General features: G+C 69.2%; 38 protein-coding genes. 29 read left to right on the forward strand and 9 right to left on the reverse strand.

Annotated elements, in window-relative coordinates; genetic code table 11:
• Positions 1-150: 150 nt before the first annotated feature.
• The 4 genes from hemC to AC3WPZ_RS15960 are packed head-to-tail and all read left to right on the forward strand — an operon-like array spanning position 151 to position 4,454.
• Complete coding sequence (gene hemC, locus AC3WPZ_RS15945; RefSeq protein ID WP_492440505.1) at positions 151-1,110, forward strand: hydroxymethylbilane synthase; 960 nt, start codon at positions 151-153, stop codon at positions 1,108-1,110.
• A 7-nt stretch (positions 1,111-1,117) separates the two neighbouring features.
• Complete coding sequence (locus AC3WPZ_RS15950; RefSeq protein ID WP_492433403.1) at positions 1,118-1,975, forward strand: uroporphyrinogen-III synthase; 858 nt, start codon at positions 1,118-1,120, stop codon at positions 1,973-1,975.
• Positions 1,972-3,150 (forward strand): uroporphyrinogen-III C-methyltransferase, encoded by a 1,179-nt coding sequence (locus AC3WPZ_RS15955; RefSeq protein WP_492440507.1) that lies wholly within the window; start codon positions 1,972-1,974, stop codon positions 3,148-3,150. The genes AC3WPZ_RS15950 and AC3WPZ_RS15955 overlap by 4 nt, the downstream gene beginning before the upstream one ends.
• A gap of 23 nt (positions 3,151-3,173) precedes the next feature.
• Positions 3,174-4,454, forward strand: coding sequence for a heme biosynthesis HemY N-terminal domain-containing protein (locus AC3WPZ_RS15960; RefSeq protein WP_492440540.1), 1,281 nt, complete (start codon positions 3,174-3,176; stop codon positions 4,452-4,454).
• A gap of 120 nt (positions 4,455-4,574) precedes the next feature.
• Here the strand turns inward: AC3WPZ_RS15960 and AC3WPZ_RS15965 are convergent, their stop codons facing one another.
• Complete coding sequence (locus AC3WPZ_RS15965; RefSeq protein WP_492440509.1) at positions 4,575-7,676, reverse strand: Rne/Rng family ribonuclease; 3,102 nt, start codon at positions 7,674-7,676, stop codon at positions 4,575-4,577.
• 591 nt (positions 7,677-8,267) lie between these two features.
• Here AC3WPZ_RS15965 and AC3WPZ_RS15970 point away from each other — a divergent pair.
• The 3 genes from AC3WPZ_RS15970 (at position 8,268) to AC3WPZ_RS15980 (ending at position 10,174) form a co-directional block, all read left to right on the forward strand.
• A complete protein-coding gene (locus tag AC3WPZ_RS15970) occupies positions 8,268-9,257 on the forward strand; it encodes an RluA family pseudouridine synthase (protein WP_382323504.1) in 990 nt (329 codons plus the stop codon).
• Positions 9,258-9,324: 67 nt separating this feature from the next.
• Positions 9,325-9,630, forward strand: coding sequence for an H-NS histone family protein (locus AC3WPZ_RS15975; RefSeq protein WP_382160701.1), 306 nt, complete (start codon positions 9,325-9,327; stop codon positions 9,628-9,630).
• Between the two features lie 67 nt (positions 9,631-9,697).
• Positions 9,698-10,174: a low molecular weight protein-tyrosine-phosphatase gene (locus AC3WPZ_RS15980; RefSeq protein WP_291115547.1), complete on the forward strand. Its 477-nt coding sequence runs from the start codon at positions 9,698-9,700 to the stop codon at positions 10,172-10,174.
• Between the two features lie 7 nt (positions 10,175-10,181).
• Here AC3WPZ_RS15980 and AC3WPZ_RS15985 read toward each other — a convergent pair whose 3' ends face one another.
• The 3 genes from AC3WPZ_RS15985 to AC3WPZ_RS15995 all read right to left on the reverse strand — a co-directional run bounded on the left by AC3WPZ_RS15985 (position 10,182) and on the right by AC3WPZ_RS15995 (position 13,779).
• Complete coding sequence (locus AC3WPZ_RS15985) at positions 10,182-11,159, reverse strand: NAD-dependent epimerase (RefSeq protein ID WP_382323505.1); 978 nt, start codon at positions 11,157-11,159, stop codon at positions 10,182-10,184.
• Positions 11,160-11,185: 26 nt separating this feature from the next.
• On the reverse strand, positions 11,186-12,880 hold the full coding sequence (locus AC3WPZ_RS15990) for an AMP-binding protein (RefSeq protein ID WP_492440511.1): 1,695 nt from the start codon (positions 12,878-12,880) through the stop codon (positions 11,186-11,188).
• Positions 12,881-12,987: 107 nt separating this feature from the next.
• A complete protein-coding gene (locus AC3WPZ_RS15995) occupies positions 12,988-13,779 on the reverse strand; it encodes a GntR family transcriptional regulator (protein ID WP_492440513.1) in 792 nt (263 codons plus the stop codon).
• A gap of 162 nt (positions 13,780-13,941) precedes the next feature.
• Here AC3WPZ_RS15995 and xdhA point away from each other — a divergent pair, with 162 nt between their 5' ends.
• From xdhA to AC3WPZ_RS16035, 8 genes are read left to right on the forward strand one after another with little or no spacing between them, the layout of a single operon-like run.
• Positions 13,942-15,426 (forward strand): xanthine dehydrogenase small subunit, encoded by a 1,485-nt coding sequence (xdhA, locus tag AC3WPZ_RS16000; protein ID WP_444688339.1) that lies wholly within the window; start codon positions 13,942-13,944, stop codon positions 15,424-15,426.
• Entirely contained in the window at positions 15,423-17,783 is a 2,361-nt protein-coding gene (gene xdhB / locus AC3WPZ_RS16005) for a xanthine dehydrogenase molybdopterin binding subunit (protein ID WP_382323510.1), read from the forward strand. Before xdhA ends, xdhB begins: the two co-directional genes overlap by 4 nt.
• Positions 17,780-18,901, forward strand: coding sequence for a xanthine dehydrogenase accessory protein XdhC (xdhC, locus tag AC3WPZ_RS16010; RefSeq protein ID WP_444688338.1), 1,122 nt, complete (start codon positions 17,780-17,782; stop codon positions 18,899-18,901). The genes xdhB and xdhC overlap by 4 nt, the downstream gene beginning before the upstream one ends.
• Positions 18,902-18,949: 48 nt before the next feature.
• Positions 18,950-20,035, forward strand: coding sequence for a BMP family ABC transporter substrate-binding protein (locus tag AC3WPZ_RS16015; RefSeq protein ID WP_382327235.1), 1,086 nt, complete (start codon positions 18,950-18,952; stop codon positions 20,033-20,035).
• Between the two features lie 36 nt (positions 20,036-20,071).
• Positions 20,072-21,661 carry an ABC transporter ATP-binding protein gene (locus tag AC3WPZ_RS16020; protein ID WP_382323513.1) on the forward strand — a complete coding sequence of 530 codons (1,590 nt, stop codon included), beginning with the start codon at positions 20,072-20,074 and terminating at the stop codon, positions 21,659-21,661.
• Positions 21,651-22,754 carry an ABC transporter permease gene (locus AC3WPZ_RS16025; RefSeq protein ID WP_492440516.1) on the forward strand — a complete coding sequence of 368 codons (1,104 nt, stop codon included), beginning with the start codon at positions 21,651-21,653 and terminating at the stop codon, positions 22,752-22,754. The genes AC3WPZ_RS16020 and AC3WPZ_RS16025 overlap by 11 nt, the downstream gene beginning before the upstream one ends.
• Complete coding sequence (locus AC3WPZ_RS16030) at positions 22,754-23,674, forward strand: ABC transporter permease (RefSeq protein ID WP_492440542.1); 921 nt, start codon at positions 22,754-22,756, stop codon at positions 23,672-23,674. Before AC3WPZ_RS16025 ends, AC3WPZ_RS16030 begins: the two co-directional genes overlap by 1 nt.
• Entirely contained in the window at positions 23,671-24,174 is a 504-nt protein-coding gene (locus AC3WPZ_RS16035; RefSeq protein WP_444688336.1) for a nucleoside deaminase, read from the forward strand. The genes AC3WPZ_RS16030 and AC3WPZ_RS16035 overlap by 4 nt, the downstream gene beginning before the upstream one ends.
• Here AC3WPZ_RS16035 and AC3WPZ_RS16040 read toward each other — a convergent pair.
• A complete protein-coding gene (locus AC3WPZ_RS16040; protein WP_492440519.1) occupies positions 24,171-24,971 on the reverse strand; it encodes a 2-keto-4-pentenoate hydratase in 801 nt (266 codons plus the stop codon). The genes AC3WPZ_RS16035 and AC3WPZ_RS16040 overlap by 4 nt on opposite strands.
• A gap of 13 nt (positions 24,972-24,984) precedes the next feature.
• The gene (locus AC3WPZ_RS16045; RefSeq protein ID WP_382323517.1) at positions 24,985-25,917 is read right to left on the reverse strand and encodes a LysR family transcriptional regulator; all 933 of its coding nucleotides are present in this window, start codon (positions 25,915-25,917) and stop codon (positions 24,985-24,987) included.
• A 122-nt stretch (positions 25,918-26,039) separates the two neighbouring features.
• Between AC3WPZ_RS16045 and AC3WPZ_RS16050 the strand changes: the two genes are divergently transcribed.
• The 6 genes from AC3WPZ_RS16050 to AC3WPZ_RS16075 are packed head-to-tail and all read left to right on the forward strand — an operon-like array spanning position 26,040 to position 33,390.
• Positions 26,040-28,187 carry a thiamine pyrophosphate-dependent enzyme gene (locus AC3WPZ_RS16050; RefSeq protein WP_444688334.1) on the forward strand — a complete coding sequence of 716 codons (2,148 nt, stop codon included), beginning with the start codon at positions 26,040-26,042 and terminating at the stop codon, positions 28,185-28,187.
• Between the two features lie 3 nt (positions 28,188-28,190).
• The gene (locus AC3WPZ_RS16055; protein ID WP_492440522.1) at positions 28,191-29,771 is read left to right on the forward strand and encodes an indolepyruvate oxidoreductase subunit beta family protein; all 1,581 of its coding nucleotides are present in this window, start codon (positions 28,191-28,193) and stop codon (positions 29,769-29,771) included.
• 53 nt (positions 29,772-29,824) lie between these two features.
• Positions 29,825-30,856 carry a TRAP transporter substrate-binding protein gene (locus AC3WPZ_RS16060; RefSeq protein WP_382160680.1) on the forward strand — a complete coding sequence of 344 codons (1,032 nt, stop codon included), beginning with the start codon at positions 29,825-29,827 and terminating at the stop codon, positions 30,854-30,856.
• Positions 30,856-31,362 (forward strand): TRAP transporter small permease, encoded by a 507-nt coding sequence (locus tag AC3WPZ_RS16065; RefSeq protein ID WP_492433132.1) that lies wholly within the window; start codon positions 30,856-30,858, stop codon positions 31,360-31,362. The genes AC3WPZ_RS16060 and AC3WPZ_RS16065 overlap by 1 nt, the downstream gene beginning before the upstream one ends.
• The gene (locus AC3WPZ_RS16070) at positions 31,352-32,653 is read left to right on the forward strand and encodes a TRAP transporter large permease (RefSeq protein WP_382323521.1); all 1,302 of its coding nucleotides are present in this window, start codon (positions 31,352-31,354) and stop codon (positions 32,651-32,653) included. The genes AC3WPZ_RS16065 and AC3WPZ_RS16070 overlap by 11 nt, the downstream gene beginning before the upstream one ends.
• Before the next feature lie 35 nt (positions 32,654-32,688).
• A complete protein-coding gene (locus AC3WPZ_RS16075) occupies positions 32,689-33,390 on the forward strand; it encodes an alpha/beta hydrolase (RefSeq protein ID WP_382323522.1) in 702 nt (233 codons plus the stop codon).
• On the opposite strand, the gene AC3WPZ_RS16080 is transcribed toward AC3WPZ_RS16075, so the two are convergent.
• Positions 33,353-34,312: an EamA family transporter gene (locus AC3WPZ_RS16080; protein ID WP_492440524.1), complete on the reverse strand. Its 960-nt coding sequence runs from the start codon at positions 34,310-34,312 to the stop codon at positions 33,353-33,355. The two genes, AC3WPZ_RS16075 and AC3WPZ_RS16080, sit on opposite strands and share 38 nt — an antisense overlap.
• 70 nt (positions 34,313-34,382) lie before the next feature.
• Here AC3WPZ_RS16080 and AC3WPZ_RS16085 point away from each other — a divergent pair, with 70 nt between their 5' ends.
• Entirely contained in the window at positions 34,383-34,862 is a 480-nt protein-coding gene (locus tag AC3WPZ_RS16085; protein ID WP_382160664.1) for an Lrp/AsnC family transcriptional regulator, read from the forward strand.
• 6 nt (positions 34,863-34,868) lie between these two features.
• On the opposite strand, the gene AC3WPZ_RS16090 is transcribed toward AC3WPZ_RS16085, so the two are convergent.
• Positions 34,869-35,783: a LysR family transcriptional regulator gene (locus AC3WPZ_RS16090; protein ID WP_382160660.1), complete on the reverse strand. Its 915-nt coding sequence runs from the start codon at positions 35,781-35,783 to the stop codon at positions 34,869-34,871.
• Positions 35,784-35,919: 136 nt separating this feature from the next.
• Here AC3WPZ_RS16090 and gcl point away from each other — a divergent pair, with 136 nt between their 5' ends.
• The 3 genes from gcl to AC3WPZ_RS16105 are packed head-to-tail and all read left to right on the forward strand — an operon-like array spanning position 35,920 to position 39,488.
• Positions 35,920-37,707: a glyoxylate carboligase gene (gene gcl / locus AC3WPZ_RS16095; RefSeq protein WP_382323524.1), complete on the forward strand. Its 1,788-nt coding sequence runs from the start codon at positions 35,920-35,922 to the stop codon at positions 37,705-37,707.
• A 30-nt stretch (positions 37,708-37,737) separates the two neighbouring features.
• A complete protein-coding gene (gene hyi, locus AC3WPZ_RS16100) occupies positions 37,738-38,556 on the forward strand; it encodes a hydroxypyruvate isomerase (RefSeq protein ID WP_492440527.1) in 819 nt (272 codons plus the stop codon).
• A complete protein-coding gene (locus AC3WPZ_RS16105; RefSeq protein WP_492440529.1) occupies positions 38,553-39,488 on the forward strand; it encodes a 2-hydroxy-3-oxopropionate reductase in 936 nt (311 codons plus the stop codon). Before hyi ends, AC3WPZ_RS16105 begins: the two co-directional genes overlap by 4 nt.
• A gap of 2 nt (positions 39,489-39,490) precedes the next feature.
• Here AC3WPZ_RS16105 and AC3WPZ_RS16110 read toward each other — a convergent pair whose 3' ends face one another.
• The gene (locus tag AC3WPZ_RS16110; protein WP_492440531.1) at positions 39,491-40,471 is read right to left on the reverse strand and encodes a LysR family transcriptional regulator; all 981 of its coding nucleotides are present in this window, start codon (positions 40,469-40,471) and stop codon (positions 39,491-39,493) included.
• A gap of 92 nt (positions 40,472-40,563) precedes the next feature.
• Between AC3WPZ_RS16110 and AC3WPZ_RS16115 the strand changes: the two genes are divergently transcribed.
• From AC3WPZ_RS16115 to AC3WPZ_RS16130, 4 genes are all read left to right on the forward strand, one after another.
• A complete protein-coding gene (locus AC3WPZ_RS16115) occupies positions 40,564-41,781 on the forward strand; it encodes a M20 aminoacylase family protein (protein WP_382323527.1) in 1,218 nt (405 codons plus the stop codon).
• Between the two features lie 46 nt (positions 41,782-41,827).
• Positions 41,828-42,823, forward strand: a complete 996-nt coding sequence (locus AC3WPZ_RS16120) for a Bug family tripartite tricarboxylate transporter substrate binding protein (protein WP_492440534.1) — start codon at positions 41,828-41,830, stop codon at positions 42,821-42,823.
• Positions 42,824-42,893: 70 nt separating this feature from the next.
• Positions 42,894-44,219: a glycerate kinase type-2 family protein gene (locus AC3WPZ_RS16125; protein WP_492440536.1), complete on the forward strand. Its 1,326-nt coding sequence runs from the start codon at positions 42,894-42,896 to the stop codon at positions 44,217-44,219.
• 97 nt (positions 44,220-44,316) lie between these two features.
• The coding region (locus AC3WPZ_RS16130) for a DUF3348 family protein (protein ID WP_492440538.1) at positions 44,317-44,855 on the forward strand (539 nt) is incomplete at its 3' end.

The raw sequence follows: 44,855 nt of genomic DNA on the forward strand, positions 1-44,855 counted from the left end.
GGCTTTCGCGTCATGGTGGGTGGTGGGTTGGGGTGGACGGGCGCTCGACGGAACAGGGCATGCTAGCATCCAAAATCACCGCTTCCGTTACCAGCCGGGTACCAAAATCGCCCGCGACGTCCGGCCTTCCCGGACCCTCCTTCCCGACCCATGTCCCCATCCTCTTCCGCCGCTCTGGCCATCACCATCGCCACCCGTGAAAGCCGCCTCGCCCTGTGGCAGGCCGAACACGTCAAGGCCTTGCTCGAAGGCCTGGGCCACCGCGTCACGCTGCTGGGCATGACCACCCTGGGCGACCAGATCCTGGACCGCAGCCTGTCCAAGGTGGGCGGCAAGGGCCTGTTCGTGAAGGAACTCGAGCTCGCGCTGGAAGACGGCCGCGCCGACATCGCCGTGCACTCGCTCAAGGACGTGCCGATGGAGCTGCCGCCCGGCTTCGCGCTGGCCTGCGTGATGGAGCGCGAAGACCCGCGCGACGCCTGGGTCTCGCCGCACTGCGCCGGGCTGGCCGACCTGCCGGCCAACGGCGTGGTGGGCACCTCCAGCCTGCGCCGCCTGGTGCTGCTGCGCGCGGCGCTGGACCAGCTGGGCCGGGACGATGTGCGCATCGAACCCTTGCGCGGCAACCTCGACACGCGCCTGCGCAAGCTCGATGAAGGCCGGTACCACGCCATCGTGCTCGCCGCCGCCGGCCTCAAGCGCCTGGGGCTGGAGGCGCGCATCCGCCACATCTTCGACCCGACCGATTCCTTGCCGGCGGCCGGGCAGGGCGCCTTGGGCATCGAGGTGCGCGCCGACCGCGCCGACCTGATCGCCGCGCTGGCGCCGCTGGTGCACCAGCCCACCTGGCTGCGCGTGGCCGCCGAACGCACGGTCTCGCGCGCCATGGGTGGCAGTTGCTCCATGCCGCTGGCCGCCTACGCCGACTGGGGCCGCGAAGGCGCGCTGCGGCTCGACGCGGCCTGGGGCGACCCCGAGGGGCAGGCACCCCTGGTGCGCGTCGGCACCCAAGCGGCTGTGACCACACTGGACGAGGCCGAGGCGCTGGGCCAGCAGGTGGCCCAGGCGCTGCGCGCGGCCGGTGCCGCGCCACCGGTCGCGGAGACCTGAGGCCTTGGTGGACACCGCCGCCCACCCGCCTGGCACCCGGCGCCGGCTGGAACGGCTCATCGTCACGCGGCCGGCGCCCGAGGCCCAGGTCTGGGTGGATGCCCTGCGCGCCGAAGGCTGGCCCGCCCAGGCCCTGCCCCTGATTGAAATTGCGCCACCCGCCGCCGAGGCCGACCGGGCCACGCTGCACCACTGGCGCGCGCACTGGACGCAGGCCGATGCCATCCTGTTCGTGAGCGGCGCGGCGGTGAGCCATTTCTTCGAGGGCGGGGTCGCACCCGCCAGCCAGCCGCCGCACACCCGCTTCTGGGCCCCGGGGCCTGGCACGGCGCGCCTGCTCGCGCAGGCCATTGAACCGCTGGGCCTGGGCGCGGCCCATATTGATGCACCGCCTCCCGACGCCGCGCAGTTCGACTCCGAGCATTTGTGGCCGGTGGTCTCGTCCCAGGTCGGCCCGGGGCGGCAGGTGCTGATCGTGCGCGGCACCTCGGCCCAGGGCTCCGCGCAGGCCGGGGTGGCCGGCACCGGCCGCGACTGGCTGATCCGCCAATGCACCGCCGCCGGTGCGCAGGTGCGGGGATGTGTGGCTTATGCGCGACGCGCGCCCGTGCTGTCAGCCGCCGATCGCGCCCTGATCGACTCGGCGGCCACGGCGCACAGCGTGTGGCTGTTCAGCAGCTCCGAAGCCCTGCTGCCGCTGCAAAACCTGAGGCCCGCCCCGGCGTGGGCGCCGGCGAGCGCGCTGGTCACGCACCCGCGCATCGCCGCCGCCGCCGTGCAGGCGGGCTTCGTTCATATCTGTCAGACCCGTCCTGCACTGGCCGATGTGGTGCGCGCTCTAGAATCAGGCTGGACCCGACCATGAGCGCCGACACACCCGACCCCACTCCCCCCATCGCCGCGCCGGCGCCCGCCGTCGTTGCGCCTCCGCCGGCGCCCGTGGCCGCCCCGCGCCGTCCGGGCCAGGTCTTTCAATGGCTGGCCCTGCTGATCGCGGCGTTGGCGCTGGTGATGACGGGCCTGCTTTGGCAGAAGCTCGGCTTCACCCAGCAGGAGCTGGCCCGCCGCAGCCAGGACACCATCGCGCAGGCCGTGGAGGCGCGCACGCTGGCGGCCCAGGCCGAAGCCCTCACGCAGGAACTGCAGGCCCGCCTGGCCGTGGCCGAGGTGCGGCTGTCGGAAGTGACCTTGCAGCGCAGCCAGCTCGAAGAGCTCATGCTCTCGCTCTCCCGCTCGCGCGACGACAACCTGGTGCAGGACCTGGAATCCGCGCTGCGCCTGGCGCAGCAACAGGCCCAGCTCACCGGCACCGCCCAACCGCTCATCTCGGCCCTGCAGGCCGCCGACCAGCGCATCGCGCGCGCCGCGCAGCCGCGCCTGAACCCGGTGCAGCGCGCCATCGGCCGCGACATCCAGCGCATCCAGGGCGCGTCCCTGGCCGACATCCCCGCGCTCACGCTGCAGCTCGATGAGCTCGCGCGGCAGGTGGACGACTGGCCGCTGCTCAACCAGGTGGGCCAGCCGGTGGCCGCGCCGTTGAGCAAGGGCAAGGCCGGGCGAAAGGCCGCCCCCGAACCCGTGGCGGTGAAGGACGCCGCGCCCGAGACCGCTGCCGTGCCCGACGCGGCGGCCGAACCGGACACCACCGGCTGGAGCCGCGTGTCGGGTTGGTGGAGCGGTCTGTGGACGCGCATCTGGACCGATGTCACCCGCAACGGCCGCGAGTTGGTGCGCGTGAGCCGCATCGACCGGCCCGAAGCCGTGCTGCTCGCGCCCGACCAGGCCCTGTTCATGCGCGAGAACCTCAAGCTCAAGCTGCTCAATGCGCGCCTGGGCCTGCTGGCCCGTCACATGCAGGCCAGCCAGGCCGATCTGATGGCCGTGGAAGCCGCGCTCGCGCGCTATTTCGACACCAACTCGCCCCGCGTGACCACCGCCCAGGCCACGCTGGCGCGCCTGCGCAAGGACCTGGTGGACAGCGACCTGCCGCGGCCCGAAGAAACCCTGACGGCCCTGACCGCCGCGGCAGGGGGGCGCTGATGGCCGCCCGTTTTGGTGGTGCCATGCGCAGCGTGTTCTGGCTGCTCGGCCTCGCGGCGCTGGCCGTGGCGCTCGCGCTGCTGGTGGGGCACAACGAGGCCACGCTCACCCTGTTCTGGCCGCCCTACCGTTTCGATGTCTCCTTCAACTTCGTCGTCTTCTGCCTGATCGGCGGCTTCGTGCTGCTGTATGCCGCGCTGCGCGCGTTCTCGATGTTGCGCGACCTGCCCGCGCAGGCCCAGCGCTGGCGCAGCCAGCAGATCGAGCGCGCCGTGGTCGGGTCGGTGATGGACGCGCTGTCGCACCAGCTGGCGGGCCGCTTCGTGCGCGCGCAGTCGGCGGCCCAGCAGGCGGTGGACCAGCTCAAGGGCGTGCCGGCCGGGCAATGGCCCCGCCGCGACCAGCTTCAGCTGCTCGCCCACCTGCTGCTGGCCGAGAGCGCGCAATCGCTGCAGAACCGCGAGCGCCGCGACGAGAACCTGCAGGCCGCCCTCAGCCCGAAGCTGGCCAAAAGCGCGCCGGAAGCCCACGAAGGTGCGCTGCTGCGCGCGGTGCGCTGGGCGGTGGAAGACCATGACGCCGACGCCGCGCGTGCGCGCCTGGCCGAGCTGCCGCAGGGCGCGAGCCGGCGCATCCAGGCGCTGCGCCTGAAGCTGCGCATCGCCCGCCTGGGCGGTGAAACCGGCGAGGCGCTGGAGACCGCGCGCGTGCTGGCCAAGCACCGCGCATTTTCGCCCGAGGCCTCCCGCAGCATCGTGCGTGGCCTGGCGCTCGATGCCCTGCGCGAAGCACACGACATGACGCAGCTGGACGCGTTTTGGAACGGCCTGGACGCCACCGAGCGCGCCATGCCCGAGGTGGCCCTGGCCGCCGCGCGCCGCGCCAACCAATTGACCGGCCCCGCCACCAGCGAGCAGGACCGCGAGCTGGTCCACGCCCGCGTGCGCGCCTGGCTCGAACCCCTGTGGCCCGAGTTCGGGGCGCTGGACGTGGCGCAGCAGCGCCAGCTCGTGCTGGCGCTGGAACCCGGCCTGGGTGAGCTCGACGCCGCCGGGCTGGCCCGGCTGGAGCAGTTGCAGCGCCAATGGCCGCAGAACGGCTTCCTGCAGTACCTCGCGGGCCAGGCCTGCATGCGTCGCCAGCTCTGGGGCAAGGCCGCGCAGATGCTGAGCCAGTCCAGCCACAGCCTGGACGACCCCGCCCTGCTGCGCCGCACCTGGCGTGGCCTGGCGCAGCTGGCCGAAGAGCGGGGCGATGAAACGGCCGCGCAAGCTGCGTGGAAGCGAGCCGCGCTGCTGGACTGAGTCGAACCGAACCCAGGGGATGCGCCAGGGCATCCCCAAAGAAAAAGCCGATCGGAACCCGATCGGCTTTTTCTTTGGGGCCTGCCGCCACGCCCGGAGGCGGGCGGCGGTGGCGAGGACTCAGGGGTTCTCGAACGGCAGCTTCATGTCGCGCAGGTCCTTGCGCGTTTCCACCAGCACCAGCGGACCTTCGTCCAGCACCACGGGCGGCTTGGGTTCGCGCGGCACATGGATGGGCTTGGGTTCGGCCGCGATGGCGGCCTGCACCTGGGCCACCTTCTCCGCGTTGGAGTTCACCCATTCCAGGCCACTGGCCTGCGCCACCTGGTCGAGGGATTCGACGGACAGCGTGAACGGCTGCACCTTGGGCAGGCCTCGGGAGCCGGGCGCTTCGACCGCGCGCGGTGCGGCGGCGGCCACGGGGGCTGCTGCGCGCGGCGCGCGAGGTGCTTGCGGCACCACGGCGGGCGCGGGTGCCGCCACTTCGGCCGCAGGTGCGGCCACCGGGGCCGGCACCACCACTTCGGCAGGCGCCACAGCGACGGGTTCGGCCGCCGGCGCTTCGGTGGTTTCCGCGTTCACGGCAGGCGGCGTGGCCATGCTGAAGTAGCTGCGCACGGGGGCTTCGTAGGCCGAGGCATCGGGCGAGTCGTTCACCGCTTCGCTGCGCTCGGCAGGTGCCACGGTCTCGGCGGCGGCCGGAGCCTCTTCACCTTCGACCGCGCCTTCGCGGGGGCCGCGTTCGCGGCGGTCGCGGCCATAGCGGTCGCGGCTGCGGCGTTCGCGGTTGCCGCGCGGCGCGCCGTTCTCGGCGTCGCCCTCGCGCGGGGCTTGAGCTTCGCTCACGCCTTCGGCGACGGTGGCCGGCTGTTCACCTTCCACGGCGTCGGGACGGGGCGTTGCCTCGGTACCTTCGGCGCCCGGCTGGCGGCGGCGGTTGTCACCGCGGGGGCGGCGATCGCGGTCGCGCTCACGGCGTTGCTGGCCTTCGGCCGCTTCGGGCGTGTCGCTCGGCGCGGCGTCCAGCGGCAGGGCGTTGTTGACGTTGCCGCCTTCGGCCGCCACAGGGGCTTCCCGGCGACCACCTTCGCGGCGGTTGCCTTGGCGGCCTTCACCACCGCGCCCTTCGTTGCGGTTCTCGTTGCGGCCTTCACCACGGTTCTCATTGCGACCTTCGCCGCGGCCTTCACCGCGACGGCCTTCGCCACGCGCCTGTTCGCTGCGACCTTCCACGCGGCCGCCCTCGGCGCGCGCCTCGACCGCACGGCCTTCGCCACCGCGGCCACCGTTGCGGCCACCGCCTTCGCGGCCTTCGCGCGAACCACGGCCTTCGGCGCCACCACGGCCACCGCGGCTGCGGCCGTCACGGCCACCTTCGCGGCGACCGCCGTCGGCACGTTCTTCGCGGGCACCGCCCTTGGCGGCCGGTGCGGCCACGGCAGGCGTTGCCGCCGGCTTGGCCGGTGCGGGCTCGGCACCGAACAGGCTCTTGAGCCAACCGAAGAAACCCTTCTCGGCCGGTGCCGGCGCGGCCGGCACGGGCTTGGCGGCCACGGGCGCTGCCACCGGTGCGGCGGCGGGGGCCGGCGTTTCGGGACGCGGTGCGGCCACGGGCGCGGGTCCGTCGGGCAGCACGCCCTTGATCACCGGTTCCTGCTTGTTGGTGCGTTCCTGGCTGCGGCGCGTGAAGCTGGCGACGTCGTCCACCTCATCGGCCAGCTTGTAGCTCGCGTCCAGGTTGTCCAGGCGCGGGTCGTCGTGCTTGAGGCGCTCGAGCTTGTAGTTGGGCGTGTCGAGCGACTTGTTGGGCACCAGCAGCACGCTGATGCGCTGCTTGAGTTCGATCTTGGTGATCTCGGTGCGCTTTTCGTTCAGCAGGAAACTGGCCACTTCGACCGGCACCTGCACCAGCACGGCGGCCGTGCTGTCCTTGAGCGACTCTTCCTGGATGATGCGCAGGATCTGCAGCGCCGAGCTCTCGGTGTCGCGGATGTGGCCGGAACCACCGCAGCGCGGGCAGGGGATGGAAGCGCCTTCGTTGAGCGCGGGCTTGAGGCGCTGGCGGCTCATTTCGAGCAGACCGAACTTGCTGATGGCGCCGAACTGCACGCGGGCGCGGTCCTGGCGCAGCGCGTCGCGCAGGCGGTTTTCCACTTCGCGGCGGTTCTTCGACTCTTCCATGTCGATGAAGTCGATCACCACCAGACCACCCAGGTCGCGCAGGCGCGCCTGGCGGGCCACTTCGTCGGCGGCTTCCAGGTTGGTGCGGGTCGCGGTTTCCTCGATGTCGCCGCCCTTGATGGCGCGGGCCGAGTTCACGTCCACCGCCACCAGCGCTTCGGTCTGGTCGATCACGATGGCACCGCCAGAAGGCAGGTTCACCGTGCGGCTGTACGCGGTTTCGATCTGGTGCTCGATCTGGAAGCGCGAGAACAGCGGCGCGTCGTCGCGGTAGCGCTTCACGCGGTGCCCGTGCTCGGGCATCACATGGCTCATGAACTGGTGAGCCTGTTCGAAGATGTCGTCGGTGTCGATCAGGATCTCACCGATGTCGCTGTTGAAGTAGTCGCGGATCGCGCGGATCACCAGGCTCGATTCCTGGTAGATCAGGAAGGCGCCCTTGCCACCCTTGGTCGCGCCGTCGATGGCGTTCCAGAGCTTGAGCAGGTAGTTCAGGTCCCACTGCAGTTCGGCGGCGTCGCGGCCGATGCCGGCGGTGCGCGCGATGATGCTCATGCCGTTGGGGTACTCGAGCTGGTCCAGCGCCTGCTTGAGTTCCTGGCGGTCTTCGCCCTCGATGCGGCGGCTCACGCCCCCGCCGCGCGGGTTGTTCGGCATCAGCACCACGTAGCGGCCGGCCAGGCTCACGAAGGTGGTGAGGGCGGCGCCCTTGTTGCCGCGTTCTTCCTTTTCCACCTGGACCAGCAGTTCCTGGCCTTCGCGGATCACGTCGTTGATGCGGGCCTGGTTGACCGGAACCCCGGCGGCGAAATACTGGCGCGAGATTTCCTTGAAAGGCAGGAAGCCGTGGCGTTCTTCGCCGTAGTCGACGAAGCAGGCTTCGAGCGACGGCTCCACGCGGGTGACCACCGCTTTGTAGATGTTGCCCTTGCGCTGTTCGCGCCCTTCGATTTCGATTTCGTAGTCGAGCAATTTCTGCCCGTCCACGATCGCCAGGCGGCGCTCTTCGGCCTGCGTGGCGTTGATCAGCATGCGTTTCATGATGCGTTCCTTCGTTCAAATACAAGGACGCAGGGGCCACCGGCCCATGCGCCAACCTGCCGTGAACCAGCGGAAGCGCGAACGAGGGGAGGAATTGCCGGAGAGCCGTTGACCCGCGGTTCGGGGAAGGCGTTCAACACAGGCGGGCACCAGGGTGCCGCGTCGAACCGCCAGGTCAGGGCGTAGGCGCGTGGAGGTGGGTGAACAGGGAAGAAGGCTCGATGGCTGTCATTGACATGGATCTGGCCGGTGTCTCTCTGGCTTCACTTCGTCCTCACCCAGCCACGTGTTGCGGGCTGGGTGATTGGGGGTATTCCGTATTCGGGTTCGTGTTCTTCAGCGGATTCGCCCGCGGCTTCGACCGGCCCGCCGCCGTGCCAGGATTCGCATGGGAATGCATCGGGCAACGGCGCCAGACCCGGGTGCTGCGGGTGGCAACCCACCCGCGGCGGACGCCTTGCCTTGCAAGCTGCGGTCCCTTGCCTTGGGTGACTGCCTTAAACTCAAGGTAAATCAATCACTTACGGCACACGACGGGTGTGACGCATTATAGTCAGCTCCCCGCCATTCGTGGTGGCCTTATTCACACCCATGCTCAGCAACCCGAATTCGGGGGAAATCCGACACATCACGGTTGACGAAGAGTCGGCGGGGCAGCGGTTGGACAACTTCCTCATCCGCATCCTCAAAGGGGTGCCCAAATCGCACATCTACCGCATCATCCGCTCGGGCGAGGTGCGCCGGAACAAGGGCCGGGTGTCGGCCGACGACCGCGTCGCCCTTGGCGATGTGTTGCGCATTCCGCCGATCCGGCTGTCCGAACGCGCCGAAGAGAAGGCGGCCCATCCGGCGCCGGCGCGTGAATTCCCGGTCGTGTTCGAGGACGAGGCCTTTCTGGCGATTGACAAGCCCGCCGGCGTGGCGGTGCATGGTGGCAGCGGCGTGAGTTTCGGCGTGATCGAACAAATGCGCCAGGCTCGGCCGCAGGCCCGATTGCTCGAATTGGTGCATCGCCTGGACCGGGAAACCAGCGGCCTGTTGCTGATTGCCAAGAAAAAGAGCGCGCTCAAGGCATTGCAGGACCAATTTCGCGAACGTGAAACCGGAAAAACCTATCTGGCGATGGTCAAAGGCGCCTGGCCCGCCCGCCTGAAGGTGCTGGACCAGCCTTTGCACAAATACCTATTACCTGATGGCGAACGCCGTGTGAGGGTGACGACAGCCGACGATCCGGACGGCATGCGCTCGGTCACGCTGGTGAAGGTGGCGCAGCGCGTGCCCGCACCACCAGGGCTGGAGGCGGTCGTTCCCGAAGGCTTCAGCCTGTTGGAGGTCACCATCAAGACCGGCCGCACCCATCAGATTCGCGTGCATTTGTCCAGCGCCGGCCATCCGATTGCGGGCGACGACAAATACGGCGATTTCGAACTCAATCGGCAATTGGCGCGAATTGGTTTGAAACGCATGTTCCTGCACGCCTGGCGTTTGAGGTTGACACATCCTGTCACCAAATCCGCGTTGGAACTGCAGGCCGAATTGCCGCCGGAGCTATATAAATGGCGATCCCCCGGAATAGAATGATGGTCTGCGTCGTTGGCAGACATCCGGTTCCGGATGGATCAAACATTACCTAAAAAGGACGATTTCAATGGCAAGTTATTCCGAACTCATGGCGCAAGCCCAGAACCTGATGGCACAGGCCGAGCAGGCGCGCAAGGACGAGCTCTCCGCGGTCATCGCCGACATCAAGGCGAAGATGAAGCAATTCGGCATCACCACCGCCGATCTGGGCAGCACCTCGGCGACCAAGAAGACCGGCAAATCCAAATCGGCCGCACCGGCCAAGTACAAAGGCCCGAACGGTGAACTCTGGGCAGGTGGCCCGGGCCGCAAACCCGAATGGGTTCGCGCCGTGCTGGCATCGGGCAAGAGTCTGGACAGCTACCTGATCTGATCCACTCCCCTGCCTCCTTGCACACGGCCCGCCTCTGGCGGGCTTTGTCTTTGGTACCCTCGAAAGCATGTTTCGAATACTTGTCGTCTGCATGGGCAACATCTGCCGCTCGCCCATGGCGGCCAGCGTGCTGCACGCCGCCATCGCGCGCCGCCAGCTGGCGCAGCGGGTGGAGGTGGATTCCGCCGGCACCTACGCCGGCCACCAGGGGGAGAAGCCCGACCGCCGGGCGATCACCCTGGCGATGGCGCGCGGTTACCCGCAGATCGAGCGCGAGCGCGCCCGCCGCGTGCGCGATGAGGACTACAGGAACTTCGACCTGATCCTCGCCATGGACGCGGACAACCTGGAGAACCTGCGCTTCAAGTGCCCGCCCGAGCACCAGCACAAGCTGCACCTGTTCCTGGAGTACGCGGGTGTGGAAGGCCGGCGCGAAGTGCCCGACCCTTACTACGGCAATGCCCAGGGCTTCGAGGTGGTGCTGGGCCTGTGCGAGCAGGGCAGCGAGGGCGTGCTCGCACGGGTGCTGAGCACGCTGGACTGAGGCGGCTTCAGGCCTGGTGGTACTCGCGGTACCAGCGCACGAAGCGTTCGATGCCGTCCTTCAGAGGCGTGGAGGGCGCGAAGCCCACCCAGCGGTGCAGGGCCTCGGTGCTGGCGTAGGTCGCCGGCACGTCGCCGTCCTGCATGGGCAGGAATTCCTTGATCGCCTCGCGCCCCAGCGCCTGTTCGATGCAGCCGATGAAGTCCATCAGCGGCACCGGGTCGTGGTTGCCGATGTTGAAGATGCGGTAGGGCGGTCCACCCGCGTTCTCGGGCATGGCCGGTTTGTCGAGCACGCGCAGCACGCCTTCGACGATGTCGTCGATGTAGGTGAAGTCGCGCTTCATCTTCCCGTGGTTGAAGACCTGGATCGGCCGGCCTTCGAGCACCGCGCGGGTGAAGCTGAAGTAGGCCATGTCGGGCCGGCCCCAGGGCCCGTACACCGTGAAGAAACGCAGGCCGGTGGTGGGCAGCCCATAGAGGTGGCTGTAGGTGTGGGCCATCAGCTCGTTGGCCTTCTTGGTGGCCGCGTACAGGCTCACCGGGTGGTCGACGGCGTCGGTTTCCTCGAACGGCATCTTGGTGTTGCCGCCATACACGCTGGAGCTGGACGCGTAGACCAGGTGGCCCGGCTTCTGCGCGCGGCAGCCTTCCAGGATGTGGCCGAAGCCGGTGAGGTTGCTGTCGAGGTAGGCGTTGGGGTGCGTGATCGAGTAGCGCACACCGGCCTGGGCCGCCAGGTGCACCACGGCGTCGAAGCGGTGGCTGGCGAACAGCCGGGCCATGGCCTCGCGGTCCGCCACATCGACCTGTTCGAAGGCGAAACCCGGGTGCTTCTGCAGCGGCTCCAGCCGGGCGCGCTTGAGCGCGACGGCGTAGTAGTCGTTGAGGTTGTCGATGCCGAGCACCGTGTCGCCGCGCGCCAGCAGGCGCTGGGCGGTGTGCATGCCGATGAAGCCGGCCGCGCCAGTCAGGAGGATGTGCATGGCGGTATGTTAGCCGCCAGCCTGCATCAGTCTTTCTGCCAGATCACCCGTTTTCCGGACGTTTCCCACGTTTCGTAGTGCCGCGCGTACAGGTCTTCGATGCGGTTGCGCTTGACCTTGAAGGTGGGCGTGATGATGTCGTTGTCCACCGTCCAGGCGGTGGTGACGACCACGATGCACTGCAGCTGCTCGTGCGGGTCCAGCGTGGCGTTGATGCCCTTGAGGTGGCTGGCCAGCGAGGTTTCGAGCTCGGTGCGCGCGGCGGCGTCGTTCGCCACGCGCGCGGCCGCGTCGGCGTTGAGCATCACGATGCCCAGGGGCTGGCCCAGGTTGGCGCCGGTCACCACGCAGGCTTCCACGGCCTCGTGCATCACCAGCTTGTCCTCGATCGGCGCGGGCGCCACGTACTTGCCCTTGCCGGTCTTGAACAGGTCTTTCACACGGCCGGTGATGCGCAGCAGGCCCTGCTTGTCGATCGTGCCCTTGTCGCCGGTCTTGAGCCAGCCGTCTTCGGTGAAGGCCTCGCGGCTCTTCTCGGGCTCCTTGTAGTAACCCTGCATCAGCGCCTGGCTGCGCATCTGCACCTCGCCGGTCTCGGGGTCGAGGCGGTGCTGCACGCCGGCGTAGGTGGGGCCCACGGTCCCCTGCTGGTTCTTGCCCGGCTCGGTGATGTGCGAGAGCGCGAGGTTCTCGGTCATGCCGTAGCCCTCGTTGATGTTCAGGCCGAGCTGGCTGTACCACTGCAGCAGGGCCATGGGCATGGGCGCTGCGCCACCGGCGGCGAACTTGCACTGGTCCAGGCCCAGGGCCTTCATCACCTTGCGGCGCACGATGCCACCCAGGATGGGGATGCGCAGGAGCCGGTTGAGCTTGGCCGGCGGCATCTTGGCGTGGATGCCCTGCTGGAACTTGACCCACAGGCGCGGCACCGAGAAGAAGATGGTGGGCCGCGCGCGCTGCAGGTCGGCGGCGAAGGTGTCGAGCGACTCGGCGAAGTACACGTGCATGCCGGTGCGCAGCCAGCCGTGTTCGACCAGCATGCGCTCGACCACATGGGCCAGCGGCAGGTAGGACAGCATGCGGTCTTCGCCCGAGAGCGGGATGCGCTTGACGCCGGAGTCGATGGCCCAGGCGAAGTTGCCGAAGCTGTGCATCACGCCCTTGGGCATGCCGGTGGTGCCCGAGGTGTAGATCAGGGTCGCGAGTTCGTCGGCGCCGCGCGTGGGCTCACCCTGCAGCGGCTGGTGGCGGCCGCAGATCGCGTCCCAGCCTTCGTAGGCCTGGATCGCGTCCAGCGGCGAGAGCGCGTAGCTGATGCAGGGCAGGCCGGCGGGCACGCCGGGCTTCATGCCTTCCCAGCCATCGAGCTTGCCGATGAAACAGGCCTTGGCCTCGCTGTGGGTGAGGATCTGGCGCACCGTCTCGGCCGCGAGCGTGGGGTAGAGCGGCACCGACACGTGGCCGGCCATCCAGATGGCGAGGTCGCTCATCATCCACCAGGCGCAGTTCTTCGAGAGGATCGCGACCTTGGAGCCCGGCTCCCAGCCTTGCGATTGCAGGTGGGTGGCCATGCGCCGCACCTGGTCGCCGATCTCGGCCCAGGTGAATTCCTGCACCGCGCCCGCGCCCATGGGCTGTGTGAGCGCAACGCGGTTGGGATCGGTCTTTTCCCAGTGGTACAGGCGTTGCAGGGCGAGCAGCTCGGGCGCGACTTGGGTCATGTGACGTGTCTCCGTTGTGTGTGTGCGAAGGGGGAATCTACCAAGCCCTCCGCACGCTGTTTAGAGGGTTTCACCTGTTGGGGCGCCACCGGCGGATCCCGGCGGAGTCACAGCCCCAGCAATTGCGCGAGGTCCAATGGCTTTGTGCGCTCCGCCGGCACGACGTGGCTTTCGAGATGGTCCAGGTGCGCGCGCATCGCCTTGACTGCCCGCTCGGTGTCGCCTGCGATCACCGCCGCGATGATGTTCGCGTGCTCCTGGTCCGAGCAGGAGACGCTCTTGCCAGGGTCACCGTGCGCGAGAAAGATCAAGGGCGTGCGGGCCACCAGCTGCTGCAGGAATTCGGTGAGCACCGTGTTGCCGGCGCATTGCGCGAGTTGCACGTGAAAGTCGGTCGACAACTTGATGCCGGTGCGCATGTCACCCGCGCGGTAGGTGTCCCGTTCCTGTTTCATGAGCTCACGCAAGGTCCTGAGCTGGTCCGCGTCGATCGACTCGGCCAGCCGCTCGATCACGAAACCCTCGATCAGCCGCCGGGCCGCGAAGATCTGGCCGACTTCCTCCAGCGAAGGGCTGGCCACGCTGGCGCCGTGCTGCGATCGAAGGGTGACCACCTTGGCGGTGGCGAGCCGTGCCAGCGTCTTTCGCACGACGCCACGCGTGACGCCGAAAGCCTGCGCCAGCGGTATCTCCTTGAGTTTGGTGCCGGGGGCGAGGCGTCGATCCAGGATGCCGTCGTACAGGGTTCTGTAAACGCGCTCCTCGGGCGACTCCTCCGGCTCGCGTGCCTTGCCCGCAGGCTTCGCCGGTTCGACGGCGGTCCGGGCCGACTTCTTGATGGGGGGTGTCGCCGGGCCACCGGTCGTGGTGTCTCCAGCGCTCGTCTTCCTCGTTGCCATGGTGTGTTCTCTGGTGAGGGCTGCTTGCACCCGTCAGGGTGGTGCCGGATTTTATGCGGCCAAAAAATGTTAACACTAGCGTTTTTACTATGTTGACATTAATTGTTGACAGTGAAAGACTTGCCGCCATCGAACGCCTGTCGTTTCAGCCACGAGGAATCCATGCCAAGCGAGAACCAGCCATCGTTGCCACCCGCGGCGCCGTCGCGCATCCACTTCGTGGTGAACGGCCAGCCCCACCGGTTGGACAACCCCGATCCCAACCGCACCTTGCTCAATCACCTGCGCGAGGCGCTCGCGCTCACCGGAACCAAGGAGGGCTGCGCCGAAGGCGATTGCGGCGCCTGCACCGTGGTCGTGAGCGAGCCGCATGGTCAGGGCGTGCGCCGCCGCGCGGTCAATGCCTGCATCCAGTTGCTGCCGACCTTGCACGGCAAGGAGGTCCTGACGGTGGAGGGGCTGGCCAAACCGGGTGCCGATCTCCACCCGGTGCAGCAGGCCATGGTCGATGTCCACGCTTCGCAGTGCGGTTTCTGCACGCCGGGTTTCGTGATGTCGCTGCATGCGCTGCTGGCGTCGAGGCCCGATGCCAGCCGCGACGAGATCGAATGCGCGTTGGCGGGCAACCTCTGCCGGTGCACCGGTTACCGGCCCATCGTCGATGCGGCAAGAAAGGCCGGCCCGCAATGTGCGAAGGGGGGCGCGGCGTGTCTCACCCCGGTTTCATCGGTGGCGGATGCGGGTGAAAGCGTGGCGCTGGATGCCCATGGCCGGCAGTTCTGGGCACCGGTGGAACTGGACGATTTCGCCGCGCTTCGCATGGCCCACCCCGATGCGCGCATCCTCGCTGGCGGGACGGACCTTGGTCTGGTGCTGACCAAGAAGCGCCAGGACCTGCCGGCCTTGCTGTACGTCGGGCGGGTGGAGGCCTTGCGCCGCGTCGAGCGCAGCGCCAGCCACCTCGAGATCGGTGCGGCGGTGGCGTTGACGGATGCTTTCGAGCCCCTGGTCGAGCAGTACCCGGAGCTGGCCGAATGGGCGCGCCGATTTGCCTCGGTGCCGATCCGGAATGCGGGCACGCTGGGCGGCAACATCGGCAATGGTTCGCCCATTGGCGACTCGATGCCTGTGCTGATGGCGCTCGATGCCAGTCTGGTGCTGCGGCGCGGGCCGCACACCCGCGAGGTGCCTCTGGACGCGTTCTACACCGGGTACCAGCGCAACGTGCTGGCCGCCGGCGAATTCATCGAGCGCATTCGCATCCCCCTGCGCGACCCGCGCCTGCAGGTTCGTGCCTACAAGATTTCGAAGCGCTTCGATCAGGACATTTCCGCGGTGTGCGGGGCGTTCTCTCTGGTGTGTGGTGATGACGGCACGGTGCAGCGCGTCCGGGTGGCCTTTGGCGGCATGGCCGCCACGCCGAGCCGCGCGCCCCGCTGCGAGGCGGCCCTGTTGCAGGGCCGCTGGGACGAGGCGGCGGTGCGCCAGGCCATCGCCGCGCTCGACCAAGACTTCGAGCCCATCGATGACATGCGCGCCAGCAAGTCCTACCGCCGGCTGGTGGCGCGCAACCTCCTGCGCAAATTCCATTTCGAAACCACGGGCGACACCCGGATCAGTGTGCTTGACGAGGAGGTGTTCGCATGAACCAGGATGCACGGCCCAACCCGCTCGGGGGTGTCGGCCAATCCATCGGGCATGACAGTGGTGCGCTGCATGTCACGGGCCGGGCCAACTACACGGACGATCTGCCCGAGCTGCGCGGCACGCTCTACGCGGCGGTGGGTCAGAGCACGCGGGCCCACGCCCGCATCCGCTCCATCGATCTCTCCGCGGTGCGCGCCGCGCCGGGTGTGGTGGCCGCCATGGTGGCCGAAGACATCCCCGGCACCAACGACTGCGGGCCGGTGGTGGCGGACGAACCCATCCTCGCGCAGGGCATCGTGCAATGCGTGGGGCAGGCGCTGTTCTCGGTGGCCGCCGAATCCATCGAGGCCGCGCGGCGGGCGCTGCGCCTGGCGGTGGTGGAGTACGAAGACCTGGAGCCGGTGTTCACCGTGCAGCAGGCGATGGCGAACCAGAGCTTCGTGCTGCCCACGCGCCATGTCGTGCGTGGCGATGCGCGCCAGGCCATCGAGCAGGCCCCCCATCGGCTGAGCAAGCGGTTCCGCATGGGCGGGCAGGAGCAGTTTTACCTCGAAGGCCATGTGGCTTACGCGGTACCGCGCGACGACGGGGGCATGCACGTCTACACCTCGACCCAGCACCCGACCGAGACGCAGCACCACGTCGCGCATGCGCTGGGCCTGGACGAAAAGGACGTGGTGGCCGAATGCCGCCGCATGGGGGGTGGCTTTGGCGGCAAGGAGAGCGGTTCCGTGCTGTTCGCTTGCAACGCCGCGCTGCTGGCCCAGAAGACAGGCCGGCCGGTGAAGCTCCGGGTGGACCGCGACGACGACATGGTGATGACCGGAAAACGCCACGACTTCGAGACCTGCTTCGACGTCGGTTTCGACGGCGATGGCCGCATCCTCGGCCTGGAGATGGACCTGGCAGGCCGCTGTGGTTATTCGGCCGATCTGTCGGCCGGCGTGAACGACCGCGCTGTGCTCAACAGCGACAACACGTATTTCCTGGAGCACGTGGCCATCCACTCCTACCGCTGCAAGACCAACACCGTGTCGGCCACCGCGTTCCGGGGTTTCGGCGGGCCTCAAGGGGCGCTGGGCATCGAGCAGGTCATCGACGAGATCGCCTTTCACCTCGGCAAGGAGCCGCTGGACGTGCGGCGCGCCAACTTCTACGGCACCGGGTCGAGGAACGTCACGCACTACGGCCAGACGCTCCAGGACAACGTGATCGAGGATCTGGTCGCCACGCTGGAGAAGAGCGCCGACTACCGGGAGCGCAAGGCCCGCGTGCGTGCCTTCAATGCCACCCACGCCCACTTGCGAAAGGGCATCGCGCTGACGCCTTTGAAGTACGGCATCTCGTTCACCTCGCCGCACCTCAATCAGGCGGGCGCGCTGTTGCATGTCTACACCGACGGCAGCGTGATGCTCAACCACGGCGGCACCGAGATGGGGCAGGGCCTGTTCACCAAGGTCTCGCAGGTGGTGGCCGAGGAGCTGATGATCGATGTCGACCGCATCCGCATCACCTCCTCGGACACCAGCAAGGTGCCCAACACATCGGCCACGGCCGCTTCCTCGGGCAGCGACCTCAATGGCAAGGCCGCTCAGGCGGCCGCGCGGCAGATCCGCGAGCGGCTGATCGACTTCGCGGCGAAGCATTTCGGCGTGCCGCAGGAGCAGGTGCGGTTCGTGCGCAATGCGGTGCAGGTGGGGGAGCGCACGGTGGCGTTCACCGAACTGGTCAAGCTCGCGTACTTCCACCAGATCTCGCTGTCGGCCACCGGCTTTTACCGAACCCCCACGCTCGACTGGAACGGCTCGACGCTGAGCGGTACCCGGCCTTTCTACTATTTCGTCTATGGCGCGGCCGTGACGGAGGTGGTGATTGACACTCTGACCGGCGAGTGCCGCGTGCTGCGCGCCGACATCCTGCACGACGTGGGGCGGTCGCTCAACCCGGCGCTCGATCGGGGCCAGGTCGAAGGGGCGTTTGCCCAGGGCATGGGCTGGCTCACCATGGAAGAGCTTTGCTGGAATGCCCAAGGGCGTCTCACGACGCATGCGCCCTCGACCTACAAGATCCCAGTGGCCAGCGACATGCCTCGTGATTTCCGCGTCGCGCTCTACGAATCGGCCGGCAACGTGGAAGACTCGATCCACCGGTCCAAGGCGGTGGGCGAGCCCCCTCTGCTGCATGGCATCTCGGTGTTCCATGCGATCCGCGATGCGATCGCCAGCGTGGCCGGGCATCGCCTGTCGCCCCAGCTTGATGCGCCCGCCACCGCGGAGCGCATCCTGTTCAGCGTGCTCGACCTGCGGGAGCGCGCCGATGCGCTCCAGCCCCGGCTCGAAGAAGCGGTCCTGGCATGAACGGCACCTCCACCGTGGACAGCGGCTGGCTCCATGGCGCGGCGCGGTTGCGCGACAGCGGCACGCCCTTCGTGCTGGTCACGGTGGTCCAGACGCGAGGCTCGGTGCCGCGCGAGACCGGCACGCGCATGCTCGTCACCGCGCAGGGCACGGTGGGGACGATCGGTGGTGGGCACCTGGAGCACGAAGCCATGGCCATTGCGAGGAGGCACCTGCGGTTGGCTGTCACCGGGGCGCACTGGCAGGCCTTCGCGCTCGGCGCGCGCCTGGGGCAATGCTGCGGTGGCGCGGTCGAGTTGATGTTCGAACTCGAAGTCGGCGCCGCGCTGGACTGGATCGATGTGTTGCATCAAGCCTTGCAGCGCGGCGAAGCGGCCGTGATCGCCAGTGTGGTCGATGGGGTCTCCCACACCCGACTGGTCCTGGCGCCCTCGTCGGGCGCCTGGCAACGCGGCGAGGCGGATGCCACCACGTGGCGCCTGGCGCGCGACCTGCTCACCACGCCGGCCTTGACGGCACCCGAAGGGCCGCCATCCCCGCGGAAGAACGGGCCGCGGCGCTTCGTGCAGCGCATCGAACCTCCCGGGCTGGACGTGTGGGTCCATGGCGCGGGCCACGTGGGCCGAGCGCTGGTCGCCGTGCTGGGCCTGCTGCCTTGCCGCGTGACCTGGGTGGACAGCCGGCCCGATGAATTTCCCAGCGAGGTGCCGCCCAACGTGCGCGTGCTGTGTTCGGACGACGGCGAGCACGAGGTGGATGAAGCGCCGCCAGGGGCTTGCCATCTGGTCATGACCCACAGCCACGCGCTTGACTTCGAGCTGAGTCTGCGCCTCCTGCGCCGGGCCGATTTCCGGTACTTCGGGCTCATCGGCTCGGCCACCAAGCGCCGCAGCTTCGAGCACCGCCTGGCCGATCGCGGCATCGACCGGGCCATGTTGTGCCGCATGCGGTGCCCGATCGGCATCGACGGTGTGAGTGGCAAGGAGCCCGGTGTGATCGCTGTCGCGGTCGCCGCTCAACTGCTGGGCCTGCGCGAGGAGATCGCGCGCGGCCCCGAACCGATGGGATGGCGGAACGCGGGCGCGGCAAGCGCGCGCATCGCCGAGACCCAGTGCTGACGGGTGACGCTCTCGCCCATGGAACTTCAACGACACCAAGGACCCATCATGAACCCATCCCGCAGATCGGCCGTTCTCTCGCTCGCATCCCTGGCGGCCGCGCCTGGACTTCTTCGCGCACAGGGCAAGGCGCCCCTGGAGGTCGCGTTCCTCTACGACAACCCCATCGGCGACGTGGGCTGGGTGCGGCAGCATGAAAACGGGCGCCTGGCGATCGAGCAGAAGCTCGGTGCGCAGGTGAAGACCAAGTACGTGCAGGTGCCCACGGGCGCCGACTCCGAGCGTGTGATGCGCACACTGGCGCAAAGCGGCACCAAGCTGATCTACGGCGTGTCCTTCGGCTACATGAACCCCATGGCCAAGGTGGCCGCCCAGTTCCCCGACACGGTCTTCATGAACGCGCAGGGTTTCATGACGAGCAAGAACATGGGCGTCTACTCGGCGCGCGTGTACGAAGGCTTCTACCTGAACGGCGTGGTGGCCGGGCACATGAGCAAGAGCGGCGTGGTGGGCTACATCGCCTCGCTGCCCGTGCCCGAGGTGGTGCTCGGCCTGACCGCTTTCATCCAGGGCATGCGCAGCGTGAACCCCAAAGGCACGGTGCGCATCGTCTGGCTCAACACCTGGTACGACCCGGGCCGCGAGCGCGAGGCGGCCAACGCCCTGCTGAGCGACGGGGCGGACATCCTGACCTCGGTGCTGTCTTCGCCCGTCGCCGTGCAGGTGGCCGAAGAGCGCGGCGTGGGTGCGGTGACCTGGCAGAGCGACATGTCCAAGTACGGGCCGAAGGCGCAACTCTCCTGTGCCTTGCTGGACTGGTCGAATCCCTATGTGGACATCACCAGGGCGGTGATCGACGGAAGCTGGAAGCCCGGCAATGCATGGCTGGGTGCGAAGGAGGGGGTGATCCGCATGGTGGCCTTGAACCCCTCGTTGCCGACCGACCTCAAGGCGCTGCTGGTGCGCAAGGAAGCGGAGATGAAGGCGGGCAGCTTCCATCCCTTCGTGGGGCCGATTCTTGACCAGGATGGCAAGGAACGCGTGGCCGCCGGCGTGGTGCCCAGCGACGACGAACTGCGCAAGATCGACTGGCTCGGTGCCGGCATCCAGGGCCGCCTGCCCACGCGGCGCTGACGCGACCGCCTCGCTGCCCCAAGGACACAAAGACCCATGACCCCACTCGAAACCATCGTCCGTGCCCGCGCGCCCCGTCTGGAGCTGCGCGGCCTGACCAAGGCCTATCCGGCCATCGTCGCCAACGACAAGGTGGATCTCACCGTCGAACCCGGTGAGATCCATGCCGTGCTCGGCGAGAACGGTGCTGGCAAGAGCACGCTCATGAAGTGCATCTACGGGGCGGTGAAACCGGACGCAGGCACCCTGTGGTGGAACGGCGAGGAGGTGCGGATCGCCCATCCGGCGCACGCCCGTTCGCTCGGCATCGGCATGGTGTTCCAGCACTTCTCGCTGTTCGAGACGCTGACCGTGACCGAAAACGCCGCGCTCGGTCTGCCCGGCCGGCCCGATCTGGTGGACCTGGCACGGCGCATCGAAGCGATCTCGCAGCGCTACGGGCTGGCGGTCGATCCCGGGCGCCATGTGCATTCGCTCTCGGTCGGGGAGCGCCAGCGGGTGGAGATCATCCGCTGCCTGCTGCAGAACCCGCAGCTGCTCATCATGGACGAGCCCACGTCGGTGCTCACGCCGCAGGCGGTGGACAAGCTGTTCGAGACGCTGCGGCAGCTGGCCGAGGGCGGCTGCAGCATCCTCTACATCAGCCACAAGCTGCACGAGATCCGGGCGCTGTGCCATGGCGCGACCGTGCTGCGGGCCGGCCGCGTGGTGGGGCGGTGCGACCCCCGCCGCGAAACCGAGGTCACGATGGCGCGCCTCATGGTGGGCGAGGACGTCAGCCCGTGCCAGCCTGGCACCCGGTCGGCGGTGCGCGGCGCCCCCGTGCTGGTGGTGGACCAGCTCAGCCAGCCCGCAGACGACCCCTTCGGCACCGACCTCAGCGACGTTGGCCTGACGGTCCACGCCGGAGAAATCCTGGGCATTGCCGGCGTCTCGGGCAACGGGCAGCAGGAGTTGCTTCGCCTGCTCTCGGGCGAAGCCCTGTGCCGGCGCGCCGACGCGATCCGCATCCTGGACACGCCGGCCGGGCACCTGCCACCGGCCGAGCGCCGCCGCGCCGGCCTCGGTTTCGTGCCGGAGGAGCGGCTGGGGCGGGGCGCCGTGCCCGCCATGTCGCTGACCGAAAACGCCTTGTTGACCGCCCATGCCAAGGGCTTCGTCCGGAACGGTCTGGTGGACACCCCCGCGATCACGGCGTTCGCGCGGCGCTGCATCGTGGACTTCAACGTCAAGTGCGGCGGTGGACAGGCCCCGGCGGAGAGCCTGTCGGGCGGCAACCTGCAGAAGTTCATCGTGGGCCGCGAAATCCTGCTGTCGCCCCGCCTGCTGGTGGTGGCGCAGCCCACCTGGGGGGTGGACGTGCAGGCCTGCGCCTTCATCCGGCGTTCGCTGATCGCGCTGCGCGACGCCGGTGTGGGCGTGCTGGTGATCTCGGACGATCTCGACGAGCTGTTCGAGATCTGCGACACGCTGTGCGTGATGGCCGGGGGCCGGCTTTCGCCCGTCCGTGCGCGCGACGGGACCGACGTGGAAGAGGTGGGTTTGTGGATGAGCGGGCTGTGGCCCGGCGCCGAGGCCCCCGCCGCCTTGAACACCTCATGGGAGGAGCAACGCCATGCGGCTTAAGCTCGAATCGCGCGCGGCACCATCGGCGGTGATGCGCTATGGCTCTCCGCTGGTGGCGCTGGCGCTGACGGCGGTCATCGGCAGCCTGATGTTCCTGTACCTCGGGCACAGCCCGCTGGCGGCGTTCCAGGCCTTGTTCGTGACACCCGTCAGCAGCCTGGGCGGCCTGGGTGAGCTGGCGCTCAAGGCGTCGCCGCTCATGCTGATCGCCACCGGCCTCACCGTGGGCTTTCGCGCCAACATCTGGAACATCGGCGCCGAAGGCCAATTGGTGATGGGCGCCATCGCCGGCGGGGGACTGGCGGTTCTTTTCCATGGCGCTCAGGGCGTGTGGCTGCTGCCGGCCATGATGCTGGCCGGCGCCGTGGGCGGGGCGCTCTGGGCCGCCATCCCGGCCGTGTTGCGCACCCGCTTCAACGCCAACGAGATCCTGACCAGCCTCATGCTGACCTACGTGGCGCAGCTCGTGCTGAGCTTCCTGGTCTATGGCCCGTGGCGCGACCCCGACGGCTTCAACTTCCCGCAGACCATCATGTTCGGCCAGAGCGCGCTGTTTCCCATCCTGATCGAGGGCACGCGTTTCAACGCCAGCCTCTTCGTCGCGCTGGCGGTGGTGGGCCTGGTGTGGGTCTTCATGAGCCGCAGCATCCTGGGCTATCAGATGCGCGTGGCGGGCCTGTCGGGTGCCGCGGCCCTGTTCGCGGGCATCGATGCGAAGCGCACCGTGTGGGTGGGCATGCTGGCCGGCGGCGTGGCGGCCGGCCTGGCGGGCGTTGGCGAGGTGGCGGGGCCGATCGGGCAGCTGCTGCCCGTGGTCTCGCCCGGTTACGGTTTCGCCGCGATCATCGTGGCCTTCGTCGGCCGGCTGCACCCGGTGGGCATCGTGCTGGCCAGCCTGCTCATGGCCCTGCTGTATCTGGGTGGAGAAGCCGCGCAGATGAGCCTGGGGTTGCCCGCCGCCATCACCGGTCTGTTCCAGGGCATGCTGTTGTTCATCCTGCTGGGAACGGATGTGTTCATCAACTACCGCCTGCGTGTGGTCCGTCCGGCCCTGCCGGCGCCTCGGCCGGCGGGTGAAGGAGTCCCTGCATGATCGACTTGCTGTTGCCCGTGGTGGTCGCCACCATCGGTGCGGGAACCGCCATCGCCTTCGCGGCCCTGGGGGAGCTCGTGACCGAAAAATCGGGTGTGCTCAACCTCGGTGTCGAAGGCATGATGCTGGTGGGCGCCATCGCGGCCTTCGCGGCGGCTTCGTCCAGCGGCAACCTGTGGATCGGCGTCGTGGCCGGTGTGCTCGCCGGCATGGTGCTGTCCCTGTTGTTTGCCTTTCTCACCCTCACGCTGATGGCCAACCAGGTGGCCTGCGGCTTGGCGTTGTCCATTTTCGGCGTCGGCCTGAGCGCCTACGCGGGCCTGAGCTACGTCAACATCGTCTTGCCCACCCAGCCGGTCTGGGCGCTGCCCGGCCTGGCGGCGCTGCCGGTGATCGGCCCCTTGTTCTTCCAGCACCAGCCGCTGGTGTACCTGTCGTGGATGCTGTTCGGTGCCGTGTGGTGGTTTCTCTACCGCAGCCGTGCCGGGCTGAAGCTGCGATCGGTGGGCGAATCGCCTTCGTCCGCGCATGCCCTGGGCCTGCCGGTGAACCGGGTGCGTTATCTCGCCACCCTGTTCGGTGGTGCCATGGCCGGCCTGGGGGGTGCCTTTCTCGCCGTCATGTACACGCCCATGTGGGTCGAGGGCATGACCGCGGGGCGGGGCTGGATCGCCCTGTCGCTGGTGGTGTTCGCCACTTGGCGGCCGGGCCGCATCCTGCTGGGCGCCTACCTGTTCGGCGGCATCACCGTGGCCCAGCTCTTTGCGCAGAGCCGAGGCGTCGCAGTGCCGTCCCAGCTCCTGTCCATGCTGCCCTACCTGGCCACCGTGGTGGTGCTGGTCGTCATCTCCAGCAACGCGCTGCGGATCCGGCTCAACACACCCGCCTCGCTGGGCCTGTCCTTCCGTCCCGCGTCATGAACCCGAACACGAATCCCTCTGAAGCCGACATCGAGTTGCTGCGCCAGGCGATCGCCTTGTCGGCGCAATCGCGTGCGCGCGGGCGCCACCCGTTCGCGGCCCTGGTGGCCGATGCCCAGGGGCGGGTCGTCGCCAGCGCGGGCAACAATTCCATGCCACCCGAAGGCGATCCGACCCAGCACGCCGAGCTGGCCGCCGCCGCCCTGGCCGCGCGGCAACTGATGCCGCAGGAACTGGCGCAATGCACGCTCTACACCAGCGCCGAGCCCTGCTGCATGTGCGCCGGCGCGGTCTATTGGACCGGCATCGGCCGGGTGGTGTACGCGCTGTCCGAGCACGCCTTGCTGGGGCTGACCGGTGACCACCCCGAGAACCCCACTTTCTCGCTGCCTTGCCGCGAGGTGTTCGCGCGCGGCCAGCGCGCCATCGAGGTGATCGGCCCCTTGCTGGAAGAAGAGGCAGCTGCACCGCATGCCGGCTTCTGGGACGCGCCGTCCTAAGCGGTGAAATCCACCGTGAGGGAGGGCAGGGGAGGTGTGAAGCGCGCCGACCAGCGCTCGCCGGGCCGCACCGCCCAGGCGTCGGTCCAGGTGCCGGTGGTGACCACGTCGCCGGGCCGCAGATCGGGCGCGCCGGGGCAGGCACGCAGGGTGTCGATGAAGTGCTTGAGCGCGCGCAAGGGGCTGTCGAGCACGTTGCTGCCCTGGCCCAGTTCGACCGGTTCTTCGTTCTTGAGCAGCGTGACACCGGCGTTGGCCAGCAGCGCATCGAGTTCGTCGGCGTTCCTCGCGAGCCCGCTCAAGGCCACGCGCGGGCCCACGAGCAAATGCGCGTGCAGCGCGCCGTCGACCACGGTGTCGGCCGGCAGGAACTTCCAGTCGGGCAGGTGCGACTGCACGATCTCGAAGCCCGGTGCGATCCAGTCGATGGCGTCGAACAGATCGTCCAGTGTGGCGTTCGCTGCGGGCGTGGCCTTCAGGCCGAACACGGTCTCGGGCTCCAGGCGAGGCTGGCAGCTGCGCTCGAGCGACACACGGCCTTCGCCCTCGCAGAACGTCAGCGTGGTGTCCCACACCGTGCCCCAGATCGGCGCGAACACGTTGTAGCGTGCCCAGATCGTGCGGTTGGTGAAGCCCACCTTGTAGCCGCGCGGCTGCTCGCCGCGCGCCAGGCGCAGGTCGCGCACCGCCAGGGCCTGTGCGTAGGCGGCGTCCAGATCGAAGCCGGCTTGCGCGCTGAGCGGGGCGGGCCAGAGGCGGCCCTGGTCCAGGTGGTCGAGCAGGGTCTGCGGGTTCATGGGCCCATCATAGTCAGGCGCTGGTGTCGGCGCGCCCGAACAGGCGGTGCACCTGGGCGCGGATCCACTGGTGCGCCGGGTCCTGCGCGGTGCTGGCATGCCAGACCAGGCGCACCTCGTAGCTGGGCGCGGCCGCGCGCGGCAGTTCCCACACGCGCAGGTCGTGGCGCTGGCCGAGGTTGGCGGCGTACATCTGCGGCACGATGGTCAGCAGGTCGGTGTTGAGCGCCAGCTCGGGCAGGGCGCCGAAGTGCCGCGCGCGCAGCACGATGCGCTCAGAGAGCTTCATGCGCACCAGCATCTTTTCGACGCTGCCGTGGAAGGTGGCGGTGGGCGAGGCCACGACCAGCGAGGCCTCGGACAACTGGCGGGCGCTCAGCGTGCGCCCCGCCGGCCCCGAGGCGGGACGCCAGCTCGAGGAGGTCAGCGCCACGTAGTGCTCGCGAAACAACAGCTCGGCGCGCACGCCGCGGTGGCGCGGCTGCAGGATGCCGATGGCGAAGTCGATGTCGCGCGATTCGAGCGCGGCCGGCACGTCCTCCGCCGCCACCGACACATTGGTCACGTGCGCCTGCGGCGCCTGCTGGCGCAGGGCCGCCGCCAGCGGCGGCAGGAACATCATCTCGCCCAGGTCCGACAGCGAGAGGCGCCAGCGCATCTCGCTGCGCGCGGGGTCGAAGTCGTCGCGCACGCTCACCAGGGCTTCGAGCATCTGCAGCTGCGCCTGCACCTCGGGTGCCACGCGCTCGCACAGGCGCGTGGGCTGCAGGCCGCCGGGCGAGCGCACGAACAGGTCGTCCTTGAAGTAGTCGCGCAGGCGCGCCAGGGCGTTGCTGGTGGCGGGCTGGGAGAGCGCGAGCGCCTTGCCGGCCGCCGTCACCGAACCGGTGCGGTGGATCGCGCCGAGCACGCGCAGCAGGTTGAGATCGAGTTGGCGGAAGTTCATGGCGAGCCTCTCAGGGTTGGCCCTGATTATCCATGCCGTGAATACACCACATCAGATCAATCCATTTGTCAGATGGGGATGGGGCGCCTACATTGCCGGGCATAACGACAGGAGACCCACGGTTGGAACGTTCATTCCACAGCGAAATCGAGGCCCTCAAGCTGGGCCACGGCGAGACCTTCCACGGCGAAGGCATTCTGGCAGTGACCAAGGCACTGCTGCAGTCCGGCGTCACCTACGTCGGCGGCTACCAGGGTTCACCCATCTCCCATCTGCTCGATGTGATGGTGCAGGCCAAGCCCTACATGGACGAACTCGGCGTGCACGTCGAGGCCTGCACGAACGAGAGTTCGGCGGCCGCGATGCTGGCCGCGTCCATCATGTACCCGGTGCGCGGTGCGGTCACCTGGAAATCGGTGGTCGGTACCAACGTCGCGTCCGACGCGCTGTCCAACCTGGCCTCGCCGGGGGTGATGGGCGGCGCGCTGATCGTGGTGGGCGAGGACTACGGCGAAGGCGCCAGCGTGATCCAGGAGCGCACGCACGCCTTCGCGATGAAGTCCGCGCTCTGGCTCATGGACCCGCGCCCCAACCTGCCGACCATCGTGCGCATGGTCGAGAAGGGCTTCGAACTCTCCGAGGCCTCGAACACGCCGGTGATGATGGAGCTGCGCATCCGCGCCTGCCACGTGCAGGGCAGCTTCGTGGCCAGCGACAACATCGCGCCCGCCATCTCCAGCCGCCTGCTGCAACAGGAGGCGGCCTCGTTCAGCTACGACCGCCTCTCGCACCCGCCGTCCACCTTCCGCCATGAGAAGCACAAGTACGAAGTGCGCATGCCGGCGGCGCGCAAGTTCATCGAGGAAGCGGGCCTGAACGAGCACTTCGACGGGCGCCACGGCGAGGTGGGCCTGATCGTGCAGGGTGGGCTCTACAACACCACCATGCGCGCGCTGCAGCAGGCCGGCCTGGCCAATGGCACGGGCGAGAGCGACATTCCGATGCTGGTGCTCAACGTGGTGTACCCGCTGGTGCCCGAGCAGATCGCCGCCTTCTGCGCCGGCAAGCGCGCGGTGCTGGTGATCGAGGAGGGCCAGCCCGAGTTCATCGAGCAGGACATCGCCACGCAGCTGCGCCGCGCCGACCTGCAGACCCGCCTGCACGGCAAGGACCTGCTGCCCATGGGCGGCGAGTACACGGCCGAGATCCTGCTGAAAGGCCTCACGGCCTTCGTGGGCGAGCACCTGCCCACGCTGGACACCACCGCGGCGACCACCTTCAGCACCGAGCTGGCCGAGGTGCGCGAGCGCGCGCTGGCCGAACTCGGCGGCGGCGTGCCCGCGCGCCCACCCAATTTCTGCACCGGCTGCCCGGAGCGCCCGGTGTTCGCCGCGCTCAAGCTGGTCGAGCGCGAGGTGGGCAAGCTGCACATCTCCACCGACATCGGCTGCCATTCCTTCGCCACCTTCGAACCGTTCTCGTTCGGCAACTCCATCCTCGGCTACGGCATGAGCATGGCGTCCAGCGCGGCGGTGAAGAACTTCTCGGCCAAGCGGCCGATCGCCATCATGGGCGACGGCGGTTTCTGGCACAACGGCCTGCTCTCGGGCGTGAGCTCGACCCTGCTCAACCAGGGCGACGGCGTGCTGGTGATCATGAAGAACGGCTACACCTCGGCCACCGGCACGCAGGAGACCATGTCCACGCCGGCCTCCGAAGCCAAGCGCGTGGCCGAAGGCTCCAGCGCCACGGCCGACGAGATGACGATCGAGAACACGCTGCAGGGCATGGGCGTGAAGTGGGTCAAGACGGTGCACAACTACCGCGTCTCCAAGGTGCGCGATGTCTTGAAGGAGGCGGTGAATTCGCCGTTCAAGGGCCTCAAGGTGGTGATCGCCGAAGGCGAGTGCCAGCTCGAACGCCAGCGCCGCCTCAAGCCGATCCGCGCGCGCCGCCTCAAGGAAGGCCTGCGCAGCGTGCGCACGCGCTACGGTGTGGACGAGGACACCTGCACCGGCGACCACTCCTGCATCCGCCTCTCGGGCTGCCCCACGCTCACCGTCAAACCCACGAACGATCCGCTGCGGCGCGAACCCGTGGCGCACGTCACCAACGGCTGCGTGGGCTGCGGCCTGTGCGGCGAGGTGGCCGACGCCGCCGTGTTGTGCCCCTCGTTCCACAAGATCGAGATCGTCACGCACCCCAGCTGGTGGGACCGCCTCACCGACCGCTTCAACCGCTTCTTCATCGGCCTGCTGCAGCCGGCCTGAGCCATGACCCCACAAGACAACTCCTACGGCATCCTGATCGCCGCGCTCGGCGGCGAAGGCGGCGGTGTGCTGGCCGACTGGCTGGTGCAGTGCGCGCGCCGCCACGGCCTGCCGGTGCAGGCCACCTCGGTGCCCGGCGTGGCGCAGCGCACCGGCGCCACCAGCTACTACATCGAGCTGCTGCGCGAACCCGTGAGCGGGTCGGCCCATCCCGTGTTCGGCCTCACACCGGTGGCCGGCCGCGTGGACGTGCTGGTGGCCAGCGAGCTGCTGGAGGCCGCTCGCATGGTCGAGCGCGGCTTCGTGACCGGCCGCACCACGCTGATCGCGTCCACGCACCGCGTCTACACCACGGTGGAGAAGATGCACATGGCCGACGGCCGGCAGGACCCGCAGCGCCTGGCCGATGCCGCGCGCGCGCTGGCGCGCCATGCGGTGCTGTTCGACATGGAAGCCGTGACCGTGAAGACTGGCACCGTGGTCTCCGCCGTGATGTTCGGCGCGCTCGCCGGCGCCGGTGTGCTGCCCTGGCCGCGCAGCGTGTGCGAGGACGTGATCCGCGAATCCGGCAAGGGCGTGCAGGCCAGCCTGGCCGGTTTTTCCGCCGCGTTCGACGAGGCCGCGCAACCTTCTACCCCCGCCACCGAGGTGTCGAAGGACGCGCTGCAGGTCCTGGCCGATGCCCAGCTGCCGTCTGTGTTGCAGGGCGAGTGGATGGTGCGCCTGCAGACCTGGCCGCCCGCCGTGCAGTTGCTCGCCGCGCACGGCGCGCTGCGCTGCCGCGACTACCAGAACGACCGCTACGCCCAGACCTTCTTCGACCATGTGCAAGGCCTGGTGGACGCGACGCCACCTGCCGCCAGCGAGGCCCTGGAAGAGGCGGTGCGCCACCTCGCGCTGTGGATGTGCTTCGAGGACGTGATCCGCGTCGCCGACCTCAAGACGCGGCGCAGCCGCTACGCGCGCGTGGCGAGCGAAGCCCAGGCCAAGCCGGGCGACATCGTGCGCGTCACCGAGCACTTCAAGCCCGGTATCGATGAAGTGGCGGCGGTGCTGCCGCGCGCACTGGGGCAGTGGCTGGTGGCGCTGGCCACGAAGCGCGGCTGGATGGGCAAGGCCCATGTGGGCCTGCACATCCGCTCCACCAGCCTCTGGGGCTATCTCATGCTGCGCAGCCTGGCCTGGCTGCGCCCGCTGCGGCCGCGTTCGCTGCGCTACGCGCAGGAGCACGAAACGCTGGGCGTGTGGCTCGCCGCCATGCGCCAGGTGCTGCGGCAGTCGCCCGCGCTGGCGCTGGTGCTCGCGGGCCTGCCGCAGGTGCTCAAGGGCTATGGCGACACGCAGGTGCGCGGCCGCGAGAACTACGCGCGCCTGTGGGCCCTGCACGTGGCGCCGGTGCTCGGCGGCACCGCCGACGCCGAGCAGGTCGCCCCCCGTTTGCGCGAGGCCCTGCGGACCACGCTCGCCGATCCCGAAGGCAAGCTCAACCAGGCGCACCGCGCCGCGCCCGGCCCCAAGGCGCAGCCCGTGTTCTGGGCCGCGAAGGCCCCACCCCGGGAAACCACGGTCACCCCTCACGCATGAATGCCTGCACCATGCGACCTTTCTTGAAAAACCTCAACAACCAGGAGACAAAGATGAAGAACCCGATCCAGACTTCCTTGCGCGCTGTTGCCATGGCAACCCTTCTGCTGGGCGCGGCCATCGCGCAGGCGCAGGACAAGGCGGTCGAGCTGAAGTTCGCGCACTGGCTGCCGGCCTCGCACCCGCTGGCCAAGCTCGGTTTCGAGCCCTGGGCCAAGTCGGTGGAAGCGGCGTCCAAGGGCTCGATCAAGGTCGCCCTGTTCCCGGCGCAGCAGCTCGGCAAGGCCGCCGACCACTACGACATGGCGCGCGACGGCATCGCCGAGATGACCTGGGTGAACCCGGGTTACCAGGCCGGCCGTTTCCCCATGATCGCCGCCGGTGAACTGCCCTTCCTGATCGGCAAGCCCGGCCCCGGCTCGGCCGCGCTGGACCAGTGGTACCGCTCCTACGCCGCCACCGAAATGAAGGACGTGAAGTTCTGCTTCGCGCACGTGCACATCGGCACCTTCCACGCCAAGAAGCCGATCACCGAACCCGGCCAGTTGAAGGGCATGAAGATCCGCTCGGCCAACGGCACCGTGGCCCAGACCATGACGCTGCTGGGCGCGACCAACGTGCAGGTCTCGGCCCCCGAGTCGCGCGACGCGCTCGACAAGGGCGTGGCCGATGCCATCACCTTCCCCTGGAACTCCATCGTGTCCTTCGGCATCGACAAGGCCGTCAAGTTCCACAGCGACATGCGCTTCTACGCCTCCGACTTCGTGTGGGTGCTCAACAAGCCCTGGTACGACAAGCTGGCGGCCGGCCAGAAGAAGGTCATCGACGACCACTGCAACAACGAATGGGCCGGCAAGGTCGGCGGCGCCTGGGGCGATGAGGAAGACTCGGGCCAGGCCAAGCTGGAGAAGACGCCGGGCCACACCATCGTGAAAATCTCGCCCGCGCAGCTCGACGTGTGGAAGAAGGCGGTGGATCCCGTGTACGCCCAGTGGGTGAAGGCCGCCGACGCCGCGGGAAACAAGGGCCAGGCCGCGCTGGATGACCTGCGCAAGGAACTGGCCAACCGCAAAGCCGGCAGCTGATGAAGCGCCTGTTCTCGGCCATCGAGACGGTGGCCGCGCTGTTCCTGCTGCTGATCGCGCTGCTGACGGCCGGCAACGTGCTGCTGCGCTACGCGTTCAGCATGCAGATCCCCGACTGGTTCGACGGCACGCAGATGCTGCAGGGCATCGCGATGTTCTGGGGCATCGCCCTGGCCACCTACTACGGCACCCACATCGGGGTCGACATTGTGTGGGAGCACCTGAGCCCCAAGGGCCAGCGCCGCATGGACCTGCTGGCCACCGCCCTGAGCGCCGCCTTCCTCGTGCCCCTGGCATGGATGGTGTGGGTCAAGGTGGGTGGCACCGGCAGCCAGGGCACCATGGACCTGCGGCTGCCGCTGCAGTGGTTCTACAGCGTGGCGGCCGTGGGCGCCAGCGTGGCGGGGGTGCTGGCGCTGGTGCGCCTGGTGCACCTGTGGCAGGGCCGCGCGGCCAGCCCCGAGCCGGTGGACGACGACGTGCCAGGAGCGGCCCATGGATCGTGATCTGGTGGCCCTGCTGGGCTTCGTGGGCATGTTCGCCCTCATGGCCGTGCGCGTGCCGATCGGCGTCGCCATGGGCATCGCCGGCGTGGGCGGTTTCGCGCTGCTCTCGGGCACCACGCCCGCGCTGAACCTGTTGGCCAACGTGCCGCTGTCGGTGCTCACCGACTACAACCTCATCGTGATCCCGATGTTCATCCTGATGGGGGCTTTCGCCTCGCATTCGGGCATGAGCACCGAGCTGTTCAAGGCGGGGCGGGCCTGGCTGGGCCATCGGCGCGGCGGCCTGGCGCTGGCATCCATCGCGGCCTGCGGCGGCTTCTCGGCCATCAACGGGTCGTCGGTCGCCACCGCGGCCACCATGACGCAGGTGGCCCTGCCCGAGATGCGCCGCGCGGGTTACCACCCGGGCTTCTCGGCCGGGCTGATCGCGGCCGGTGGCACGCTGGGCATCATGATCCCGCCCTCGGTGATCATGGTGCTCTACGGCATCATGACCGAGACCGACATCACCAAGCTGTTCGCGGCCGGCATCATCCCCGGCTTCATGGCGATCGGGTTCTACAGCGTGGTGGTGGCCATCGTGGCGCGCCTGCGGCCCGACACCATGCCCCGCGGCGAACGCCTGGGCTGGGGCGAGCGCTTCGCCTCGCTGCGCCCGCTCTGGGCGGTGGTGGTGCTGTTCGTGTTCGTGCTGGGTGGCATCTACGGTGGCATCTTCACCGTGCAGGAAGCGGCCGGCGTGGGCGCGATCGGCACGCTGGCCATCGGCATGCTGCGCGGGCGCCTGGGCTGGAAACAGATCAAGGCCGCCCTCATCGGTGCGCTGCGCGTGTCCTCGGCCATCATGATGATCGTGGTCGGCGCCTACCTGTTCGGCTACTTCCTCACCATCACCCAGTTCACGCAGAACGCGGTGGAGTTCCTGGTGCACCTGCCGGTGGGGCCGTATGGCGTGCTCGCGCTCATCATGGTGGGCTACCTGATCCTCGGCGCGGTGATGGACGAGCTCGCGATGATCCTGCTGACCGTGCCCATCGTGTTCCCCGCGATGATGCAGCTGGGTTTCGACCCGGTGTGGTTCGGCGTGATCGTGGTGATGGCGGTGACCTTCGGCATGATCTGCCCGCCCGTGGGCATGAACGTGTTCGTGATCAACTCCATCGCGCGCGACGTGCCGCTGGGCGCGATCTACAAGGGCACCATGCCCTTCATCGCGGTGGACGTGGTGCGCCTGCTGATCCTGTGCGCGTTCCCGGCCCTGTCGCTGTGGCTGCCAGGGTTCATTGAATAGCGGCATGGCGCCCGCGTGGCGCTATGCTGCCGTTCATGAACACCCCTTTCCTCGAAACCCTTGAAGCGGTGAGCGGCGGCGACGCCGCCGCCCAGCCCGCCGCCTCCATCATCGTGCTGCACGGCCTGGGCGCCGACGGCAACGACTTCGTGCCGATCGCGCGCGAGCTCGACCTGCGCGCGCTCGGCCCGGTGCGCTTCGTGTTCCCCAGCGCCCCGGTGCTGCCGGTCACGCTCAACGGCGGTTACCGCATGCGCGCCTGGTACGACATCCACCCGCCCAGTGCGAACCCGGCCGTGCCGCGCCTCGAAGACGAGGCCGGCCTGCGCGCCGCGCAAGGCCTGGTGCAGGGCCTGATCGACCGCGAGGTCACGCGTGGCGTGCCGGCCCACCGCATCGTGCTCATGGGTTTCTCGCAAGGCTGCGCGATGACGCTCATGACCGGCCTGCGCGCGCCGCAGCGCCTGGCCGGGCTGGCGGGGCTCTCAGGCTACCTGCCGATCGCCGAAACCACCGCCGCCGAGCGCGGTGAGGCCAACCGCGACACACCCATCTTCCTCGCGCACGGCGAAGACGACCCCATGGTCACCATCGACCGAGCCATCGCTTCGCGCGACGAGCTGCAGCGCCTGGGGTATGCGGTGGAATGGCACAGCTACCCGATGGAACACACCGTGAGCACGCAGGAGGTGGACGACCTCAACGTGTGGTTGTTGAAGGTCCTGGCCGACGCATGAGCGTGCCGGCCAGGCGCGCCATGTCGCGCCCGTAGAGGATCAGCGCCAGCGCCAGGCCGATCACCGGCATCGCGACGAACACCCAGCCGGTGAGCCGCTCGCCGCCCAGCCACACGCCCACGCACAGCGCCACCACGGGGTTCACGAAGGAGTAGCTGCCCGCCAGCGCCGCCGTGGTGTTCTTCAGCAGCCAGAGGTAGGCGTTGAGCGTGACCATGGTGCCCATGACCACCAGGTACAGCCAGGCCAGCACCGAGGCCAGCGACACCTGTTGCCAGGCCACGGTGCGCGCGCCCGGCTCCCACAGCGCGGCCACCACCAGCCCGAGCAGGCCGCCCAGCAGCCACTGCGCGGCCGAGGCCATGGCCGGTGGTGGCAGGGCCATGCGGCGCGAGGCGTAGGAACCGAGGCTCCAGGCCAAGGGCGCGCCGAAGGCGCACAGCGAGCCCATCAACGTGGTCGAAAAATCGCCCTCCAGCGCCAGCAGCAGCGCGCCGCTGGCGCCCAGCGCGAGGCCGATCCAGCTGGTGAGGGGCACGCGCTCGCCGCCCCAGCGCGTCCACAGCGCGAGCCACATCGGCATGGTGGTCACCACGGTGGCCATCAGGCCCGAGCCGATGCCGGCCTTCTGCGCCAGCACCACCAGCGCCATGGCCGCGAAAGCCATCAGGCCGCCGATGAGGGCGCTCGCGCGCCACTGCGCCGCCGTCGGCCAGGCCTGGCCCTGCCAGCGCGCGATGCCGAGCATCAACACACCCGCGAGCACGAAGCGCGCGCCGTTCATGAGCACGGGCGGCAGGGACTGCATGGCCACGTCGAGCGCGAAGTAGGTCGTGCCCCAGACCAGGTAGACGATCAGCAGGGCGCCACCCAGGCGCAGGGTCTGGCGGTCCAGGCGATTCAGGTTGAAAATGGCAGGCATCGCGAGTTGATTGGCGGAAATTATTCGGCATATCGCTTCATGACTGTATTTTGATCACAATATCGGCCGTATGCAAGCAAATATCAATATCGACGACACGGACGCCAGAATTCTTACGGTTCTGAGCGCCGACAGCCGGCGTTCCTACGCCGAGGTGGCGGCCGAGGTGGGCCTGTCCACGGCCGCCGTGCACGAGCGCGTGAAGAAGATGGCCGAGCGCGGTGTGATCGAACGCTTCGCCTTGCGCGTGGACCCGGACCGCGTGGGCTTGCGCTTCACCGCCTTCGTGGCGATCCGCAACGACGGCGGCGCGCACTGCCGCGACGTGGCGCCGCGCCTGCGCGAGCTGCCCGAGGTGCTGGAGCTGCACAGCGTGGCCGGCGAACACGACTTCCTGGCCAAGATCCGCACCACCCACGCGCGCGCGCTGGAAGAGGTGCTCTACAAGATCAAGGCCATTCCCGGCGTGGCGCGCACCACCAGCACCGTGGTGCTCAACACCGAGTTCGAAGACCGCCCGCTGCAGCTGCCCGCCGACCGCGAGGCCTGAGGCGGCTCAGGGTGTCTCGCGCAGCCAGTAGCCGGGCCGCGCGTAGACCTTCTTGAGGTGGTCGATGAAGAAGCGCACCTTGGCCGGCAGGTGCCGCTGCTGTGGGTAGACGGCCAGGATGTCGTAGGCGGGCAGGGCGAATTCGTCGAGCACCGTGACCAGCTCGCCGCGCTGCAGCTGCGCCTGGATCTCCCAGGTGGAGCGCCAGCCCAGGCCCATGCCCTCGCTGACCCAGCGGTGCAGCAGCTCGCCGTCGTTGCAGTCCAGGTTGCCTTCCACGCGCACCGTCACCGTGCGATCGCCCTGCTGGAAGTACCAGCCGCGCTGCTGGCCGCCCTGCAGGTTGAAGGCCAGGCAGTTGTGTTCCTTCAGGTCGTCCAGCGTGCGCGGCTTGCCGTGCTTGCGGAAGTAGGCTGGCGTGCCGCAGACCACGCGCTGGTTGGTGGCCAGGTGCACGGCGACGAAGTTGGGGTCGATCGCGCCGCCGATGCGCAGGCCCAGGTCGTAGCCCTCGCGCACCAGGTCCACCACGCGGTCGGTGAGGTTGAACGAGAGCTTGACCTCGGGGTTGGCCTTGAGGAAGGCGCTGGCGTGCGGCGCCACGTGCAGGCGCCCGAAGGCCGCCGGGGCCGACACCACCAGGTGGCCGCTGGCGCGGTGCTTCTGCGCCGACACCGTGGCCTCGGCGGCCGACCACTGCGCCAGCAGCGTGCGGCACTCGTCCAGAAAACCCGCGCCCTGCTCGGTGAGCGCCAGGCGCCGGGTGGAGCGGTGGATCAGCTGCGTGCCCAGGCGGCGCTCCAGCGCGTCGATGCGCCGGCCCATCATCACCGGCGTGATGCCCGCGTGCAGCGCGGCGGCGGCCAGGCTGCCGTGCTCCATCGCCATCACGAAGGCCTCGATTTCCTTGAAGCGGTCCATGGCGGCATGTTAACGCCGTTGGCGGCTCATTGCATACCTGGAGTATCGAATCAGCGTACCGCCGCTGCCATTCCCAAGAGGAAGGGTTCTCCCTAGCATCGAACCCAGTCCCTCAACCCAGGTAAGGAATCGCATCATGGCCCGAATGACCGCGGCGCAAGCCGCCATCTGTGTGCTGGAGAAGGAAGGCATCTCGCAGGCCTTCGGTGTGCCCGGCGCCGCCATCAACCCGTTCTACGCCGCCATGCGCCAGCGCGGCAGCATCAGCCACATCCTGGCGCGGCACGTGGAAGCCGCCTCGCACATGGCCGAGGGCTACACCCGGGCGCGCGCCGGCAACATCGGTCTGTGCATCGGCACCAGCGGCCCGGCCGGCACCGACATGATCACCGGCCTGTACTCGGCGCAGGCCGACAGCATCCCCATCCTCTGCGTCACCGGCCAGGCGCCGCGCGCCCGGCTGTACAAGGAAGACTTCCAGGCGGTGGACATCGAGAGCATCGCCAAGCCGGTCACCAAGTGGGCCGTGACGGTGCGCGAGCCCGCGCTGGTGCCGCGCGTGTTCCAGCAGGCCTTCCACCTCATGCGCTCGGGCCGCCCGGGGCCGGTGCTGATCGACCTGCCGTTCGACGTGCAGATGGCCGAGATCGAATTCGACCCCGACACCTACGAGCCCCTGCCGGTCTACAAGCCCGCCGCGAACCGCCGGCAGATCGAGAAGGCGCTGGACATGCTGGCCGCGTCCACCAAGCCGCTCATCGTGGCCGGCGGCGGCATCATCAACGCCGACGCGGCCGACCTGCTGGTGGAGTTCGCCGAGCTCACCGGCGTGCCGGTGATCCCCACCCTCATGGGCTGGGGCACGATCCCCGACGACCACCCGCTCATGGCCGGCATGGTGGGCCTGCAGACCAGCCACCGCTACGGCAACGCCACCATGCTCGCGAGCGACTTCGTGCTCGGCATCGGCAACCGCTGGGCCAACCGCCACACCGGCTCGGTGGAGACCTACACCAAGGGCCGGAAGTTCGTGCATGTGGACATCGAGCCCACGCAGATCGGCCGCGTGTTCGATCCCGACTACGGCATCGTGTCCGACGCCAAGGCCGCGCTGCAGCTGTTCGTGGACGTGGCGCGCGAGCGCAAGGCCGCCGGCCGCTGGCCGAGTTACGCCAACTGGGCCGGCCGCTGCGCCGAGCGCAAGCGCCTCATGCTGCGCCAGACGCACTTCGAGCAGATCCCGATGAAGCCGCACCGCGTCTACGAAGAGATGAACCAGGTGTTCGGCCGCGACACGGTGTACGTGAGCACCATCGGCCTGTCGCAGATCGCGGGCGCGCAGTTCCTGCACGTCTACGGCCCGCGCCAGTGGATCAACTGCGGCCAGGCCGGCCCGCTGGGCTGGACCATGCCGGCCGCGCTGGGCGTGGTGGCGTCCGACCCGACGAAGAACGTGGTCGCGCTCTCGGGCGACTACGACTTCCAGTTCCTGATCGAGGAACTCGCGGTGGGCGCGCAGTTCCGCCTGCCGTACGTGCACGTGCTGGTGAACAACTCCTACCTCGGCCTGATCCGCCAGAGCCAGCGCGGCTTCGACATGGACTACTGCGTGCAACTGGCCTTCGACAACCAGAACCTGGACGAGGGCGCGGGCGAGTTGCGCGGCTACGGGGTGGACCACGTCGCCGTGGTCGAGGGCCTGGGCTGCAAGGCCCTGCGCGTGACCGACCCCGAGAAGCTGCAGGGCGCCTTGCGCGAAGCGCAGCAACTCGCCGCGTTGCACCGCGTGCCGGTGGTGGTGGAATGCATACTGGAACGCGTCACCAACATCGCCATGGGCACCGAGATCGACAAGATCAACGAATTCGAGGCCATCGACTGCCGCGCCCCGCAGGGCCTGGAGACGGTGGGCCTGCTGGACTGAACCCGAGAACAGAGACAAGGACACCTTCCCATGCCGACCTTCGCCGCCAACCTCTCCATGCTCTGGAACGAGCTGCCCTTTCTTGACCGCTTCGCCGCCGCCGCGCGCGCGGGCTTCAAGTCGGTGGAGTTCCTGTTCCCCTACGACTTCCAGCCCGACGAGATCAGGCAGCGCCTGACCGAGCACCAGCTGCAGCTGGTGCTGCACAACATGCCGGCGGGCGACTGGGCCGCCGGTGAACGCGGCAAGGCCTGCTGGCCCGGCCACGAGGACGAGTTCCGCGCCAACGTGGCGCGCGCCCTGCAGTACGCCACCGCGCTGGGTGCGCCGAACCTGCACTGCCTGGCCGGCATTCCGCCCAAGGGCACGGGCACCGCACAGGCGCAGGCCACGCTGGTGAGCAACCTGCGCTTCGCCGCCGAGGCCGCGAAGCAACACGGGGTGCGCCTGCTGCTCGAGCCCATCAACCATTTCGACATCCCCGGCTTCTTCGTGAACCGGCCGCGCCAGGCGATCGCCTTGATGGACGAGGTCGGCTCGGACAACCTCTTCCTGCAGTACGACATCTACCACGCGCAGCGCATGGAGGGCGAGCTCACCAACACCATCAAGGACCTGCTGCCGCGCATCGCCCACATGCAGCTGGCCGACACGCCCGGCCGCCACGAGCCGGGCACCGGCGAAATCAACTACCGCTACCTGTTCGACGCCATCGACGACCTGGGCTACACCGGCCAGATCGGCTGCGAATACAAGCCGCGCGACCCCGGCCCCGGTGGCACGGACAAAGGCCTCTCGTGGGTGGCCGCGCACGGCCAGACGCTCGAACTGCAAGGAGAACCGGCATGACCAAGGACGGACTCAAGGTCGGCTTCGTCGGCCTGGGCATCATGGGCGCGCCCATGGCCCTCAACCTGCTCAAGGCCGGGCATGCGCTGTTCGTGGCCAGCCGCGGCAAGATCCCGGCGGCCTTCGCGGAAGCCGGCGCCACCGTGTGCACCAACGCCACCGAGGTGGCGCGGCGCGCCGACATCGTGATCACCATGGTGCCCGACACACCGCACGTGGACGACGTGCTGTTCGGCGAGACCGGCGTGGCCAAGGGCCTGAAAGACAGCGCGACCGGCCCGGACGGCCGGGTGGGCAAGCTGGTGATCGACATGAGCTCCATCAGCCCCATGGCGACCAAGGCCTTCGCGCAGAAGATCAACGCCCTGGGCTGCGATTACCTGGACGCCCCGGTCAGCGGCGGCGAGGTGGGCGCCAAGGCCGCGAGCCTGACCATCATGGTGGGCGGCCCACAGGCCGCGTTCGACCGCGCCCAGCCGCTGTTCGCTGCCATGGGCAGGAACATCACCCTGGTGGGCGGCAACGGCGACGGCCAGACCACCAAGGTGGCCAACCAGATCATCGTGGCGCTCAACATCGAGGCCGTGGCCGAGGCCCTGCTGTTCGCCAGCAAGGCCGGCGCCGACCCGGCCAAGGTGCGCCAGGCGCTCATGGGCGGCTTCGCGGCCAGCCGCATCCTGGAGGTGCATGGCGAGCGCATGGTCAAGCGCACCTTCAACCCGGGTTTTCGCATCGAGCTGCACCAGAAGGACCTGAACCTCGCGCTGCAGGGCGCGAAGGAACTGGGCCTGAGCCTGCCGCACACCGCGAGCGCGGCCCAGCTCATGCAAAGCTGCGCCGCCCACGGCATGGCCGGGCTGGACCACTCGGCCCTGTGCCGCAGCCTGGAGCTGATGGCGAAGCACGAGATCGCCCCCGAACCGGCGGCCTGAGCTCAGGCGTCCGAGGCGGCGCCGGGGTCGATCAATTCGACCGAGCGCAGCACATGGCGCCACTCGGGGTGGTCGGGGGAGGCCGCCCAGTGGCGCATCGCGTCGAGGAACAGCGCGATGAAGCTGCGCGCCGCGGGCGAGGGTGTTTCCTGCGCGCGGCGCACCACGCCCACCAGGTGGGAGCGGAAGCGCTCGCGCAAGGGCAGGGCCACCAGGCGGTCGCGCAGGCTGGCGGTTTCCACCAGCGGCCAGGGGCAGAAACTGAGCATGTCGGTCTGCTGCACCAGCGTGAGCATGAGCGAGGCCGAGTGCGCCAGGTGGATGCGCTGGCGCGGCGGCTCGATACCGTGCTGCCCGAACAGGTTGTCCAGGATCATCGCGCGCTCGATCGGCGCGAAGTTGAGGATCCAGTCGTCGTCGAGCAGCTCGGCCAGCGAGCGCGCGGCGCTGCGCGGGTGGCCCAGGCGCGCCACCACCGTCATGTCGTAGCTGAACAGGGGCATGGCCTGTAGGCCCTGCATCGCGTCGTCGGGGGCGATGCGCCCGATCATGAGGTCCAGGCTGCCTTCGCGCAGCTTGGGGTAGGCCAGGGCGGACAGGCCGTCGAAGAACTCGAGCTGCACGTGCGGCAGGGCCGCCCGGAAGGCCGGCACCACGCGCGCGAGCAGCGTCTGCGCGACCCAGGGCGTCACACCCACCGACAGCCGCTGCGTGGCGCCCGAGTCGCGGTGGCGCGCCAGCGCCTCCTCGGCCTCGCGCAGCTGGGCCGTCACGCGCTGGGCGTGGACCAGCAGATCCTGGCCCGCCGGCGTGAGGGCGATGCCGTGGCCGTGCCGCGTGAGCAGCGCGATCTCGGCGTGCGTCTCCAGCTCGCGCAGCCCCTGCGTCACCGTGGCCTGGCTCAGCCCCAGCGAGCGCGCCGCCGCGCGGATGCTGCCTTCGGCGGCCACCGTCGCGAGGTAGCGGAGCTGGTGCACTTTCATATGACGGCATTATGTCCACGACAGGCAGCGGCGAGCGTCGAGCAGTTTGACCTGTCTACCCCGCGCGGGGGGCGGTTCATAGACTCGCCGGCATGAACTTCTGCATCGACAACGCTGCCGCCATTCACCAAGTGCTGCCCGCCGTGCGCGAGACCGCCGCCGAGATGGTGGCCCTGCGGCACCAGATCCACGCCCACCCCGAACTCGCCTACGAAGAGTTCGCCACCAGCGACCTCGTGGCCGCCCGCCTGGCCGAGTGGGGCTACGAGGTGCACCGGGGCCTGGCCGGCACCGGTGTGGTGGGCACGCTGCGCCGGGGGCAGGGCACGCGCCGCCTGGGCATCCGCGCCGACATGGACGCGCTGCCCATCCAGGAAACCACGGGCCTGCCTTACGCGAGCACCGTGGCCGGCAAGATGCACGCCTGCGGCCACGACGGCCACACCGCCATCCTGCTCGCCGCCGCGCGCTGCCTGGCGCAGGAAGGGGGCTTCGACGGCACGCTGAACCTGATCTTCCAGCCCGCCGAAGAAGGCCTGGGCGGCGCCCGCCGCATGGTCGAAGAAGGCCTGTTCGAGCGTTTCCCGTGCGACGCGGTGTACGCGCTGCACAACATGCCGGGCTTTCCTGTCGGCCAGTTCGGTTTCAAGGAAGGGCCGTTCATGGCCTCGTCCGATTCGGTCATGGTGACGGTGCAGGGCCAGGGCGGGCACGGTTCCTCGCCGCACCTCGCGGCCGACCCGGTGGTGGCCGCCGCCCACATCATCGTGGCGCTGCAGACCATCGTCTCGCGCAACGTGGACCCGCGCGAGATGGCGGTGATCTCCGTGGGGGCGATCCACGGCGGCGACGCGCCCAACGTTATCCCCGGCAGCGTGCAGATGCGCCTGACGGTGCGCGCCTACCGCCCCGAGATCCGCGCCATGCTGCGCGAGCGCATCACCGCGCTCGTGCAGGCGCAGGCCGCCACGCTGGGCGTGCGCGCCGAGGTGGACTACCACTGGCGCTATCCCGCGCTGGTCAACCACGTGGAGAGCACGCGCTTCGCGCGCGAGGTCGCGCGCGACTGGCTGGGCGACGAGGGCCTGCTGCCCGAGCTGCAGCCGCTCACCGGCAGCGAAGACTTCTCGTTCATGCTGGAGCACTGCCCGGGCAGCTACCTCATCGTCGGCAACGGCGTGGGCGAGCACCACGGCAGCGGCGGCTGCATGGTGCACAACCCCGGTTACGACTTCAACGACGCCATGCTGCCCATCGCCGCGAGCTACTGGGTGCAGCTGGCGCGCCGTTTCCTGGCGCCCGCGAGCTGAGCGGCGCCGCATCTCCTGTCCCGCAACCCACGAAGGCACCGCCACCATGTCCCACCCGCTCCTCTCGTTCTCCCGGCGCGCGGCCATCGCCGCCCTCGGTGCCACCGCCCTCGTCGCTGTGGCTTCCCCGGCCCTGGCCCAGGGCGCTTACCCCACCAAGCCGATCCGCATCGTGGTGGGTTACGCGCCGGGTGGTTCGGTGGACATGGCCGCGCGCGTGGTCGCCGACGTGCTCACCGCCAAGCTCGGCACCACGGTGGTGGTGGAGAACGTCTCGGGCGCGGCCGGCATCGTCGCGGCGCAGCGCGTGGTGTCCAGCGCTGCCGACGGCTACACCCTGCTGGCCGGTTCGAGCAACGAGATGGCCGCCACCGGCCTGGTGAACCCGGCGCAGAAGTACGACCCGATCAAGGACCTCACGCCCATCGGCCTCATCGCCACGGCGCCCGTGCTGCTGGTGGCCGGATCCGGGATGCCGGTGAAGAACCTCGACGAGTTCATCGCGCTGGTCAAGCGCAACCCCGGCAAGTACAGCTACGGCAGCTCGGGCGTGGGCTCGACGCTGCACTTCGCGGGCGAACTCGTGAAGCAGCGCGCCGGCCTGTTCATCACGCACATTCCCTACCGCGGCACCAGCGCGCTCACCAGCGATCTGGCCGGCGGCACGCTGGACTTCGCCATCGTCTCGCCCACCGCCGCCGCTCCCTTCCTTCAGGGTGGGCGCATCACCGCGCTGGGCATCACCTCGGCGCAGCGCTTTCCTGCCTTGCCGCAGGTGCCCGCGCTGGGTGAGCACCCGCAGCTCAAGGGCTACGACCTGGTCGGCTGGTTCGCGCTCGCCGCGCCGCGCGGACTGCCGCCGGAGATCGCGCAGCGCCTCTCGGCCGCGCTCAAGGCGGGGCTGGCGGAGCCGGGTTTCCGCCAGCGCCTGGAGGCGGGCGGCGCCATTCCGCCGGCCGGCAACGAAGACCTGGCGCAGATCATGCGCGCCGACCTCCAGAAGTACGCGGGCTTGGTGAAATTCGCGAACATGCGCGAGTGAGTCGGGGGTGGGTTTCGGGTGTTACCAGTCTGTAACCCGATGTACCCTGGGGTCGCTAGACTTCCCCCTCATGAACGAGCCGACTACCCCACCCAGTCTGAACGACCCCCGCGCCCTGCTGCGCCACCTGTACGACGTGGCGGTGCAGCGCGCGCTGCCTTTGCACAACACGGCCGCGAGCCTGCCGAAACCGCCCAAAGGCCGCACCCTGGTGCTGGGCGCGGGCAAGGCCGGCGGGGCCATGGCGCAGGCGGTGGAAGCCCTGTGGCCGGCCGACGCGCCGCTCTCGGGCCTGGTCGTCACGCGCTACCACCACACGCCGCCCCGGCCTGAAGGCCTGCCGCGGCGCATCGAGGTGGTGGAGGCTTCCCACCCCGTGCCCGACGCGGCCGGGCTCGACGCCGCGCAGCGCATCCTGAAACTCGCCGATGGCCTCACGGCCGACGACCTGGTGCTGTGCCTGATCTCCGGCGGCGGCTCGGCCCTGCTCACGCTGCCCTGCGAAGGCCTCACGCTGGAAGACAAGCAGCGCATCAACCGCCAGTTGCTGGAGAGCGGCGCGCACATCGGCGAAATGAACACCGTGCGCAAGCACCTCTCGGCCATCAAGGGCGGGCGCCTGGCGGCGGCCTGCGCGCCCGCGCGCGTGGTCACGCTCACCATCAGCGACGTGCCGGGCGACGACGTGAGCGTGATCGCCAGCGGCCCCACCGTGGCCGATGCCTCCACCTGCGCCGAGGCGCTGGACATCCTGCGCCGCTACGGCATCGACGTGCCGCCGGCGGTGCGCGCGCAGCTGGAGAGCGGCGCGCTCGAAACCCCCAAACCCGGCGACGCCCGCCTGCAGGGCCACGCGGTGGAACTCATCGCCACCCCGCAGCAAAGCCTGGAGGCCGCCGCCGAGGCGGCGCGGGCCCTGGGCCTGAACGTGGTGATCCTCAGCGACGAGATCGAAGGCGAGTCGCGCGAGGTGGGCAAGGTGCACGGCGCGATGGCGCGCTCCACCGCGCTGGGCCGCAGCAGCTTCCAGACGCCCTGTGTGATCCTGAGCGGCGGCGAAACCACCGTCACGGTGCGCCCACGCGCGCCCGGCCAGGCCAAGGGCCGGGGCGGGCGGGCCGGCGAGTTCTGCCTGGGCCTGGCGCAGGCCCTGGGCGGACAGGCCGGCGTGTGGGCCCTGGCGGCCGATACCGACGGCATCGACGGGGTAGAGGACAATGCGGGTGCGCTGGTGACGCCCGACACCCTGGCCCGAGCCAGCGAAAAGGGCCTCAAGCTCACCGACCACCTGGCCCGCAACGACGCCTACGGCTTCTTCGAGCCGATCGGCGACCTGGTGATCACCGGGCCCACGCACACCAACGTGAACGACTTCCGGGCCGTGCTGGTGGTGTGACACCGGCGCGTTCCGCCCGGCGGTGAACCCCGCCGGCGGAGCCCCCACAACCCGCTTGATGTCGATCGCGCCCGCGAGGGCGCCCTAGGAAAGTCTTTTGCGCAGCCATTTCAACCGTTCCGCCCTGGTGCGTCAGCTCGCCGGGTGGTTGCCCGTGTCGGCGGATGTGCCGCGCCAGGACATGGCCGAGCGCCTGGGCGAGTGGTTGAACGTGGCCGACGCCATCGCCCTGCATTCGGCCCACCAGACCCTGCCCTCGGTCACGGCCCGGCGCGCCGCCGTCAAGAACAACGCCGCCGATGCGCAGGCCGAGCTGCAGCGCCTGCGCGCCACGCTCAGCCAGTCCATCACAACGCCACCCCAACCGCCGGTGGACGCCAGCGACGCCGAATTCGCCCCCCACCACCAGCGCTGCCTCGACCAGCAGCGCCGCATGGAGATGGGCATCGACGCGCTGCGCGGCCACCTGCGCCAGACCCTGGCCGCCACCTCGCCCCGGCTGGCACAGCTCGCCGCGCTGGACGCCACGCTGGACCAGATGCTGGGCGGGCGCGAGCAGCGACTGCTCGCCGGCCTGCCGGCCTTCCTCAAGGCGCGGTTCGAACACCAGCGCCAGACCCACCCCGACACCTGGCC

The organism is Hydrogenophaga sp. FW305-3-2-15-A-LB1 (assembly GCF_058787875.1).

Bases quoted from the DNA above. Each gene is read 5' to 3' on its own strand.
- AC3WPZ_RS16085 (WP_382160664.1), top strand. From the start codon at position 34,383: ATGCAAGCAAATATCAATATCGACGACACGGACGCCAGAATTCTTACG.
- AC3WPZ_RS15960 (WP_492440540.1), top strand. From the start codon at position 3,174: ATGCGCAGCGTGTTCTGGCTGCTCGGCCTCGCGGCGCTGGCCGTGGCG.
- AC3WPZ_RS16015 (WP_382327235.1), top strand. From the start codon at position 18,950: ATGAACCCATCCCGCAGATCGGCCGTTCTCTCGCTCGCATCCCTGGCG.
- AC3WPZ_RS15965 (WP_492440509.1), bottom strand. From the start codon at position 7,676: ATGAAACGCATGCTGATCAACGCCACGCAGGCCGAAGAGCGCCGCCTG.
- AC3WPZ_RS16080 (WP_492440524.1), bottom strand. From the start codon at position 34,312: ATGCCTGCCATTTTCAACCTGAATCGCCTGGACCGCCAGACCCTGCGC.
- AC3WPZ_RS16090 (WP_382160660.1), bottom strand. From the start codon at position 35,783: ATGGACCGCTTCAAGGAAATCGAGGCCTTCGTGATGGCGATGGAGCAC.
- AC3WPZ_RS15955 (WP_492440507.1), top strand. From the start codon at position 1,972: ATGAGCGCCGACACACCCGACCCCACTCCCCCCATCGCCGCGCCGGCG.
- AC3WPZ_RS16025 (WP_492440516.1), top strand. From the start codon at position 21,651: ATGCGGCTTAAGCTCGAATCGCGCGCGGCACCATCGGCGGTGATGCGC.
- AC3WPZ_RS16075 (WP_382323522.1), top strand. From the start codon at position 32,689: ATGAACACCCCTTTCCTCGAAACCCTTGAAGCGGTGAGCGGCGGCGAC.
- AC3WPZ_RS15990 (WP_492440511.1), bottom strand. From the start codon at position 12,880: ATGACCCAAGTCGCGCCCGAGCTGCTCGCCCTGCAACGCCTGTACCAC.
- AC3WPZ_RS16045 (WP_382323517.1), bottom strand. From the start codon at position 25,917: ATGAACTTCCGCCAACTCGATCTCAACCTGCTGCGCGTGCTCGGCGCG.
- xdhB (WP_382323510.1), top strand. From the start codon at position 15,423: ATGAACCAGGATGCACGGCCCAACCCGCTCGGGGGTGTCGGCCAATCC.
- AC3WPZ_RS16040 (WP_492440519.1), bottom strand. From the start codon at position 24,971: ATGAACCCGCAGACCCTGCTCGACCACCTGGACCAGGGCCGCCTCTGG.
- AC3WPZ_RS15995 (WP_492440513.1), bottom strand. From the start codon at position 13,779: ATGGCAACGAGGAAGACGAGCGCTGGAGACACCACGACCGGTGGCCCG.
- gcl (WP_382323524.1), top strand. From the start codon at position 35,920: ATGGCCCGAATGACCGCGGCGCAAGCCGCCATCTGTGTGCTGGAGAAG.
- xdhC (WP_444688338.1), top strand. From the start codon at position 17,780: ATGAACGGCACCTCCACCGTGGACAGCGGCTGGCTCCATGGCGCGGCG.
- AC3WPZ_RS16070 (WP_382323521.1), top strand. From the start codon at position 31,352: ATGGATCGTGATCTGGTGGCCCTGCTGGGCTTCGTGGGCATGTTCGCC.
- AC3WPZ_RS15970 (WP_382323504.1), top strand. From the start codon at position 8,268: ATGCTCAGCAACCCGAATTCGGGGGAAATCCGACACATCACGGTTGAC.
- AC3WPZ_RS16125 (WP_492440536.1), top strand. From the start codon at position 42,894: ATGAACGAGCCGACTACCCCACCCAGTCTGAACGACCCCCGCGCCCTG.
- AC3WPZ_RS15975 (WP_382160701.1), top strand. From the start codon at position 9,325: ATGGCAAGTTATTCCGAACTCATGGCGCAAGCCCAGAACCTGATGGCA.
- AC3WPZ_RS16060 (WP_382160680.1), top strand. From the start codon at position 29,825: ATGAAGAACCCGATCCAGACTTCCTTGCGCGCTGTTGCCATGGCAACC.
- AC3WPZ_RS16065 (WP_492433132.1), top strand. From the start codon at position 30,856: ATGAAGCGCCTGTTCTCGGCCATCGAGACGGTGGCCGCGCTGTTCCTG.
- AC3WPZ_RS16120 (WP_492440534.1), top strand. From the start codon at position 41,828: ATGTCCCACCCGCTCCTCTCGTTCTCCCGGCGCGCGGCCATCGCCGCC.
- AC3WPZ_RS16115 (WP_382323527.1), top strand. From the start codon at position 40,564: ATGAACTTCTGCATCGACAACGCTGCCGCCATTCACCAAGTGCTGCCC.
- AC3WPZ_RS16105 (WP_492440529.1), top strand. From the start codon at position 38,553: ATGACCAAGGACGGACTCAAGGTCGGCTTCGTCGGCCTGGGCATCATG.
- xdhA (WP_444688339.1), top strand. From the start codon at position 13,942: ATGCCAAGCGAGAACCAGCCATCGTTGCCACCCGCGGCGCCGTCGCGC.
- AC3WPZ_RS16055 (WP_492440522.1), top strand. From the start codon at position 28,191: ATGACCCCACAAGACAACTCCTACGGCATCCTGATCGCCGCGCTCGGC.
- AC3WPZ_RS16020 (WP_382323513.1), top strand. From the start codon at position 20,072: ATGACCCCACTCGAAACCATCGTCCGTGCCCGCGCGCCCCGTCTGGAG.
- hyi (WP_492440527.1), top strand. From the start codon at position 37,738: ATGCCGACCTTCGCCGCCAACCTCTCCATGCTCTGGAACGAGCTGCCC.
- AC3WPZ_RS15980 (WP_291115547.1), top strand. From the start codon at position 9,698: ATGTTTCGAATACTTGTCGTCTGCATGGGCAACATCTGCCGCTCGCCC.
- AC3WPZ_RS15985 (WP_382323505.1), bottom strand. From the start codon at position 11,159: ATGCACATCCTCCTGACTGGCGCGGCCGGCTTCATCGGCATGCACACC.
- AC3WPZ_RS16110 (WP_492440531.1), bottom strand. From the start codon at position 40,471: ATGAAAGTGCACCAGCTCCGCTACCTCGCGACGGTGGCCGCCGAAGGC.
- AC3WPZ_RS16035 (WP_444688336.1), top strand. From the start codon at position 23,671: ATGAACCCGAACACGAATCCCTCTGAAGCCGACATCGAGTTGCTGCGC.
- hemC (WP_492440505.1), top strand. From the start codon at position 151: ATGTCCCCATCCTCTTCCGCCGCTCTGGCCATCACCATCGCCACCCGT.